Origin of the sequence: Bradyrhizobium tropiciagri, from assembly GCF_018130545.1 — a bacterium.
GTDB lineage: Bacteria > Pseudomonadota > Alphaproteobacteria > Rhizobiales > Xanthobacteraceae > Bradyrhizobium > Bradyrhizobium tropiciagri_A.
Genome location: NZ_JAFCKF010000002.1, coordinates 1 through 53,989, shown reverse-complemented (window position 1 = coordinate 53,989; position 53,989 = coordinate 1). Strand labels below are relative to the sequence as shown.

General features: G+C 64.5%; 61 protein-coding genes and 1 tRNA gene (1 of these 62 cut by a window edge). 18 read left to right on the top strand and 44 right to left on the bottom strand.

What is annotated here, in order from left to right; translation table 11 throughout:
• A protein-coding gene (locus JQ616_RS06785) for a D-alanyl-D-alanine carboxypeptidase (RefSeq protein WP_212013255.1) crosses the window boundary here: on the top strand, positions 1-535 show its end. 1,250 nt of this gene lie to the left of the window's left edge; only the last 535 of its 1,785 coding nucleotides appear in the window; its start codon lies beyond the left edge, outside the window; its stop codon occupies positions 533-535.
• A 252-nt stretch (positions 536-787) separates the two neighbouring features.
• Here the strand turns inward: JQ616_RS06785 and JQ616_RS06780 are convergent, their stop codons facing one another.
• Positions 788-1,507 (bottom strand): DnaJ domain-containing protein, encoded by a 720-nt coding sequence (locus JQ616_RS06780; protein ID WP_212013254.1) that lies wholly within the window; start codon positions 1,505-1,507, stop codon positions 788-790.
• Positions 1,508-1,636: 129 nt separating this feature from the next.
• Here JQ616_RS06780 and JQ616_RS06775 point away from each other — a divergent pair, with 129 nt between their 5' ends.
• Positions 1,637-2,044 (top strand): DUF302 domain-containing protein, encoded by a 408-nt coding sequence (locus tag JQ616_RS06775; RefSeq protein ID WP_212013252.1) that lies wholly within the window; start codon positions 1,637-1,639, stop codon positions 2,042-2,044.
• A gap of 13 nt (positions 2,045-2,057) precedes the next feature.
• Here the strand turns inward: JQ616_RS06775 and JQ616_RS06770 are convergent, their stop codons facing one another.
• The 3 genes from JQ616_RS06770 to JQ616_RS06760 all read right to left on the bottom strand — a co-directional run bounded on the left by JQ616_RS06770 (position 2,058) and on the right by JQ616_RS06760 (position 5,332).
• Positions 2,058-2,798 carry a VWA domain-containing protein gene (locus JQ616_RS06770; RefSeq protein ID WP_212013250.1) on the bottom strand — a complete coding sequence of 247 codons (741 nt, stop codon included), beginning with the start codon at positions 2,796-2,798 and terminating at the stop codon, positions 2,058-2,060.
• Between the two features lie 88 nt (positions 2,799-2,886).
• Entirely contained in the window at positions 2,887-3,834 is a 948-nt protein-coding gene (locus JQ616_RS06765) for an alpha/beta fold hydrolase (RefSeq protein ID WP_212013248.1), read from the bottom strand.
• Between the two features lie 574 nt (positions 3,835-4,408).
• Positions 4,409-5,332, bottom strand: coding sequence for a division plane positioning ATPase MipZ (locus tag JQ616_RS06760; RefSeq protein WP_212013247.1), 924 nt, complete (start codon positions 5,330-5,332; stop codon positions 4,409-4,411).
• Between the two features lie 274 nt (positions 5,333-5,606).
• On the opposite strand from JQ616_RS06760, the gene panC reads away from it, so the two are divergent.
• Together panC and JQ616_RS06750 are read left to right on the top strand one after the other, a co-directional pair.
• Positions 5,607-6,458, top strand: coding sequence for a pantoate--beta-alanine ligase (gene panC, locus JQ616_RS06755; protein ID WP_212013246.1), 852 nt, complete (start codon positions 5,607-5,609; stop codon positions 6,456-6,458).
• A 145-nt stretch (positions 6,459-6,603) separates the two neighbouring features.
• Complete coding sequence (locus JQ616_RS06750) at positions 6,604-7,350, top strand: hypothetical protein (protein WP_212013245.1); 747 nt, start codon at positions 6,604-6,606, stop codon at positions 7,348-7,350.
• A gap of 39 nt (positions 7,351-7,389) precedes the next feature.
• Here JQ616_RS06750 and JQ616_RS06745 read toward each other — a convergent pair whose 3' ends face one another.
• The 5 genes from JQ616_RS06745 to JQ616_RS06725 all read right to left on the bottom strand — a co-directional run bounded on the left by JQ616_RS06745 (position 7,390) and on the right by JQ616_RS06725 (position 10,644).
• Entirely contained in the window at positions 7,390-7,830 is a 441-nt protein-coding gene (locus JQ616_RS06745) for a DUF1489 family protein (protein WP_212013244.1), read from the bottom strand.
• Positions 7,831-7,981: 151 nt separating this feature from the next.
• Positions 7,982-8,929 carry a hypothetical protein gene (locus tag JQ616_RS06740; protein WP_212013243.1) on the bottom strand — a complete coding sequence of 316 codons (948 nt, stop codon included), beginning with the start codon at positions 8,927-8,929 and terminating at the stop codon, positions 7,982-7,984.
• 155 nt (positions 8,930-9,084) lie between these two features.
• On the bottom strand, positions 9,085-9,288 hold the full coding sequence (locus JQ616_RS06735; protein WP_092114848.1) for a hypothetical protein: 204 nt from the start codon (positions 9,286-9,288) through the stop codon (positions 9,085-9,087).
• Between the two features lie 217 nt (positions 9,289-9,505).
• The gene (locus JQ616_RS06730) at positions 9,506-9,874 is read right to left on the bottom strand and encodes a YidB family protein (RefSeq protein WP_212013242.1); all 369 of its coding nucleotides are present in this window, start codon (positions 9,872-9,874) and stop codon (positions 9,506-9,508) included.
• Positions 9,875-9,990: 116 nt separating this feature from the next.
• Positions 9,991-10,644 carry a glutathione S-transferase family protein gene (locus JQ616_RS06725; RefSeq protein WP_212013241.1) on the bottom strand — a complete coding sequence of 218 codons (654 nt, stop codon included), beginning with the start codon at positions 10,642-10,644 and terminating at the stop codon, positions 9,991-9,993.
• A 117-nt stretch (positions 10,645-10,761) separates the two neighbouring features.
• Here JQ616_RS06725 and JQ616_RS06720 point away from each other — a divergent pair, with 117 nt between their 5' ends.
• Positions 10,762-11,439, top strand: coding sequence for a DUF599 domain-containing protein (locus JQ616_RS06720; protein ID WP_212013240.1), 678 nt, complete (start codon positions 10,762-10,764; stop codon positions 11,437-11,439).
• 22 nt (positions 11,440-11,461) lie between these two features.
• The gene (locus tag JQ616_RS06715; protein WP_212013239.1) at positions 11,462-12,100 is read left to right on the top strand and encodes a hypothetical protein; all 639 of its coding nucleotides are present in this window, start codon (positions 11,462-11,464) and stop codon (positions 12,098-12,100) included.
• A 69-nt stretch (positions 12,101-12,169) separates the two neighbouring features.
• Here JQ616_RS06715 and JQ616_RS06710 read toward each other — a convergent pair whose 3' ends face one another.
• The 5 genes from JQ616_RS06710 to JQ616_RS06690 form a co-directional block, all read right to left on the bottom strand.
• Positions 12,170-13,072, bottom strand: coding sequence for a hypothetical protein (locus JQ616_RS06710; RefSeq protein WP_212013238.1), 903 nt, complete (start codon positions 13,070-13,072; stop codon positions 12,170-12,172).
• A gap of 176 nt (positions 13,073-13,248) precedes the next feature.
• Positions 13,249-14,034 (bottom strand): aldo/keto reductase, encoded by a 786-nt coding sequence (locus JQ616_RS06705; RefSeq protein ID WP_212013237.1) that lies wholly within the window; start codon positions 14,032-14,034, stop codon positions 13,249-13,251.
• A gap of 63 nt (positions 14,035-14,097) precedes the next feature.
• Positions 14,098-15,417, bottom strand: coding sequence for a cytochrome-c peroxidase (locus JQ616_RS06700; protein ID WP_249136556.1), 1,320 nt, complete (start codon positions 15,415-15,417; stop codon positions 14,098-14,100).
• A gap of 36 nt (positions 15,418-15,453) precedes the next feature.
• Positions 15,454-17,091 carry a phospholipase C gene (locus tag JQ616_RS06695; protein ID WP_249136631.1) on the bottom strand — a complete coding sequence of 546 codons (1,638 nt, stop codon included), beginning with the start codon at positions 17,089-17,091 and terminating at the stop codon, positions 15,454-15,456.
• 256 nt (positions 17,092-17,347) lie between these two features.
• Positions 17,348-18,253, bottom strand: a complete 906-nt coding sequence (locus JQ616_RS06690) for an AraC family transcriptional regulator (RefSeq protein WP_212013234.1) — start codon at positions 18,251-18,253, stop codon at positions 17,348-17,350.
• Positions 18,254-18,360: 107 nt separating this feature from the next.
• On the opposite strand from JQ616_RS06690, the gene JQ616_RS06685 reads away from it, so the two are divergent.
• Both JQ616_RS06685 and JQ616_RS06680 read left to right on the top strand, forming a co-directional pair.
• Positions 18,361-19,110: an SDR family oxidoreductase gene (locus tag JQ616_RS06685; RefSeq protein WP_212013233.1), complete on the top strand. Its 750-nt coding sequence runs from the start codon at positions 18,361-18,363 to the stop codon at positions 19,108-19,110.
• A gap of 45 nt (positions 19,111-19,155) precedes the next feature.
• The gene (locus JQ616_RS06680) at positions 19,156-19,563 is read left to right on the top strand and encodes a YybH family protein (protein WP_212013232.1); all 408 of its coding nucleotides are present in this window, start codon (positions 19,156-19,158) and stop codon (positions 19,561-19,563) included.
• Here JQ616_RS06680 and JQ616_RS06675 read toward each other — a convergent pair.
• The 10 genes from JQ616_RS06675 to psrA form a co-directional block, all read right to left on the bottom strand.
• On the bottom strand, positions 19,544-20,428 hold the full coding sequence (locus JQ616_RS06675) for an alpha/beta fold hydrolase (protein WP_212013231.1): 885 nt from the start codon (positions 20,426-20,428) through the stop codon (positions 19,544-19,546). The genes JQ616_RS06680 and JQ616_RS06675 overlap by 20 nt on opposite strands.
• Positions 20,429-20,456: 28 nt before the next feature.
• The gene (hydA, locus tag JQ616_RS06670) at positions 20,457-21,869 is read right to left on the bottom strand and encodes a dihydropyrimidinase (RefSeq protein ID WP_212013230.1); all 1,413 of its coding nucleotides are present in this window, start codon (positions 21,867-21,869) and stop codon (positions 20,457-20,459) included.
• Positions 21,869-22,633 carry an aspartate/glutamate racemase family protein gene (locus JQ616_RS06665; protein WP_212013229.1) on the bottom strand — a complete coding sequence of 255 codons (765 nt, stop codon included), beginning with the start codon at positions 22,631-22,633 and terminating at the stop codon, positions 21,869-21,871. The genes hydA and JQ616_RS06665 overlap by 1 nt, the downstream gene beginning before the upstream one ends.
• Positions 22,630-23,403 carry a GntR family transcriptional regulator gene (locus tag JQ616_RS06660; protein WP_249136555.1) on the bottom strand — a complete coding sequence of 258 codons (774 nt, stop codon included), beginning with the start codon at positions 23,401-23,403 and terminating at the stop codon, positions 22,630-22,632. Before JQ616_RS06660 ends, JQ616_RS06665 begins: the two co-directional genes overlap by 4 nt.
• A 62-nt stretch (positions 23,404-23,465) precedes the next feature.
• Positions 23,466-24,242: a maleate cis-trans isomerase family protein gene (locus tag JQ616_RS06655; RefSeq protein ID WP_212013227.1), complete on the bottom strand. Its 777-nt coding sequence runs from the start codon at positions 24,240-24,242 to the stop codon at positions 23,466-23,468.
• 55 nt (positions 24,243-24,297) lie between these two features.
• Entirely contained in the window at positions 24,298-25,602 is a 1,305-nt protein-coding gene (locus tag JQ616_RS06650; RefSeq protein ID WP_212013226.1) for an MFS transporter, read from the bottom strand.
• 480 nt (positions 25,603-26,082) lie between these two features.
• The gene (locus tag JQ616_RS06645) at positions 26,083-27,399 is read right to left on the bottom strand and encodes an MFS transporter (RefSeq protein ID WP_212013224.1); all 1,317 of its coding nucleotides are present in this window, start codon (positions 27,397-27,399) and stop codon (positions 26,083-26,085) included.
• A 90-nt stretch (positions 27,400-27,489) separates the two neighbouring features.
• Positions 27,490-28,938 (bottom strand): phosphonoacetaldehyde dehydrogenase, encoded by a 1,449-nt coding sequence (gene phnY / locus JQ616_RS06640; protein ID WP_212013223.1) that lies wholly within the window; start codon positions 28,936-28,938, stop codon positions 27,490-27,492.
• A 36-nt stretch (positions 28,939-28,974) separates the two neighbouring features.
• Positions 28,975-30,219: a phosphonoacetate hydrolase gene (phnA, locus tag JQ616_RS06635; RefSeq protein WP_212013221.1), complete on the bottom strand. Its 1,245-nt coding sequence runs from the start codon at positions 30,217-30,219 to the stop codon at positions 28,975-28,977.
• A 25-nt stretch (positions 30,220-30,244) separates the two neighbouring features.
• Positions 30,245-31,375, bottom strand: coding sequence for an iron-containing alcohol dehydrogenase PsrA (gene psrA, locus JQ616_RS06630; RefSeq protein ID WP_212013219.1), 1,131 nt, complete (start codon positions 31,373-31,375; stop codon positions 30,245-30,247).
• Between the two features lie 80 nt (positions 31,376-31,455).
• Here psrA and JQ616_RS06625 point away from each other — a divergent pair, with 80 nt between their 5' ends.
• Complete coding sequence (locus JQ616_RS06625) at positions 31,456-32,361, top strand: LysR substrate-binding domain-containing protein (protein WP_212013217.1); 906 nt, start codon at positions 31,456-31,458, stop codon at positions 32,359-32,361.
• Here the strand turns inward: JQ616_RS06625 and JQ616_RS06620 are convergent.
• The 4 genes from JQ616_RS06620 to JQ616_RS06605 are packed head-to-tail and all read right to left on the bottom strand — an operon-like array spanning position 32,333 to position 34,960.
• A complete protein-coding gene (locus JQ616_RS06620; protein WP_212013215.1) occupies positions 32,333-33,496 on the bottom strand; it encodes an MFS transporter in 1,164 nt (387 codons plus the stop codon). The genes JQ616_RS06625 and JQ616_RS06620 overlap by 29 nt on opposite strands.
• Positions 33,493-33,918: an arsenate reductase (glutaredoxin) gene (gene arsC, locus JQ616_RS06615; protein ID WP_212013214.1), complete on the bottom strand. Its 426-nt coding sequence runs from the start codon at positions 33,916-33,918 to the stop codon at positions 33,493-33,495. The genes JQ616_RS06620 and arsC overlap by 4 nt, the downstream gene beginning before the upstream one ends.
• Positions 33,918-34,601: an aquaporin gene (locus JQ616_RS06610; protein ID WP_212013213.1), complete on the bottom strand. Its 684-nt coding sequence runs from the start codon at positions 34,599-34,601 to the stop codon at positions 33,918-33,920. Before JQ616_RS06610 ends, arsC begins: the two co-directional genes overlap by 1 nt.
• Positions 34,601-34,960, bottom strand: coding sequence for an ArsR/SmtB family transcription factor (locus JQ616_RS06605; RefSeq protein WP_212013212.1), 360 nt, complete (start codon positions 34,958-34,960; stop codon positions 34,601-34,603). The genes JQ616_RS06610 and JQ616_RS06605 overlap by 1 nt, the downstream gene beginning before the upstream one ends.
• Before the next feature lie 49 nt (positions 34,961-35,009).
• Here JQ616_RS06605 and JQ616_RS06600 point away from each other — a divergent pair, with 49 nt between their 5' ends.
• Positions 35,010-35,537 (top strand): DUF6428 family protein, encoded by a 528-nt coding sequence (locus tag JQ616_RS06600; protein WP_212013211.1) that lies wholly within the window; start codon positions 35,010-35,012, stop codon positions 35,535-35,537.
• An 87-nt stretch (positions 35,538-35,624) separates the two neighbouring features.
• On the opposite strand, the gene JQ616_RS06595 is transcribed toward JQ616_RS06600, so the two are convergent.
• The 4 genes from JQ616_RS06595 to mgtE form a co-directional block, all read right to left on the bottom strand.
• Positions 35,625-36,053: a DoxX family protein gene (locus tag JQ616_RS06595; RefSeq protein ID WP_212013210.1), complete on the bottom strand. Its 429-nt coding sequence runs from the start codon at positions 36,051-36,053 to the stop codon at positions 35,625-35,627.
• 77 nt (positions 36,054-36,130) lie between these two features.
• Positions 36,131-36,340 (bottom strand): hypothetical protein, encoded by a 210-nt coding sequence (locus JQ616_RS06590; protein ID WP_212013208.1) that lies wholly within the window; start codon positions 36,338-36,340, stop codon positions 36,131-36,133.
• Between the two features lie 478 nt (positions 36,341-36,818).
• Entirely contained in the window at positions 36,819-37,139 is a 321-nt protein-coding gene (locus JQ616_RS06585; protein WP_212013206.1) for a helix-turn-helix domain-containing protein, read from the bottom strand.
• Between the two features lie 93 nt (positions 37,140-37,232).
• Positions 37,233-38,666, bottom strand: coding sequence for a magnesium transporter (mgtE, locus tag JQ616_RS06580; RefSeq protein WP_212013204.1), 1,434 nt, complete (start codon positions 38,664-38,666; stop codon positions 37,233-37,235).
• An 84-nt stretch (positions 38,667-38,750) separates the two neighbouring features.
• On the opposite strand from mgtE, the gene JQ616_RS06575 reads away from it, so the two are divergent.
• Both JQ616_RS06575 and JQ616_RS06570 read left to right on the top strand, forming a co-directional pair.
• Positions 38,751-39,566, top strand: a complete 816-nt coding sequence (locus tag JQ616_RS06575; RefSeq protein WP_212013201.1) for a polysaccharide deacetylase family protein — start codon at positions 38,751-38,753, stop codon at positions 39,564-39,566.
• Between the two features lie 95 nt (positions 39,567-39,661).
• Positions 39,662-41,032: a polysaccharide deacetylase family protein gene (locus tag JQ616_RS06570; RefSeq protein WP_212013200.1), complete on the top strand. Its 1,371-nt coding sequence runs from the start codon at positions 39,662-39,664 to the stop codon at positions 41,030-41,032.
• 6 nt (positions 41,033-41,038) lie between these two features.
• Here JQ616_RS06570 and JQ616_RS06565 read toward each other — a convergent pair whose 3' ends face one another.
• Both JQ616_RS06565 and serA read right to left on the bottom strand, forming a co-directional pair.
• Complete coding sequence (locus JQ616_RS06565) at positions 41,039-41,413, bottom strand: hypothetical protein (protein ID WP_212013199.1); 375 nt, start codon at positions 41,411-41,413, stop codon at positions 41,039-41,041.
• Positions 41,414-41,535: 122 nt separating this feature from the next.
• On the bottom strand, positions 41,536-42,786 hold the full coding sequence (gene serA / locus JQ616_RS06560) for a phosphoglycerate dehydrogenase (RefSeq protein WP_212013198.1): 1,251 nt from the start codon (positions 42,784-42,786) through the stop codon (positions 41,536-41,538).
• 1,056 nt (positions 42,787-43,842) lie between these two features.
• On the opposite strand from serA, the gene JQ616_RS06550 reads away from it, so the two are divergent.
• From JQ616_RS06550 to JQ616_RS06540, 3 genes are all read left to right on the top strand, one after another.
• Entirely contained in the window at positions 43,843-44,814 is a 972-nt protein-coding gene (locus JQ616_RS06550) for a hypothetical protein (protein ID WP_212013196.1), read from the top strand.
• 15 nt (positions 44,815-44,829) lie between these two features.
• A complete protein-coding gene (locus JQ616_RS06545) occupies positions 44,830-45,489 on the top strand; it encodes a hypothetical protein (RefSeq protein ID WP_212013195.1) in 660 nt (219 codons plus the stop codon).
• 99 nt (positions 45,490-45,588) lie between these two features.
• Positions 45,589-45,771: a hypothetical protein gene (locus JQ616_RS06540; RefSeq protein WP_212013194.1), complete on the top strand. Its 183-nt coding sequence runs from the start codon at positions 45,589-45,591 to the stop codon at positions 45,769-45,771.
• Positions 45,772-45,816: 45 nt separating this feature from the next.
• Here JQ616_RS06540 and JQ616_RS06535 read toward each other — a convergent pair.
• Positions 45,817-45,901, bottom strand: a tRNA-Leu gene (locus JQ616_RS06535).
• 91 nt (positions 45,902-45,992) lie between these two features.
• Positions 45,993-46,238: a FliM/FliN family flagellar motor switch protein gene (locus JQ616_RS06530; protein WP_021080574.1), complete on the bottom strand. Its 246-nt coding sequence runs from the start codon at positions 46,236-46,238 to the stop codon at positions 45,993-45,995.
• A 60-nt stretch (positions 46,239-46,298) separates the two neighbouring features.
• On the opposite strand from JQ616_RS06530, the gene lipB reads away from it, so the two are divergent.
• Positions 46,299-47,027, top strand: coding sequence for a lipoyl(octanoyl) transferase LipB (gene lipB, locus JQ616_RS06525; protein WP_212013192.1), 729 nt, complete (start codon positions 46,299-46,301; stop codon positions 47,025-47,027).
• 4 nt (positions 47,028-47,031) lie between these two features.
• On the opposite strand, the gene JQ616_RS06520 is transcribed toward lipB, so the two are convergent.
• Positions 47,032-47,457, bottom strand: a complete 426-nt coding sequence (locus tag JQ616_RS06520; protein ID WP_212013191.1) for a tautomerase family protein — start codon at positions 47,455-47,457, stop codon at positions 47,032-47,034.
• Positions 47,458-47,571: 114 nt separating this feature from the next.
• Between JQ616_RS06520 and JQ616_RS06515 the strand changes: the two genes are divergently transcribed.
• Positions 47,572-48,429 (top strand): LysR family transcriptional regulator, encoded by an 858-nt coding sequence (locus tag JQ616_RS06515; protein ID WP_212013190.1) that lies wholly within the window; start codon positions 47,572-47,574, stop codon positions 48,427-48,429.
• 18 nt (positions 48,430-48,447) lie between these two features.
• Here JQ616_RS06515 and JQ616_RS06510 read toward each other — a convergent pair whose 3' ends face one another.
• Genes JQ616_RS06510 through JQ616_RS06495 form a run of 4 tightly spaced genes read right to left on the bottom strand, consistent with a single transcriptional unit; the run spans position 48,448 to position 51,567 of the window.
• A complete protein-coding gene (locus tag JQ616_RS06510) occupies positions 48,448-48,873 on the bottom strand; it encodes a hypothetical protein (protein WP_212013189.1) in 426 nt (141 codons plus the stop codon).
• Positions 48,874-48,884: 11 nt separating this feature from the next.
• The gene (locus tag JQ616_RS06505) at positions 48,885-50,321 is read right to left on the bottom strand and encodes a TIGR01777 family oxidoreductase (RefSeq protein ID WP_212013188.1); all 1,437 of its coding nucleotides are present in this window, start codon (positions 50,319-50,321) and stop codon (positions 48,885-48,887) included.
• The gene (locus JQ616_RS06500; protein ID WP_212013187.1) at positions 50,318-50,983 is read right to left on the bottom strand and encodes a DUF4166 domain-containing protein; all 666 of its coding nucleotides are present in this window, start codon (positions 50,981-50,983) and stop codon (positions 50,318-50,320) included. Before JQ616_RS06500 ends, JQ616_RS06505 begins: the two co-directional genes overlap by 4 nt.
• 26 nt (positions 50,984-51,009) lie before the next feature.
• The gene (locus tag JQ616_RS06495) at positions 51,010-51,567 is read right to left on the bottom strand and encodes a GbsR/MarR family transcriptional regulator (protein ID WP_212013186.1); all 558 of its coding nucleotides are present in this window, start codon (positions 51,565-51,567) and stop codon (positions 51,010-51,012) included.
• 172 nt (positions 51,568-51,739) lie between these two features.
• On the opposite strand from JQ616_RS06495, the gene JQ616_RS06490 reads away from it, so the two are divergent.
• On the top strand, positions 51,740-52,552 hold the full coding sequence (locus tag JQ616_RS06490; protein ID WP_212013184.1) for a class I SAM-dependent methyltransferase: 813 nt from the start codon (positions 51,740-51,742) through the stop codon (positions 52,550-52,552).
• On the opposite strand, the gene JQ616_RS06485 is transcribed toward JQ616_RS06490, so the two are convergent.
• From JQ616_RS06485 to JQ616_RS06475, 3 genes are all read right to left on the bottom strand, one after another.
• On the bottom strand, positions 52,549-52,848 hold the full coding sequence (locus tag JQ616_RS06485) for an acylphosphatase (protein WP_212013183.1): 300 nt from the start codon (positions 52,846-52,848) through the stop codon (positions 52,549-52,551). The two genes, JQ616_RS06490 and JQ616_RS06485, sit on opposite strands and share 4 nt — an antisense overlap.
• Positions 52,845-53,711 carry an isocitrate lyase/PEP mutase family protein gene (locus tag JQ616_RS06480; protein WP_212013181.1) on the bottom strand — a complete coding sequence of 289 codons (867 nt, stop codon included), beginning with the start codon at positions 53,709-53,711 and terminating at the stop codon, positions 52,845-52,847. The genes JQ616_RS06485 and JQ616_RS06480 overlap by 4 nt, the downstream gene beginning before the upstream one ends.
• Positions 53,712-53,845: 134 nt before the next feature.
• Positions 53,846-53,989: acetyl-CoA carboxylase biotin carboxyl carrier protein subunit (locus JQ616_RS06475; RefSeq protein ID WP_212014704.1), on the bottom strand; the 144-nt coding region annotated here is incomplete at its 5' end.

Sequence of the window (53,989 nt, the reverse complement as noted above, 5' to 3'; positions counted from 1 at the left end):
CGCGGCCGCAGGCCCGGCGCAGTCGGCGCCGCCGATCACCAGCGCGATCCCGTCGCGTGGCGAGGTCCCCGAGACCTCCAATGCGATGATGGCCCGCGCCGCCGAGACCTCACGGCCCGAGATGCCGCCTCAGCCGGCCAATTTCGGCACCGGCAACGGCATCCTCGGCGTGCTGCCGGCCTCCTCCGTCCAGGCGCCCCCGGCCCCGCAAGCGGTGGCGTCGATCGAACCCGCCACCCGCAGCCTGCAGGCGGCCCCGCAGAGCAGCGCCGTCAAGCCGGGCGCCGCGCATACCGGCTGGATCATCCAGGTCGGCGCGCTGGAGTCCGAAGGCGAAGCCAACAAGCGCATCGACCTCGCGCGCAGCTCGGCCCGCGGCCTGCTCAGCAGGGCCGATCCCTTCACCGAAGTCGTCGCCAAGGACAATCGCAAGCTCTACCGGGCGCGCTTTGCCGGTCTGGAGCGCGATCAGGCCGAAGCGGCCTGCAAGACGCTAAAGCGCGCCGAGATCTCCTGCATCACCGTACGCAACTGATCGGCGCTGTCTGCTGATTTCAAAGGGCCGGCGCCGCAAGCGCCGGCCCTTTTGCTTTGCCGGCGGCGTTGCATGGCCGACACGAACGTCCGCCCGATGTGCTCGCGGCGCCGTTATGAAAACTTCTCGTCAAGATTTTACGGTTAAGTTTTCCCGAAAGAACGATCGGCCACGCCGGACAGCGGCGGGCCAGACGGGGCATCAATCAGAAACGGAAGGCAGCTCTCGGCTGTGGCGTTGGTAGCGTCGGAGTTAGAGATGCGTGCGAAGCAGAGTATCCTTGGCCTCGTTCACACGGGCCGCGAGGTACGTCGAGCCCCCTTGGTCGGGATGGAGTTTCTTCATCAGGGTGCGGTGAGCCCGGCCGATGTCGTCACGCGACGCTCCCGGCTGCAGGCCAAGGATCTGGTAGGCCTCCTCATCAGTCATTTTTCCACTCGGCGCCGCGCGGCTCTGCCGCCCTGCCCGGTCGCCCTGTGCGTCCTGACGCCAGGCGGGAAAACGGCGGTCCAGATAGCTTTCAAGTAACGCGACGCTTTCGGCATCGAAGCTCGGGACCATCGCCAGCAGCTGCGCGAGGTCGAACTCGTCGAGCATGCGGCCGGCCTGCGGCCCGGCCACGATCTGGCCCTTGAGCACGCCGCTGCCGTGATCGAGGCTCATATCGAGATATTGCGAGCGCACCCGCGAGCTTTGTCCGGGGCTGCGCGAGCCGCCGAACATGCCGCCGAGATTGGGAAAGCCGGTGCTGCCGAACGGCGACCAGCCGAGCAGTCCGGCGCCGAAGATGCCGAGCGGGATTGCCACCGCCAGCTCGCCCCGCACGCCGGTGAAGGCCGCGACGGCCAGCGCGAGCACCCCGCCGCCGATCTTGATCGCGCGCGCAAGCACGGCAGGATTGGCCGCACGAAACATCTGCAGCGCGGAATAAAGGACGACAACGGCGACGACGCCGGCAATCAGGGTTGGCATGCGCGGAATATAATCGGCCCTGCGACAAAAAGCATGCGAAGCTTCGTCTCACCGGAGCGTGAAGCGCTGCCGCGTGGCGGCGGTCCCTGCGATTGAGTAGTTTGCGGCAACCGCGCTGGAGGAAGCTTGATGACGATAGACGGACTGATCAGTCTCCGCAGCAATGCCGGGCCGAAGCAAACCGCCGACCGGCTCAAGGCCGAACTTCAGGCCAGCGGGCTGACCCTGTTTGCGCAGATCGATCACGCCGCGGGCGCCGCCGGCGCCGGCCTTGCGCTCCGCCCGACCGAGGTCTTCCTGTTTGGCAATGCCAAGGGCGGCACGCCGCTGATGCAGGCTGCGCAAACGATCGGGATCGATCTGCCGCTCAAGGCGCTGGTGTGGCAGGACGAAGCCGGCGACTGCTGGTTCTCCTACAATGACCCGGCCTGGCTCGCCGCGCGCCACGGCGTGGCGGAAGCAACCAAACAGGTGACCGCCAACATGTCCACGCTGCTCGGCGCAATTGCGAAAGCCGCAACGTCAGGCAAAGCCTGACGCGACGCAGGCGCTATTTCATCTGACCGATCAACCGCGCTGCGCTGCTCGTCGTCTTTGCCAATTGCAGCAGCGCCTCACGGCCGCCGGCGGCATAGGCTGCGGCGGCACGCAGCAATTCGCGAAGCTGCGCGGCCGCACCGGGATCGAACCTGCACCATGCGCCGCCGGTCAGCCGCGCGATCTCGCGAAACGTCCGCTCGGCCGTCGCGTCCGCGCCTTCCTGGAACATGAAGACCGGCACCTTGAGCAGGCCGAGCTCGCCGGCCTTGGCGCAGAGTTCGTCGGCGTTCTCCTCCATTGCGTCGCCCACGAACACCAGGGCGCGCACGCCCGAGGCGACCGCCTCGCGGCGCGTCTCCGACAGCACCTTGCCGATCTGGGTATTGCCGCCCTGGCAATCGATCTTGCTCATCAGCCGCGCGAGCTGCGCGCTGTCGGAGATCCAGCCCGTGGCGCGGCACTCATGAAAGCCGCGGTAGTAGACGAGACGAATATCGAGGCTGCCGAGCGCGCCGGCCTCGCGGAACATGTCGGCCTGCAGCGTGCAGGCCATGTCCCATGTCGGCTGGCGGCTCATCGTGGCGTCGAGCGCGAACACCAGCCGGCCGCGCGCGCCAGCGCGATGCGGCGACATTGCCCGCGCTTTCGCCACGAAGGCGGCGATGTCGTTCGCGCTCGATGTCGGCACGCCAGGCGCATCGGCCGGGCGCACATCGTTTCCGGATGTCGGTTTGATCGTCTTGCCGGCCATCAGCGTTTGCCTCGTACAGCAAACACTATGTGGGCCGCCGCATCGGATTGGTCAACGTGAACGGCCAGCCCGCCTCACGTGCCGGCGGTCAGTTCGTGACCGACGGACCCTTCTTGGTCTCGGTCTTGGTCAGCGAGAGCGACTTCTTGAGCTTGTCGGTGAAGCTTTGCGGGGGCTTCTCGACCGGCACGTAGAGCGAGACCGGGCCGGGCTCCAGGATCTTCGGCGGCGCATTCCTGGTGTCGACCGGCGCGACAGCGGTGCTGTCGGTGTCGGCCAGGAATTTATCGAGCATCGCCTGGATCGAGTCCTTGGCCTTCTCGGGCCCGGTGTCACGCATGTCGTTATGCTGGAAGTTGGTGTTCACGACGGTGATGCCGGCCTTCTCGCACTCCTCCTCGTCCGGCACCACGCCGGGATCGGGCTTGAACTGCGAGTCATGCGAACGGAACGACAGGATCTTGAACTTGCCGTCGGTCATGAACGGCACGCGCAGATTGTCGAGCGTCACGACCTTCTTGATCTCGTCCGGGTACTGCTTGGCGAAATACATCGCGATGTCGCCGCCATTGGAATGGCCGACCATCGTCAGCTTGCTGTAGTCCGCATTCGGCTGACGCTTCTTCATCTCCTCGATCGCGAATTTGATGTTGGTGATGCCGCGCTGATACTGCGGCAGACGCCCAACATAGATCTCGCCGACCTTGGTCACCATCGGTCCGTCCGACGGCAGGTCGTTCTGAATGCTGATCGCCAGATAGCCGCGCGCCGCGAACACGTTCGCGAGGAAGGAATATTCGGTGAATTTGACGGTATTGCCATGATTGAGGATCGCAACCGGCAGCGTGATCATGCCAGCGTCGGCCTGCATCTCCTTGTCGAAGCGCACGGCAACGTCGACCGCGACCGGCCGCTCATCGCGAGTCGGATCCTTGAACATGAGAGTTTCGTGACGGATCGCCCACTTGCTCGCGGTGAAGTACGCCGCCGTGATCACCACGGAGAGAGAAAGCAGAACGAGAATTCCACGCTTCATGACGTCCTCGAGGTGCCCGCCTTTTCAGGGCTATTCTTGGCCGGAGACTCTTCGGCCTCCTTGTCAGGATATATGTCACAGCACCGTGACAGGAAGTCCAAAAGTTGGGACTTCGCAGCACGTTCATTGTGCGGTGCACACAACCTTTGTGCAATCGCTTCTATGAACATGGCACTGTGGCACGATATTACCTCTGAGCCAACCAGCACATTCGCGCGCGGCGGCATGGAGGAAACCGGATTTGGACAGCATTGTTCCGGCAAATTGGCAACGAAATGGCAGGAACCCCCGCAAGAATACCGTGCTTCCGCAGCGCGCGGAAGTGACGATCGTCATCTGCTGGACGCCTGTCGCGGCCCGGAGATTTGCCTGGCGGCGGCCGCGCCCGGTTCAGCCCGGCGGCGAGATCGCGCCCAGCACGTCCTCGAAGACGGTGTGCTGCGTTCGAAACGCCTCCGTGCTGTAGTCCGCGATCGATCGCGATTCCCGACGGCAAGTGAGGCGACGCCCTTCGAGACCGACTTCGTGTTGTGCAGGTACCTCTCCGTCCCGCAGCTCGACTTCGGCTGGCGGGCTAGCTGCCGATGATGTCGTCGACTTCCAGCGGCTTGTCGACCTGGCTGAACCATTCGGCCCGGTTGGCGGCGCGGCGGCGACCGCGCTCGTCGAGCGGCAGCTTGAGCTGACGCAGCAGGCTCATCACCTCCTCGCGCGCCGTGACGTGCCCGAGGCTCGGGCGGGTCCCGAGCGTCGCCAGGTCGATATCGTCGAGCGCGGTCAGCCCGCGCGGGAAGAATTCACGATAGACCACACGCTCGGCAAAGCCGTCCACCGAACGGAACCCGAGCCTCAGCGACAGCTGCTTCAGACCGTCGGCGACCAGCTGCTTGTTGCGCGAGCCGAGCATCGACAGCCGGTTGCGTACCACGATCCAGTCGGTCGAGGCGCCGTCAAGCTGGCGGCGCTTGCGCCTGGTATCGCGCACCATCTCGGCGTAGTGGCTCTCGCCGGTCACCGCGTAGGTCGCGGGATCGACGGTGCCGAGCACGTCGAAATCGAGGAAGCTGTCGTTGATCGGCGTCACCAGCGTGTCGGCCATCGAATGCGCGAGCCGCATCAGGTAGCTGTCGGAACCCGGGGTATCGATGACGATGAAATCGTAGGCACGTTCCACCGCGCTCACCGCGGCCATGAACTGCTGGAATTCGGTGTTCTCGTTCTCCTCGATCTGCATCGTCTCGCCGTATTTGATGCAGTGATGTGCCGGAAGCTCGAGGTCGAGGCCGCTGCGCCGCGCCCAGGCCTCGCGATTGCTGATGTAGCGGGTGAAGCTTTGCTGGCGGCAGTCGAGATCGATGCTGGCGACGCGCTGTCCGGCCTTCAAAAGCGCGACGGCGATATGCAGGGCGGTGGTCGACTTGCCCGAACCACCCTTCTCGTTTCCCAGCACGACGACATGTGCGGAGCCGGACTGACCCTGACTAGCCTGCACCAACATGATTCAATCCCCGGCAATGATCTTCAAATCGAGCACGCCTTCGGTCAAGTGAAATGCATCACTGCGCGCGGAAATCAATTGCAGCCGTCCTTAATGATGAATCGAACGAGCAAGCCGGCTGCGTCGATCGGCGGCACGCGGCCTGCGATCCATGCGTATGCGAGATCGGGTAATGCTTGCTCGGCGGTTTGCCGATAGCGGCTCGGACTTGGTAAGGTCCGCCACCTGCCGAACACCGAACGTCCCACCCCGATTGCCCACGAGTCGAGACCAGATGCCGAGAAATCCCACCGTCGTCCGTAACGTCCCTGCCCTTCGTCGCGCCGTCGACGCCCTGCGCGCCAAGAAGGCGACCGTTGCGCTGGTCCCAACCATGGGTGCGCTCCATGACGGCCATGTGTCGCTGGTGCGGCTCGCCAAGCGCCGCGCCAAGCGGGTCGTGGTCTCGATCTTCGTCAACCCGACGCAATTCGCGCCGACGGAAGATTTCGGTTCGTATCCGCGCACCTGGAAGGAAGACCTCGCCAAGCTCGCGGCCGAGGGCGTCGATCTGATCTGGCACCCCGAGGTGAAGGCGATGTACCCCGACGGCTTCGCCACCAGGATCGTGCCGGAAGGACCGGCCACCGCGGGACTGGAGGATCGCTTCCGGCCGCATTTCTTCGGCGGCGTCGCCACGGTGGTCGGCAAGCTGTTCACGCAAGTCCGGCCCGACGTCGCGATCTTCGGCGAGAAGGACTTCCAGCAGCTCCGGGTGGTCACCCAGATGGCCGCCGACCTCGACCTCGGCGTCAAGGTGGTTGGATCCAAGACGGTGCGCGAACGCGACGGCCTCGCGATGTCGTCGCGCAACGTCTACCTCTCGGCCGAGGAACGGCGCGCCGCCCCCGCGCTCAACCGGGTGATGAAGGAAGCGGCAGGCCGCCTCCGCGCCGGCGATAACACCGCAACCGTCATGGCCGACGGCGCCGCTGAGATCGCCAAGGCCGGCTTCGTGCTCGATTATCTCGAGGTCCGCCACGCCGCCTCGCTGGCGCCGATCGGCTCGCTGAAGGACGGCCCGATGCGAATGCTGGTGGCGGCCAAGCTCGGCACCACGCGCCTGATCGACAACATCGCGGTCTGAAGCCGGATTCGTAAAGTGTGAGGCGGTTCACGCGCAAACAAGCTGCGAGCCTGTAATGAGGGGCCCGGCCTCATCTGCGCGGCCGGGTCCTGCTTGCGCCACGCTCGCGACGCAGCGATGATCGCGCCTTTCACAGGCGGTCGGAATGAGCAGATATTTCAGGCAAGGCATTGTTCTCGGCATCGCGCTGCTGGCCGCGGGCCTTTCGCAGGCGCAGACCCGGCCGCCGGTCGGCGGCGTCAATTCGGTGCCCGGCGCGATGATCTTCTATGTCGCGCATGGCGCGCCCGATGCCTGCGGGCCGGGCTGCTCGGACTGGATCGCCGCCGAAGGCTCCGTGCAGTGGGACACCTACAAGCGCCTGCTGGCGATCCTCGACCGCCAGAACGGCCGCAAGCTGCCGGTGGTGATCAACATCAAGGGGAATTCCAACCTCAATGTCGCCGCCAGCCTCGGCCGCATCCTGCGCGATCGCAACATCGATGCCGTGGTCGCGGCGACCGAGGTCGAGGCCTGCACCGGAAAATCCGAGGAGGAGTGCTTCGCGCTGAAGCGACCCGGCGGCCCGCTGGATGCGAAGGAGATGCTGTCCGGCATCGCCTGCGATTTCGCCTGCGTGCTGATGCTGTCGGGCGGCGTGCATCGCAGCCTGCCGGCGGGCAGCCACGTCGTGCTGAGTGGCATGGAGATCCACAACCGGCTCGCACCCAATGTCTCGGCCGAGCATCGCGAGAGCCTGACCTCGATCTTCACCGACCAGTTTCGGCGCTATCTCGGCGAGATGGGGATCGACCACGAGCTGCTCGACGTCGCCGTCAGCAAGGCCGGGGGCGGCCGCTATGTCGAGATCCCGGCCTCCGAATGGGGCCGGCTGCATCTCGTCACTCAGTAATTGCTCAGAGCAAGCCGATTGCTCACAGCAATCCGATGCTCAGAGCAATCCGAGGTCGCGCAGCTCGCGGCGCATCGGCTCGGGCATCGACGCCACGCTGGCGGCGCTCGACTTGGTGAGATCGGCCGGAGCGGAATCCGCAGTTAGATAGCGCCAGCCCTGGAATGGCCGCATCGGCCGCGGCGACACCGCGATCACCTTGGGCTGCATCACGATGCGACAGCGTCCGATGCCGTCCTTGTCGCGGAACGGCTCGATCGCGACGATCTTCTCGCGTGCGGCGATCTCGCCGCGGATCACCCAATACAGCGAACCGCCGGCAAGGAGCTCCTCCTCGCGCTTCGGCGTCATCCGCGTGATGTGGACATGGCGGAGCGGCAGGCCCTTTTTCTTCGCAGTCGCCATCCGTTCGGCGACCCAGCCCTTGAGTTCCTTGACGGAGTCGCAACCGACGGCGAGCTTGATGAGATGAAGCGGCATGCGCCGGATGTAGCGGCCGGCGCGGGCTTTGAAAAGGGAGCGCTGTCCACGGCAGTGGATAGCGGGATTTACGCGCACGAAACGAGGCCGTGATGACGGCTCAGGCCGCCGTCATCACCTTCGCCGTCACGGCTGGTCTCAGTGCGTGGCCTCAGTCCTGGCTCGCGGCCGCCGGCGCACTGGCCGCAGCAGGCGGCGGTGCCGCCGCGGGCGCAGCAGCCGGCGCGATCTGGACCGGACGCTTCGCCGCGGTCGGCCGCTTCGGGGCAGCAGGCGGCGTGGCCGCTGCGCGGGCGGCCGGTGGCGGCGCCGCAGCGGCCGGCTTCGCCGGTACGGGCGTCATGATGCTGACCGGCGGGGTGTCCGCCGAGCTCGGAAACTCCGCATTGGTCGGCCTGCCCGTTGGCATCGACGGCGGCAGCGCCGCGACCAGACCGGCGGCCGACGCCTGGGCAGCGGTCGGCGCATTCCAGGATCCCGCATAGCGGGTGACCAGGTTCTCGTAGGTCCGGTCGTTCATGTTGGCGATGATCTGATGATTGTCGCCGAGCGAGCGGAACGCGGGGCATGCGGTCGGCGTGCAGTGGTCGCGCGCCATCAGCGCATAGGCGACCAGGCCGTAGCGGTCGTGCTCGATGGCGCGGCGCAGCGCCTGCAGCTCGGTGGTCGAATTGCGTTCGGCGGTCGCGAGGTCTCCGAGCGCGGTCAGGCGCGAGACCTGCGCCGCGGCATAGCTGACCGCCGCAGCGGCGGTGTCGGATGAGCCGAACAGCACCTTCTCACACGCATTGAGAACGGCGTCTCCGGCGAGGTCGTCGACGCAGGCCAGCGCTGGCACCGTCTGTCCGGTCAATTGCGCCGTCCGCGTCTCGGCCGGCGCCGCCTGCCCGCCAGGGCCGAAGCCACGGATCGTCGCCGCGACCGCAACCGCGATCGACAGCAGCGTAATGACGGTCAGGGCGCCATTGGCGACGGATTTTTCCGCGCGCAGCAGCGTGACCAGAACAACGATCCCAAAGAACCCCGCCGCGGCCAATGTGAGCCACATCGGGAAGGTCGGTGAGCGCCAGATCTGGTCCAGCGAGGAAGCCCAATTCATGCGCGATGTCCCTCAACGCAGCGTAAGCACAATCGGCGGCGGCGAACGCCGCCACCCCGACGTCCAACCTTCAGCACAATGGGTCTGCGAACAGGGCCTTTTGACGGCGGCGGCGGCGCGGAACCCGCTCCAGCCGCCAGCTTGCGCACAGCTGATCAGGACAGCGCGAGCTGACTCTCCTTGGCTACCCGTTCGAATGCTTCAGTCGAGCTCTTGATGCGGTACTGGCAGTCGTCACCATCGGTCGGCAGCAGGCGGATCACCTCATAGGTGCCGCTCGCCGCCGGGCGCGCCACGTTGCTGGCGGTGAAATAGACGATCTCGCCAATCGAGTACTTATGCTTCAACGCCCTCTCCATTTTCTTAGAGATTGCAGGCCGAGCTGACAGTCCCGATAGCTCTGGCCGGCATTTTGAGAACCCTGCGGCAAGCTAGCACATCGCACCGCCCCAAATCCAGCAAGATTGAGGCATGGCAAAGCTACGATTTTTGCAGGTTTTTCAGGGCGATAGACAGCAATTTATGTGCCAGCCGGAAATTGCCCGCCAACCCCGGCTGGAACCCGGTTCCACCGCTTCAGGCGGTATGCGGGAGCTTGCCATTGGGGCTCGCGCCGTCGACCGCACCGGGAAGCTGCTGGGCCAGCACCTGGGACAGCTGGTCGACCGGAATGTTGAACTTGGCGGCGAGCTGCTTGACCGTGTCACTGCCCAGCACCTCCTGGAGCTGCTGCGCCGTGATCGGCAGGTTCTGACCGGTGCCGATCCAGGATTTGACCTGCTCGCCGAGCCCGGCCTGCTCGAGCTTGGCGACGATCGCCGACAGGCCGCCCTGCCCGCCATTGCCCATCACTTGGCCAAGCACAACGGGGATGACTGCTGCGCCGAGCTGGCCAAGCATGCCTTTCAGCTCCGGCGAGTTCTCCAGGGAATCGAGAATGCCCATGGTCTAAGTCCTTTCACGACTTGCAAAACCGCTGTTCCGAATTCGACGCCTTCGGCTCCGCGGCGTCAAGCCGCGATCTTTGCGAACGCTGTCACAATTCGGAAGCGCAGCAACGGTCAGACGTCCTCGAATCGGGCGATCCGCAGCGTCTCGGCCTCACCGTCGCGGGTCCATTCCTGGAAGGCCGGAAGCTGCATCATAGCGTCGACATAGTGCTGCGCCTGCGCCCTCACCGGAATCGCGTACGTGCGGAAACGATGCACCACAGGGGCATACATCGCGTCCGCCCCGGAGAAAGTCCCGAACAGGAACGGGCCCTGCTTGCCGTAGCGCGCGTGGCAATCGGCCCAGATGTCCTGGATCCGCGCCACATTGGCCTTTGCATCGTCCGACAGGGCGATAGCGCGGATCGGCCGGTGCAGGTTCATGCCGCATTCGCTGCGCAGCGGCACGAAGCCGGAGTGCATCTCCGCCGAGACCGCGCGGGCATGGGCGCGCGCGGCGCGGTCCGAGGGCCACAGCTTCGCCTCGGGAAACTTCTCCGCGAGATATTCGATGATCGCCAGCGAATCCCACACCGTGACATCGCCATCGATCAGCGTCGGCACCTTGCCGGCCTTGCTGAAGGAGAGGATGCGGTCCTTGTCGGCCTGGTCCGTGTAGAGCGGGACGAAGATTTCCTCGAACGGGATGTCGTTGGCGCGCAGCGCCAGCCAAGGCCGCATCGACCATGACGAATAGTTCTTGTTGCCGATGACGAGCTTGAGCATGTCTGGGGAATCCTGTTGCCACCCCAGTTTGCCATAGTGCATTGCACGCGTTCAACCTGTACATGACGCGGGATGCGGCGCGGAGCGGCAGCCCGCGCGTTCACGAAGGAAGGCACCATGACCGGCTATTGGGTCGACATCCTGGCCGTCGGCTTCTTTGCGCTGGAATGGCTGGTCTACGCCATCACGCTGGAGCACACCGCCTATGGGCGCGACAGCCTGTCGGCGCGGATGCATATCTACCGCGAGATCTGGGTGCGGAATCTGCTCCACCGCGAAGCGCGGATGGTCGATATGCAGATCATGGCGAGCCTCCAGAACGGCACCGCATTCTTTGCCTCTACCAGCCTGATCGCGATCGGCGGCGCGCTGGCGCTGCTGCGCGCCACCAATGACGCGCTCGCCGTGCTCGGTGCGCTGCCGGTCAACCTCTCGCCCTCGCCCGCGCTGTGGGAGATCAAGTGCATCGGGCTGATCCTGATCTTCATCTACACGTTCTTCAAATTCGCCTGGGCCTATCGCCTGTTCAACTACGTCGCGATCCTGTTCGGCGCGATGCCGCCGGCCGGGCAGCACGACACGCCGGAGGCGGAGGCCCATGTGATCCGCACCACGCGGCTGTTCGAGACCGCCGGCCGGCACTTCAACCGCGGCCAGCGCGCGTTCTTCTTCGCGCTCGGCTATCTCGGCTGGTTCCTCAGCCCCTGGGTGCTGTTCATCACGACAGCCGCGGTCGTGATCGTGATCTGGCGCCGGCAGTTTGCCTCGAACGCCTGGCAGGCGATGGGCAGCTGAGCCCTGGGGGCGCGATCCGGATATGTATGATCCAGTCAGCTACGCGATTACTCATACGATGCTATTCGCAATCTCCGCCGGACTTGCTGTGGGAGTTTATCGCAGGTGGCGGACCACAGCGACCAATTTGCTTGGCAAAGTTGCCATCTGCATAGGCGCAATGGGCGCGCTCGGTCTTTTTGCCTCGTTCTGGCTTGCCGGTTCTCCTCCCGACTTTCTGGAGCACTTTGAGCTTCCCAACGATCCGCTTCAAGGCGTTCACCTCACGGCTCCAGACGGCCGCGTGTTCATCGCGAGCCCTGCGATCATGCGGATGCAGCGCTACGGTCCCGAGGGCTTCGAGAAGGGCTTCATGTATGCGCTCAACGCCCGCAGCTTCAGGATGTCGGCATCCGGCAACATCTTGATTTGTGGACGCACCAATGTGCTGCTTACATTGAGCGCAGACGGCAACGAGGTGCCACCCCGCAGGACGTGCCATGATGGCGTCGAGCCGTCGCCCCTCTCCTACGCGAGCCGGGCACAGGTGCCGGGAATTGCCTTCAACTGGATTTCGACCATGGCCGTGCCATTGTGGAACCCGATTGCAGGCTGGCTCATTGCCATTCTTGGCTCTCTTCTCCTCCGGTTTTCCTCGTCCAAGAAATCGACAGCGTCTTGAGAGCCATTTGGCGCAAGACTGCTTCCTGGCACATGTCGCCGGAGACAGCGGCTCCGATCTTGCCTCGACCTACGACGCAAAATCGCGCGGCGTGAAGTCGAGGTCGAGCACCTTCCATTCGCCGTAGCGGTCCCGTGGCAGCATCGCATAGGGCTGGCAGGCCTGCAGCGCCTCGGTTGCGCCTTTCAGCAGCAGCGGCCCCTTCTCCGATGCGGTGGCTTCGATCAGCAGCGGCGACGAGGCAAGCTTGCCGTCAGGCTTCATGAACACCCGCAGCTTGATCCTGACGTCATCGCTTGTGCTCACGTTCGGCGGGAGCTTCAGGCAGGTCTTCAGGTGGCGGCGGAATTCGGCAGCCACGCTGGAGCCGACATCGGCCTGTTCGGTGGCCGCCGCGTCGAAATTATCCTTGCCGGGACCAGGACCGGACGGCGCGTCGGCGGGCGGCTTCACGGAGATGTCGGGCGGCAACCCAAGCATCACGTTGTATTTCACCGACAGGTCAGGCTCGGGCTGCGTATAGGCAGGCAGTGACGCCGCCGCCTGTTGCTGCGGCATCGGCTGGGGCATCGGTGGCGTCTGTGGCGCCGGCTGTGGTGGCTGCGCCGGCGGCGGCTCGGCCGCGGCATGCTGCGGCGACGGGCTGGGCTTGGGCGCCGGCTGTGCCGCCGGCTGCGGCGCGGCCTGCTGTTTCTGCGGCGCTTGCGCCTGGGCCGATGGTTCGGGCTTGGGGGAGTCGACCGGCTTGTCGAGCGACGGCAATTGCAATTCGGGGGTCGGCGACGGGCTCGGCACCGGATCGGGCTCGACCTCGCTCTTGGCGACCTCCTGCGGCGTCACGATCTCGACCGGCACCGTGTCAGCGGCGACGGGATCGAACTGGTGAACCTCCGAATACAGGAAAATCAGCGCGAGCAGCATCAGGTGCACGAACACCGATGCCAACATGTCCGCGTTTGGCCGAAACTTCATCCCGCTCGATCACATCAGTGATGTCTCCGCGCCGGCAACATTACCGGCCGGAACCCGCCTGCCTCAATCCCCCTTCGGTTCAAATCCGCAAGCGGCCAGCGCGGAATAGCATGATCCGGGCCGTTGCCCAGCGATTTTCCGCGCAATGATACCCAGGCAGATGGCGCATCGGCCGATCAACGCGCGCCCGCGCCAGCCATCGCCGAAATCTCGGCCATGTCCGCATCCGACAGCTCGAAATCGAAGATGTCGATGTTCTCCTGGAGCCGCTCGAGCTTCGAGGTGCGCGGGATCGCAGACACATTCTGTTGCACCAGCCAGCGCAGGCAGATTTGGGCCGCCGTCTTGCGGTAGCGGTCGCCGATCCGCGCCAGTGCGCGGTCGCCCTTGACCCGCCCCTTGGCGATCGGGCTGTAGGCGACGAATGCCATGCCATGGCGCCCGCAGGCCTCGATCACATCGGCCTGGGCGACATAGGGATGGTACTGGACCTGATCGCAGGCCAGCGACTCGGGACACGCTGCCACCGCCTCCTCGATCAACGCGACATTGAAGTTCGAGACGCCGATATGCCGCGCCAGTCCCGCCTGCTTGACCCGCGCCAATGCGCCGAGCGTCTCGGCGAGCGGCACCTGCGGATTGGGCCAGTGCAGCAGCAACAGATCGACCTCGGTGAGCCGCAGCCGCGCCAGGCTCTCCCTGGCGGAGCGCTCGAGATCCTTCGCCATGAAATGCGTGGTCCAGATCTTGGTGGTGACGAACACATCGTCACGCTTGATGCCGGAGGCGCGCAGCCCCTCGCCGACTTCGCGCTCATTGTCATAGATCTGGGCAGTGTCGACGTGCCGGTAACCGAGCCGCAGCGCCTGTTCGACGATGCGCGCGCAAATCCGCCCGCGCAACTCCCATGTGCCGAGCCCGATCGCGGGAATCTTAGCGCCGTTGCCTTCGACGACGTTCATGCGCCCATTATGCGCGCATGGCGGAGACCTGCCAACTCACGTATCGGTTCCGCTGGTGACAGTTCACCGCTCCGGCTGGTAGCCGTCGGTCAATGTCTTCAGGAAGGCGATGATGTCGGCCTCGTCCTGCGAGGTCATCGCCGGCGACTCGCCGAGGTGGCGCTCGAACGGCGGATCGCTGACGTCGACATTGCCGTGATATTTCTCCGGCAGGTCGTCGTATTTCCTTAACCGTCCGTCGGCTGTGCGCGGAAACACCTTCTCCGGATTGGTATCGCGGAAATTATAGAAGTCGAGCACCTGCTCGAGGCTGGTGAAAACGCCGTTGTGGAAGAATGCCCGGCGCGTTGCGGTGTTGCGCAGGGTCGGCGTCAGAAACATCCCGCAATATTGCGTCTGCTCGGCAATGTCGGTGCGATACGGGCCGCAGACCCCGAGATCGAAATGATCGGGATCGCGGTTGCCGGCGAGCGCAGCGTTGCGCGGGGCGCCGAGCGCTTCATACTGATGATCGGTGAACAGCGGCGGCAGGCCGTCGCGGGTCGGCTGCGAGGTGTGGCAGCCGCCGCAATTGGCTTTCTCCGGATCGTTGAAGAGTTGCAGACCGCGCAGCTCGTTCTCGCTGAGCCGCGCCTTGCCCTCCAGCCAGTAGTCGAACTTGCTGGAGTAGGGATGAAAGCTCGGCTCCTCGACTTGATAGCGCGCGACCGCGAACATCGCCTCCGCGACCAAGAGCCGCGTATTGTCGAAAACGCCGGCGCCGAACAGTTCAGCAAAGCGCGGGGCGTAGCTCGCCTGGCGCAGCTTCTGCGCCACCACCTCGATGCTGCCGCCGTCCATTTCGTTGGGATCGAGCAGCGGGAGGATCGCCTGATCCTGCAACGTGTCGGCGCGGCCGTCCCAGAACAGACCGCCCTGCGGCACGATGTTGACCGCTGACGCGGCCGTCCCGGTCGCGATTTTCTTGGCGCGCGCGGCCTGCTGGCCCGCCGCGGCCAGTTGCGCGAAGTCGACGACGTTGTCGTCCTCGTCCTTCTCCGGCCCGATGCTGAAATTCGGCTGGCGCTCGAGGTAGGTCAGGCTTGGCACGGCGCGCGTGCCCTGCCGGGATTGCGCGGGCCCGCCGAGCATGACCGGGCCATCATTGGGCGGACCATAGGCATGGTCCGGACTGTGACAGGATGCGCATGACAATGCGCCCGACGACGACAGCGAGGCGTCGAAGAAGATCTTCTGACCGAGCTGCGCCATGCCGGACAGCGGAGCGACCGGCGGACGCCTGAGCTGCACCGGGTTCGGATTTGTCCCCGGAAGCCCTTGCGTCTCGACAGCCGCAACGACGCCGGCCATGCAGAGCAGGCCGGCGCCGAGAAGCCACAACATGCGGCCGTTCATATGACGTCCAGTGATCCGAGCGCGTTAGTGATGGTGATGCTCGTCGGGCGGGCTGACGATGACGGTGCCGGCCGTCGGATCGAGGAACAGCTTGTTCTGCCGATCGTCACCGTCGTGATCGTGACCATGATCGAAGTCGAACATGTCCGCGATCGATCCGACGCTGGCGTCGAACGAGCCGCCGCCGAGACGCTGGCCGTGCAGCCAGTTGTCCTCGATGAAGCGCACCACGGAGGCCTGCGAGATCAGCGTGTGGCTGACGTAGTTCCGCTTGGCAAACGGCGAGATCACGATGAACGGGGTACGCGTGCCCGGACCGCAGCGGCCATTCACCGGCTGGCCGTTGAGGCCCTTCGGCTGCGTCTGCTTGCCGATGCCGCGGCCGCACTGGCCGGGACCGTTGACTTGATCAGCGGTCGGATCATACGAGGCGCTGATCGGTGCAAGGTACTGGTGGTCGTACCAGCCGTCTGAGTCGTCATAGGTGATGATGACAGCGGTCTCACCCCACTCCTTCTGCTTCTGCAGGAAGTTGATCAGCTCGACATTGCCGGCCTGCTCATCGAGCGGATCGGAGTTGCCGGCATGACCGTCCTGATAGGCCGGCATCTTGATGTAGGAGACGGCCGGGAAATTGCCGGCCTTCACCGACGCATAGAAGTCCTCGAGATCGTAGCCGTGATTGGCCGGATCGAGCGTCTTGCTGCCGGGCACATAGGTGTGGCCGATCGCATTGACCGAGCTCGGCCGCGCATGGGTCGGGTTGGCGGTCGACTTGTAGTACTGGAACCAGGCGTGGTGCGGGATGTAGTCGACGATGGTGCCGTTGACGTTGCTCGAGAACGTGCTGCGGCCGCAATTGGTGGTGCCGTTGGTGTTCTTGAGCGTCAGGTCGAAGCCGCCCATGAAGCTGCCCCAGCTGATCTGCTCGGCATTGAGCAGGTCGCCGATATTCTTGCCGGTCATCAGCATCGTGCTGGTCGTGCTCGAGCACTGGTCGTAACCAGGATCGGTGTCGCCGATCAGCGTCAGGCCGCCCTGCCCGTCGGCAATCGACGACGATGTACCGATGATGTTCTGCACGCCGTTGGTCTGGCCGGAGATCACCTCGATCGCACCGGGCGTCGACGGACCAAAGGTGTCGGTCCAGTTGTTGTCGCTCATCGCGAAATTCTGCGCGTAATTCCAGAACGCGGTGACGGTGTTACCGTCGAAATAGCCCATCACCTGCCCATTGGTGCCGAACGCGCCGACGCCGCCGGCGGTGCCGCGACCGGTGAATTCCGGAAACAAGTCTTCCTTGCCGTTGTCGACCGCCTGCTGCTCGGGGGTGTAGGAGTGATTCTGCGAGCGCGTGTTGGCCTGGGTACGGTCGAGACGGAACGGATTGGTCGCGCCGGTGCCGTTGGCCGGATTGAGGTTCGGGTTGTTGGTCAGCAGATTGGCATTGGCGAGGTTGTTCACCCGCGGCGTATGCGGCTTCGCGGTGAACGGAATCGATCCGGTCGGATTGGCCGCGTTCGGGTACGTCGCAAAATAATGATCGAACGAGCGGTTCTCGTTGAAGATCACGACGAGATGCTTGATCGGCGTCGCTGTATGGATGTGGTGCGGATGATGATCATCGCCGTGATTGTCGTCCTGCGCCGCAGCGCCGTACATAACCGCAGTAGCGGCGATCAGACAGACTCCGACCGTCGAAAGAAATTTGGCTTTCACCGTAGCGCCCCTTGATTTTACAGATTTGTGACGTCGACCTGCGGCAAGTTAGCCATCGCCGATGACAGCCCTGTGTAAGTTTTGTGCGAGCAACACTTCGTCACAGCGATTCATCATCGCGCGTTTCGATTCGCGCGTCGGTTGCAGCGACTGCGAGTAATGATTGAATCGATCTTGGTCTCGATGACGCGAGACGCCGTCATGAGCCGATTTGCTCGCGCGCATATTGTGTCGGCGACAGTCCGACGTGGCGCGTGAACGCAACGCTAAACGCGCTCGCCGAACCGTAGCCGACGCGCTCCGCGATTTCGGCGATGCCGCTTTCGCTTTGACGCAGCATGTTCTTGGCCATCGCCATGCGCCAGGCCAGCAAATACTCCATCGGTGCAACACCGACGGCACGGCTGAACCGCTCGAAGAAGGCCGAGCGCGACAGCGCGGCCTCCTTCGCCAGTTGCGCGACGGTCCACGCCCGCGTCGGGCTCTCATGCATCCGCCGGATCGCAACGGCGAGGCGCTCGTCGGCGAGCCCGCGCACCAGGCCCGGCGACGCGGCGGTGCCGGCCGTCGAGCGCAGCGCTTCGATCAGGAGAATCTCGAGCAGACGTGTCAGAACGACTTCGCGCGCGGGACGCCGTTCGCGGAATTCGTCCCGCACGAACTGCATTAGCGTAGCGAGCCGCGGTTCGCCGCGCACATGCACCAGTTCGGGAAGCAGCGACACCAAGAGACCTGCGTCCGGCGAGCCGAAGCTGCAATGGCCGACCAGCATCCGCAGATCGGTCGGGCCGTGCTGGTCCCCAATTCTGAACTCTCCGGTGGCGAGCGCGACGGGAGGCGTGACAGCACTCGCCCCGGGAGGCGGCGCGAGGCTGGACATCGCAACGTCGTGAGCCGCGGGCATCAGGATGAAGTCGCCGGCGCCCAGCTCGATCGTTTGGTCGTCGTCGACCTCAAGCCGGCACCCGCCCTCGAGCACCACACAATAAAAAGGGCGCCCGACATCGGAGCGGCGGACCTGCCACGCCCCGGCGCCGACTACCGCCTTCGAGAACCCCGCGCTCGGCTGCAGCAGCGTGACGACCTCTGCAAGCGGGTCGATCATATCCGGACTCCTGCAAATGACTCTTGGACTGTCAAATATAGAGGGTCCGGCCACTGACACCTATCATCTGTATCGTCAAATCACTTCCAAGAGCCCCAAAGAACACCATGAACACCATCCTGATCACCGGATGCTCGTCCGGCTTCGGACTCGAAACCGCGAAATACTTTCTCGACCGCGACTGGAACGTCGTAGCCACCATGCGCACGCCGCGCGAAGATGTGCTGCCGCGATCGGCGCATCTGCGCGTGCTTGCGCTCGACGTCAGCGACCCCGAGAGCATCCGCCGGGCCGTCGAGGCCGCGGGACCGATCGACGCCCTCGTCAACAATGCAGGCTTCGGCGCGGCCTCGCCTTTCGAGGCCACGCCGATGGCGACGATCCGCGAGCTGTTCGAGACCAACACGTTCGGCACGATGGCCTTGACGCAGGCGGTGCTGCCGCAGTTCAGGCAGCGCCGGTCCGGCGTTGTCGTCAACGTCACCTCGACCGTGACGCTGAAATCGATCCCGCTGATCGCGTCCTACACCGCGACAAAGGCGGCGGTGAACGCGTTCACCGAGTCGATGGCGCTGGAGCTCGCGCAGTTCGGCGTGCGCGCATGCCTGGTGCTACCGGGTCGTTCGCCGGAGACCCGGTTCGGCGATACCGCACGCACCCGTGTGCAAGGTCTCGACCACGAAGCCTATACCGACCTCGTCAAGAGCGTCTTCGCAAGCTTTGGCGACGCGGGGCCGGTCACCTTTGCAAAGGACGTCGCCGAAGCGGTGTGGCGCGCGGTGACCGATCCGTCGAGCCCGATGCGGATACCCGCCGGTGCCGACGCCGTGATCTGGGCCGCGGAGGGCCGGGCCTAGCGATGGAGTCCCGTCGCAATTCGCCGCTGAGAACAGAGAGCAGACATGCCCGCAGACACGCCACAGGCTTGTATGGCCGACTTTACCGCATCGTTGATCGCGAGGGACATCGATTCCGCGCTGAAATTTCTCACCGATGACGTCGTGCTGTTCTACAGCAATGGGACGGCGATATCAGGCAAGGAGGTCTTTTCCGCCACGATGCAAGCCAACTGGAGGTTGGTTGAAGACTACGATTACTCCACCCTGGACTCGATCTGGATCGCGCAATCCGACACCTCGGCCGCCGCCATCTACAGCTTCGCATGGACAGGCAAGGTCCGCGGCGAAGACGTTGTCGGACGTGGGCGTGGAACCAGAGTGTTTCGCAAGGAGCACTCTGGTTGGCTGATCGCGCACGAGCATTTGAGCACGGGGCAATGGCGCGCCGAGCCTAGTCCTTCATCCCGGTGATCGAGGCACTCACCGCGCGCGGATCGCGCTGCGGCCAGCGGCCGCTTTCGACCTGCGACAGGAATTCGCCGACGATGCGGTTGTACTCGTCGGGCTCCTCGATGTTGATGGCGTGGCCGCAGTTCGGCATCACGGCGAGCGCGGCCGACGGGATGCTCTGCTTCATCAGGATGCCCGGCAACAGGCACGGCCAATCCTCGTCACCGGTCATGATCAGCGTCGGCACGGTGATGCACTTCATCTCGTCGACCAGCGTGTAGAGCGAGGGCCGTTCCTTCTGCACGCCCTGCTGGGTGTTGGCCGATCCCACCGCCGAGTGCTCGGCCAGCATATGCTTGAACTCGGCATGGCCGCGCGGATCCTTGTTCTCATACTGCACCCGCGTCGGCCCATAGGCATAGCGCTCGGCGAAGGCCGGCATGCCCTCCTTGCGGATCATGCCCGCGATCACGTCGGCCTCGGCACGGAACGTCTCGCGCTTGTCGAGCTCGGCGCCATAGCCGCAGCCGCCGATGCACAGCGAGAGCGCCCGCGCCGGGTGACGCAATCCGAAATGCAGGGTCGCGAAACCGCCCATCGAGAGGCCGACGATATGTGCCTTCGGCGCGCCGATGTGATCGAGCACGGCCAGGATGTCGTCGGCGGCGCGCGCCTGCGAATAGGACGCGACCTGCTCCGGCACGTCAGACGGCGGAAAGCCGCGGGCATTGTAGGCGATAGTGCGGAAGCGCTTGCCGAAATGCCGCATCTGCGGTTCGTAGCTGCGCAGGTCGCCGGCGAACTCGTGGACCAGAATCACCGGATGGCCGGATCCGGTCTCCTCGAAATAGAGCCGTACGCCGTCATCAGTTGTCGCATAGGGCATGGTGGTCTCCTGCCTTCTGGTTCGCGTGTTACGGAATGGTCGCTCCTGCCGGCGGCTTGGTGCGCGCAAGGTACGTGCCGTGCTGCTTGCTGCCGACCAGGGCGCCGTCGTCGACGACCACCTTGCCGCGCACCATGGTCAGCACCGGCCAGCCGGTGACCTCGAGGCCTTCATAAGGCGTATAGTCCGAGCCGTCATGGATCAGCTCGTGGCGGATCGTCACCTTGCGCGTCGGGTCCCACACCGCGATGTCGGCATCCGAGCCGACTGCGATGGTGCCCTTGCGCGGATACAGGCCGTAGATCTTGGCGTGATTGGTGGCGCTGAAGGCGACGAAGCTGTTGAGGTCGATACGGCCCTTCGCGACGCCCTCCGAGAACAGGATCGGCAGCCGCGTCGCCACGCCGGGGATCCCGTTCGGCACCCAGCGGAAACTGGTGCGTCCCTTGGGTGCGAGCTTGCCCTGCGGGTCGTCGTAGCGGAACGGGCAATGATCCGACGAGAACACCGAGAACACCTTCTGCTGCAGGCCTTCCCAGCACGCCTGCTGGCTGGCGACATCGCGCGGCGGCGGCGAGCAGACATATTTGGCGCCTTCCATGTTGAGCTGATCGAGGTCCTTCTCGGTCAGCATCAGATACTGCGGGCAGGTCTCGCCCATCACCCGCAAGCCCCGCTGCTGCGCGCGGCGGATCTCCTCCATCGCCTCGCGGTTCGAGACATGCACGATCATGATCGGCACGTCGACCAGCTCCGACAGCGAGATCGCGCGATGGGTGGCCTCGCGCTCGACCGGGATCGGCCGCGAGGTGGCGTGGAAGCGCGTCGCGGTGTTGCCCGCCCGCTCGAGCCGGTCGGTGAGGAAGCGGATCGCGTCGAAGTTCTCCGCATGCACCATCAGCATCGCGCCGGTCTCACGCGCGACCGACATGGTCTCGAGCAGCTCGCGATCCGACAGCGCCAGACCCTCATAGGTCATGAAGACTTTCAGCGAGGTGTAGCCGTCCTCGACCAGCGCCGGCAGCTCCTGGCCCAGCACATGCTCGGTCGGATCGGTGACGATCAGATGGAAGGCGACGTCGACATGGCATTCGCCTTCTGCCAGCGCATGGTAATGCTTCAGCGCCTCGCGCAGCGTCTGGCCCTTCTCCTGCAGGCAGAACGGCAGCACGGTGGTGTTGCCACCGAACGCCGCCGAACGGGTGCCGCTGGCAAAGCCGTCGGCCATCACGATGCCGTCGCCCGACGGCTGGGCGAAATGGACGTGGCTGTCGATGCCGCCGGGCAGCACCAACCGGCCGGTCGCGTCGATGATCGTGGCCGCACTGCCGAGATCATGGCCGAGCGCCGTGATCCTGCCGTCGCGGATTCCGACGTCGCAGGCAAAGGTGTCGGCAGCGGTGACCACGGTGCCGCCGCGGATGATGGTGTCGAAGGACATCAGCGGGTCCCCTCTTTCGGTGAGCGATGTTCGATGACTGCCGCAAGCGGCTCGGCCAAACCGATCGTCGGTTTCGGATCGGGCCGCCGGAAGGTGCCAGCGACCGCCTTGCGCGGCCTGAGCACGGCAAGCGTCTCCGCCTGACGCACGGCAGCCGCGACCGGATCGACCACCGGCACCGGAATGCGGTCGCGGACCTTTGCGGCAAGCCCGGCGAGCGGCGCGCCGGACAGAATGACGACGTCGGCATTGTCCTGCACGACCGCCTGGTTGGCGAGCGCAACCAGAAGCTCCTCCTTCTCGGCCTGCACCTCCGAAATCGACTGGAAGCTACCGTCGAGCGTGCGGATACCGGCGCAGCGCGCGCTCAGCCCATGCATGGCAACGCATTCTTCGTACCAGGGCGCCAGCGCGCCGGCGAAGGTCACGATCGAGAACCGCCGTCCGAGCATGCAGGCCGTGAGCATCGCGGCTTCGGCGAGGCCGACGACGGGATAGGCAAACAACTCGCGTGCGCCAAACAGGCCGGGATCGCCGAACGCGGCGATGATGGCGGCATCGATGCCGGGGCCGGCCTCGGCCAGCATCTCCAGCGCGATCGCACCGCCGATCTGCGCCTCGGCGCGGGTCGCGATATAGGGCACGCCCCGCACTGCGGTGACCGGCACGAGCTCGGTGCCGAACGATGCCGCCATGCTGCCCGCGGCATAGAGCAGGTCCGTCACATCAGCCGTCGTGTTGGGATTGAGCAACAGGATCTTCATGACGCACCGTTCCTCGTCTTGCGGCCACGCGGCTTGGCAGGTGCCTCCGGCGCCGCCGCGTCATCCGCCTTGTCGTTCAGTGTCTTGTCATCCGGTGTCGTGCCATCCAGCGTCTCCGCGACGATCTCGCCCGTGCGGCGCACGTGGTGGGCCAGCACCTGCCCCGCCCGTGCCGCATCGCGCGCCCGGAGCGCGGCCAGGATCTCCTGATGCTCGCGCACCGATTCATCCCAGCGCCCGAGCACCGAGAGTGCGAAGAAGCGCGCCCGCTCGGCCCGCGCCAGCAGCGCCTCGTGCGTCGCTTTCAGCACCGCGTTGCGGGCGAAGCTGACAATCGCCGAATGGATTTGCTGGTTCACCTGGAAATAGTCGCGCAGCTCGCCGCGGCCATGATGCCATTCGATCTTGTCCTGCAGCGCCTCGAGCCGCTCGAAATCGGCATCCTCCATGCGCTGCGCGGCGAGTTCGGCGGCGCAGCGCTCGATGCCGCTGACCGCCTCGAACAGCTCGGTCAGCTCGGCGCGGCGGAACGGCGCTACCACGGCGCTGTGGTTGAGCCTGAGCTCGACCAGGCCTTCGTTCGCCAACTGCTTCAGCGCCTCGCGCAGCGGGGTCCGCGAGATGCCGAGCGCGTCGGACAGGTCCGCCTCGCCCAGCGATTGTCCCGGCGCCAGCTCGCCGCGCACGATCATGGTGCGCAGCCGCGCCGCCGCCTGCTCGTGCAGTCCGACCCGCGGCACGCGCAGGCGGCGCCGTTGCTGCGCCGTCATCGCGCGCTTCGGTTCCTTGTTGCGCCTGGTCGGCTTGGCTTTTGTCCTGGTCTTGGCTTCAGTCACCGCACGCCTTTATCGTCATCGTTGTGTTCGGAGCTTGCCGCGCGCAGATCGGGATTCGTGAACAGGCTGCCCCAGCCGTGCACGCGCGACGGATCACAGCCGGCAGCTTTGAGGCACGCCCACAGCGTCACCGCGATCGAATCCAGTACCGGCACGCCGAACCCGCGTTCCAGCCTTTCGGCGGCACCCGCGCCGCGCATGTTGGTGCAGAGCACGACGGCGGCATCGCAGCCCTCGCGCACCACCTCCTCGATCAGCGCGGCCACCTTGGCTTCGCTGACCTCGGCGAAGGAAAAATTATCCTGCAGCGACAAATGGCGCTCGGCAAAGCAATTGAGCCCCTCCGAATTCCAGTTGGCGATGATCTTGTCCTGCACGTCCTCGCGATACGGCGTCACCAGCCCGATGCGCCTGGCGCCGATCCGCCGCAGCAGATCACGATAGGCCAGCACCGTAGTGCAGGCCTTGATACCCGTTGCAGCGGTGATTTGCTCGCACAGGCTCTCGTCGCGATCGAAGCCGAGCCAGCTTGCCGAGGTGCCGTTCCAGGCGATGACGTCGACCTTGGCATGTGCAAGCAACTCAGCTGCGCGAAGGATCTCGCCGGCGTCGAACTGGCGCAGTGCCGCCTCCGACAGCGCGATCTCCGTCACCTTGAAGCGCGAGAAATGCGCCGAGACGCCGTCGACGCCTGCCAGCATCGCGCAGGTGATCGGCTCGAGTGCGGTGTTCGACGACGGCGTCAGCATGCCGAGCCGGACGGGACGTGTCATTCATGAGGCCTCATCAACTGGCCGAGCCCTTGGCGGGCCCGGCCGGGTTTCGATTCTAGACCGGAAGCTTGCGGCTGTAATCGATCAGGGTCGAGCAGATCAACAGTGCAACGCCCGCGGCGGCGAAATACATCAAGGCGAGGAAGTAGGAGCCGGTGGCCTGCACGATGAAGCCGACGATCAATGGCGTGGTGACGCCGGCGATGTTGCCGCCGAGATTCATGCATCCGCCGAGGAAGCCGGACTTGCCGCGGCCCGCCAGTGCCGACGGGATCGCCCAGTACATGCCGCACCAGCGCAAGAAGAACAGCGTCGTCGACAGCAGCACCACCACCGCGACCGCGTTGGTGACATAGGCGACCAGGAAGATCGACACGGTCGCCATGATCGCCGCGATGCCGAACAGGGTACGGAACACGGTGTTGGGCGCCCCGCCCCGTTCGCGCCAGGTATCGCCGATCCAGCCGCCGACCAGCTCGCCGACAAAGCCGGCGAAGAAGATGATGAAGGAAGCACCGCCGAGCGCCTTGATATCGAAGCCGTGCACCTTGAACAAATAGGTCGGCATCCAGGTCAGCAGCCCGTAGAAGGTGGTGTTGAAGAACATCCAGCCCAGGCACATGCACCACACTGAGCGAAAGCGGAAATAGGCCATCCAGCTGGCGCCGGAGGACGGCGGCGTCGCCGCGTCCTCGATCGCATGTGCATCTTCGAGATACCGAGCCTCGGCTTCATTGACCGACGGATGCTCGCGCGGAACGTTGCGGATGTAGTACCAGGCCCACAGCCCGCACAGCATAGTGCCGATGCCCGCGAGGACGAAGGCGACCCGCCAGGAGCTGAACGCGGCCATCAGCCACGCGATCACGATCGAGCCGAGTGCTGCACCGAGCGGCGCACCGCCGTCCAGCAGCGTCGCGCCGCGGCCGCGTTCGGTCTGCGTCATCCAGATCGCGTTGAGTTTGCCGCCGGCCGGATAGATCGGTGCTTCCGACGCGCCGAGCCCGAGCCGGGTCAACAACAGCAGCATCCAGCTCGTGGACAGCGCCGCCAGCGCCTGGAAGAAGCCCCAGAACAATGTCGCGAGGGCGATCACGATGCGCGGCTTGAAGCGGTCGGCGAGCATGCCGCCCGGCACCTGCATCAGCGCGTAGGTCCAGAAGAACGAGCTCAGGATCAGGCCTTGCATGGCCGGGTCGATGTCGAACTCCTTGGCAATGACAGGCATTGCGACCGACAGCGAGGCCCGATCGATATAGTTGATCGAGATCAGGAACAGCATCAGCAGGAAGATCTTCCAGCGCACGCCGGATGGCTTCGCCGCATCTGCCATTGCGATGGTGGACACCTGATCGCTCATTGCTCGCTCCTCTGCCGGCAGATTGTTTTTTGCCCCAGGCGCGACCTTCGTGATCGAAGGTCACCGGCCCCCTCCTGCCCGACGAGAAGTCTGCTTCAACCTGGCAGGCGCCACAAGCACATTTTGCATTCTGCATGCAATATATTGTATCTTATTGATATCACGAATTATTCACAGATTAATGCATTGACTTTGGTCATCCCATGATGAGGAACTGGGCGTCGAGCAGCACGCTTTGCCTCCGCGAGCACCGACGTCATCCTGAGGTGCGCGCCCGTTCGGCGCGCCTCGAAGGACGACCGAGGGCGCTCGTGGCCCATCCTTCGAGGCTTCGCCCCGCGGTGCAAGCGCACCGCAGCGCTCGCACCTCAGGATGACGCTGGCTCGTGTTGCGGCATGTGGCCCATTCCAAAAAAGATTTGGTCCGCGCTTCCTGTGGAAGCGCGGACCTGTCGTGAGACCGCAGTTGCGGATCGCCTGTCAGCGGCGAATGAAGGCCGCCACCACCGCGCTCGACGTTGCGCAGACTGCGACCACCAGGAACACCAGCGAGGTCTGGTTATGCTTGTCCATGAAATGGCCGATGATCGGCTCGCCGAGACCTGCAAACAGATAGGCGAAGGAGTTCATGACGCCGGTCGCGGTCCCTGCCCGCTTGTGCCCGACCAGGTCCGGGCACAGCGCCCAGAACGAGGATTGCGGGCCATAGGTGAAGAAACCGCACAGGAACAGCACCGTCATCCCAAGATAGATCTCAGAGGTCGGGATCGCGTACATGCACAGCGCGGTGACCGCGGCGAGCGCCATGTAGAGCACGATGGCGAGGTAGCGGCGCGAGCCGAACACCTTGTCGGAGACCCAGCCATTGCTGAATGCGCCGACCGCCATGCCGACCGGCAGCGCGATGCTGATCCAGCGCGGATCGATCACCGAGGTCGCGCCCGCCTTGGCCCAGTTGCTGCCGAGGAAGTGCACCGGCACCCACACCAGCAGGCCATAGCGCGCGGCGTTCTGGAAGCCGATCGAGACGCCGGCGACTAGCAGGCGCCAGTTCGACAGCACCGCCTTGTAGCGCGCCAGCGAGCCCTCATTGGCATCGACCGCAGCCTCGGTTGCGGCGACGTCGTCGGCCTCATCATGCGGGGAGGCAAAGCCCATGTCCTCGGGCTTCTCGCGCGCGATCAGATAGAACGCGACGCCGCCGAGCAGCAGCAGCACGACGGGGATGCGGAAGATCCAGCGCCAGTCGAGCTGAAAATAGCCGACCACAACCAGCGAGGTGACGAATGACAGCACCGAAGCGAGACCGGCCGCGAATGTATAGAGCCCGTAGACCGTGCCGCGCTCGTGGCGGCCCCACCAGTTCGACAGCAGCCGGCTGCCCGGCGCCCATCCCATCGACTGGAAATAGCCGTTGATGCCCCAGAACGCCGTGAGGCTGACGATCCCGGTCGAGAGGCTGGTCGCCCAGTTCATGATGAAGGAGAGGATCGCGCCCGCGCTCATCACGCGGCGGCCGCCGAACTTGTCGCCGAGATTACCGTTGATGGCTTGGCCAACCGCGTAGCACCACAAGAGCGCCGCACTGGCCCAGCCCAGCGCCTCCTTGGTGACGCCGAACTCGGCCTGGATGCCGGGAATGGCGAAGCCGAAGGTCTGCCGTCCGGTGTAAAAGAACAAATAGCAGAACATCGCCGCGAACAGCATTCGCCACTGCGCGCGCCGGAACGAGGTCGCAAGCTCCGGATTCTGGACTCCGACCGAGCCGACGCTCGACGGACTGAACGTGATCGACATTGATGACCCTCCCCCGGTTGTCTGGTTGATCGCAGTCGGCCGCCGCGTTGTTCTTGTTATCCGCGCGCGGCCCTCGTCTGACGCGCTGCTCTAGACCGGCCAGGGCAGCGAATAGGTCTTGACGTTGGTGAAGCTCTTGATCGCCTCCTGCACGCCTTCCTTGTAGCCAAGGCCGGAGTCCTTGATCCCGCCGAACGGCGACATCTCGATCCGGTACCCCGGCACTTCCCAGACGTTGACGGTGCCGACATCGAGCTCGTTGACGAGCCGCGTGATGTAATCGAGCCGGTTGGTGCAGACGCCGGACGACAGGCCGAACGCGGTCGAATTCGAGATCCGGATCACGCTCTCGATGTCGTTGGGCACGCGGATGATCGGAATCACCGGACCGAAGGTCTCCTGCATCACCAGCTCGCTGGTGTAGGGAATCCGGTCGACCACCGTCGGCGGATACAGCGCGCCGTTGCGGTCATTGCCGTGCAGCAGCTCGGCCCCGTCGGTGACGGCGGCATTGACGCGGCGCTCGAATTCCTTCGCAGCAGCTTCATGGATGACCGTCCCGACATCCACCGTCGGGTCCATCGGATCGCCGCATTTCAGCATGCGAGCCTTCTTCAGCACGAGCGCCGCGAAATCATCGGCGACCGCCTCGACGCAGAGGATGCGCTTCACGGCCGTGCAGCGCTGGCCGGAATTCTTGGTCGCGCCGGTGACCGCAAGCTCCGCCGCCTTCTCCAGATCAGCATCCTCCATCACGATCAGGGGATCGTTGCCGCCGAGCTCGAGCACCAGACGCTTGTAGCCGGCCTTGGTGGCGATGTGCTTGCCGACCCTGACCGAACCGGTGAAGGTCACGAGATCGGCGTCCGGATCGGTGATCATGGCGTCACCCATCGAATGCGGATTGCCTGTGACCACCGACAGCATCTCGGGCGGCAGCCCGGCTTCGTAGAGCACGTCGGCGAGCGCGAGCGCGGTCAGCGGCGTCAGCTCGGTCGGCTTCAGCACCACGCGGTTGTTGGTGGCGATCGCCGGTGCGATCTTGTGGCTCACCATGTTGAGCGGATGGTTGAACGGCGTGATCGCCGAGATCGCGCCGAGCAGCGGCGTGCGGGTCGTGAAGATCTTGCGCGCCTTGCCCTGCGGGCTGATATCGCAGGAGAACGTCTCGCCGTCGTCCTGGATCGCGAGCTGGCCGGCGAACGAATAGACGTCATAGGCGCGGCCGGCCTCGTAGAGCGAATCCTTCCAGCACAGCCCGGACTCGGCGGTGATCAGCCGCGCGAATTCCTCCTTACGGCCGGCCAGGAGCTCGGCGGTGCGCAGCAGGATGCGCTGCCGCTCATAGCGCGTCAGCTTCGGCTTGAACGCCGCCGCCTTGGCGAACGCGCTGCGTACATGCTCCGGACGCGCGGCCGGCACGGTGCCCACCACCTTGTTGGTGTAGGGATTGAAGACCTCGACATGTTCGTCGGTGTCGACAAGTGTACCTGCGATCCGCATCTGCTCGTGGCGAACGGCCGGGCTCTGGATGTTCATGATGGTGTCCTTAGGTCCCAAGAAAGTTCGAAGCCGTCACTGGATGCGGTTGAGCGCGACGTCGAAGGCGTCGAAATTGCGCAGCGCGTGCCCTTCCGGCAGCGCGATCTTGCGGTTGGCGATCAGCGGCACCCGCTCCTCGGTCAGCCCGCCATGCGAGCGCAGCGGCTCGGTCAGGCCGGACAGATCGTGGCGGGCTTCGCTGGTGCCGAGCACCTTGTGCTTCGTGGAGATCACGACGATGTCGCCGATCCGATCCGGCGGCAGCTCGAACCTGGCGCAGGCGTCCTTGCGCGTCAGCGCAACCTCGATGCCCTTGGTATCGCGCAGCCGCATCAGCAGCGTGCCGACATCGGCGCCCTCGGGCGTGTAGATCGTCGCGAACGAGCCGAGCGAGCCGTGATGGGCGACATAGGGATCGGTGATCGGCAGGATCACCCGCGCGGCGCCCTTCCCGGTCCAGTCGTCCATCACGTCCTGGAGGTAGATCACGTCGGGTTTGCCGTCGGGCAAGAACTTGTCGTTCATGCCATGGTCGGCGGTCGCCACGATGTTGCAGCCCAGCGCATCCAGCTGCGCAAGATAGCCGTCGATCATCGCATAGAAGTCGTTGGCGATCCTGGTGCCGAGCCCAACCTTGTGCTGGATGTAGTCGGTGGTCGACAGGTACATCAAATCGGGACGGTAACGCTCGACCAGCTTGACGCCGGCCGCAAACACGAAGCGCGACAGGTCGGCCGAGTAGACCTCGGGCAGCGGCAGGCCGACGAAGTCGAGCACATTGTCGATGCCGTTACTGGCCTTGGTGGCGTGGTCGGCCTTCTCCGACGAGAACGCGATGGCGCGGCCGCTCGCATAGTCGAGCCCATACGCGAGCAAGGTGCGCAGCTTGTCCTTGGCGGTGACGGCGGCGACCTTGTAGCCGGCGTCATGGACACCGGCCAGAATCGTCGGCGCGCGCAGGAATTTCGGATCGTTCATCATGACTTCGGCGTTGCTCGCCGTGTCGTAAAAATAATTGCCGGCAATGCCGTGCACCGCGGGCGGCCGCCCGGTGATGATCGAGAGATTGTTCGGATTGGTGAAGCTCGGGATCACGCTGGCGGCGTGGACATGCGCGCCCTCCTTCATGAAGCGCGCGAAGGTCGGCGCGACGCCGGCCTCGATCGCTCGCTCGATATAACCGGGCTCCGAACCGTCGAGGCAGATCACGACCGTCGGTCGCGTCGGCGCATCGTAACGGCGCCCGTTGACGGTGATGGTTTTGCGATTGTCTTGCATGACGTGTCTCCTTTTCACCGCACCGTCACGCACTCACCGCGCTCGGCATCCGCTGTGTCTGCGCTGCCTCGATCAGCCGCTCTTTCGATCCGAGGAAATTGCGGCCGCGCTCGCCCTCGAGCGAGTCCGCGATCAGCGCGTGCCATTCGGCGCGCTCGATCCTGTAGGCGGCCGGATTGCAGGAGATGCCGAGCCGCGCCATGAAGTCCTCGAGATCGTCGGCCGCCCGCGTAAGGTCGGCGCCGAAGATCTGCTTCAGGCTGTCCTCGCAGAGACCGCCCGCCCCTTTGACGCTGCGCAGCACCATCGGCAGCGAGAACGAGCAGGCAATGCCGTGCTGCACGCCGTGCCGCAGCGTGATCGGATAGGACAGCGAATGCGCGATCGCGGTCTTGGTGTTGGAGAACGCCAGCCCCGCAAACAGTGCCGCCTGTGCCATGCGGCTGCGCAGCTCGAGATTGCCCAAATCATTCGCGAGCTTCGGCAGCACATCGAGCACACCGCGCGCCGCCGCCACCGCGTGGTTGGCCGATACCGGATTGTTGTTGACGTTCCAGATGCTCTCCAGCGCATGCGACAGCGCGTCGAGCCCGGTGCTGATGGTCAGCAGCTGCGGCTTGCCAAGCATCAGGCGCGGATCGATCACTGCGTGGGTCGGGTAAAGCGATGGGCGCGCCAGCGAGTATTTCTTGCCGTTGGCCTCGTCCCACACCGTACCCCAGCACGTCACCTCGCTGCCGGTGCCGGCGGTGGTCGGCACCGCGATGATCGGGATCGCCGCAAGCCGCTCGGCGCCCTGTTGCGTCTCCAGATAGGTCTTCACCGTCGCGAAGTCGCCGTCGGCCGCGGCGAACACTTTTGCAGAGTCGATCACCGAGCCGCCGCCGAGCGCAATGATCACCTCGGGCTGTTTCGCGAGCCCGGCAAAACGCGCGGTCTGTGCGGTGAGCAGGCGGTAGTCCGGATTGGGCGCGACGTCGCGGATGGTCAGGACCGACGGACCCGCTGCGGCATGCAGCCGACGCTCGAGCTCGTCGAAGAACGGCTCGCCATAGGTCACGAGCGCATAGGCGCGCTTGCCGATCAACGCCGATAGCTTGTCGAAGCTGTCGGCTCCGAATTCGATCCGTACCGGGTTGGAATAAGTCCAGGCCATCCGCGCGTCCTCCGTTTGACGCGAAGGTACGGCGCGGGCTGCTATTGACAAATTCATTCTACGGATGCGTTCTATTGATTATGTCAATAGTATTCAGTCAGCTCCGCGCCTTCCATGCGGTCGCCGCCCATGGCGGCTTCACGGCGGCCTCGCGCGTGCTCCATGTCGGGCAGCCGACGCTGACCATCCAGGTCAAGGAGCTGGAGGAGACCTACGGCGTCGAGCTTTTGATCCGCAAGCCCAGGCACACCGAGCTCACCGAGGCCGGCGCCGCGCTGTTCGAGATCACCCGCGGCATCATGACGTTCTGCGACGAGGCGCACGAATTGCTGGCGGCGCATGGCAAGGCCACCAAGGGCCATCTGCGGGTGGCAACCGTCGGGCCATTTCACGCCACCGAGATCATTGCCGCCTTCAAGCGCGATCACCCGGAAGTTCAGATCTCGACACTGCTCGGCAATTCCGAGCGTACCTTCCGCCACATCGTCGACTTCGAGGCCGACGTCGCGATCCTGGCGGAGGTGCCGGAAGATCCGCGCGTCACCATGATCCCCTACCGCACCCATCGCGTGATCGTGTTCGTCAACCGCGATCATCCCTGGTTCAAGCGCAAGTCGGTCAGGCTGCGCGAACTGGCGGACCAGCCGATCGTGCTGCGCGAGCGCGGCTCGACCACGCGGCGCGCCTTCGAGGCGACGATGCAGGCCGAGGGCATCCGGATCGAGCCGGTGTTCGAGATCGAGAGCCGCGAGGGCGTCTGGAAGGCCGTCGAGCGCGGGCTTGGCATCAGCGTCGTCGCCGATTTCGAATTCGTGCCGCACCCCAATTTGCGCGCGCTCGAGATCAGCGACCGCACCATCAAGACCCAGTACAGCATCGCCCATCACAGCGGCCGCGGTCACTCGCCGATCATCAAGGCATTCATCGAGACGGTTCGGCGGATGAAGGGTGGCGATACTATCGCGAAGAGGCCTTCTCGGCCTTGAGTGCGAACAACGCCACCAGTGCAGCCAAGCTCAGGGCCGACGTGACCGCGAGCGTATAGCCGCCGAGCGGTGAAATCAGGAAGCCGAATGCCAGCGGCGCCATCGCTTGTGATAGTCGCGATGGCGCGCCGAGAAGCCCCAACCGGTAGCCGTAATCCTTTGGACCGAATATCGCCAGCGGCAGCGTGCCGCGCGCGATGGTGAGGATGCCGTTTCCGGCGCCGTGCAGCAGCGCGAAGACACCGGCAAAGCCGCCGCCGAACAAGCCGATGACGCAAGCGCCCAACGGGTGCGTGATGCAGGCCAGGCGTGCCGACCACAGCGGGTGGAAACGCTTCAGCAGGCTCGCTTCGACAATGCGCGCCGCCACCTGCGCCGGGCCGATTAGTGCGCCTGCCGCGATCGCCTGCGCCTGCGTCGCGCCCAACGACTCCAGAATGCGCGGCAAATGAACCGCCATCGCCGACGTGACGCTCCAGGCGGCAGCGAAAGCAAAGGCCAGCAACACCATCGCGCGGTCGATCGGAATATGCGGCTTTGGCGTGTCGGCTGCGATCTGGTGCTCTCGCGTCAGCTTGGGGATCAAGAGGCCATTGAGCGGCAGGCAGATCAGGATGTGCGCGGCCGCCCAGCCGAAGCAGGTCCAGCGCCATCCGATGGTTGAGAGGCCCCACGCAGTGAGAGGCCAGCCGATCGTGCTCGCAAACCCCGCGATCAAGGTGATGCCTGTGATGGAGCGGCGAGCCGCGTCGCCGTAGATGCGCCCGAGCGTCGCGAAGGCCGCGTCATAAAGGCCAAGGCCCATGCCGACGCCGAGCAACAGCCAGCTCACGGCCATCAGGACGCCACCGTGCGAAAGCCCGAGCAGGATCAGACCGGACGCCAGAATGAGGTTGGAGGCGCAGAGCACTTCGCGCCCGCCCATCCGGTCGATCTGGCGGCCGACGCGCGGACCGAGCAATCCGGAAATGACGAGCGCCATCGAGAACGCAGCGAACAGCCAGTTCGTCGAGATACCGAGGTCGCGCGCAATCGGGTCTGCGAGAATGGCAGGCAAATAATAGCTCGATGCCCAGGCCAGGGTTTGCGTGGTGCCGAGCGCGACGATCAGGACATTATCTGCACGGCGGCTCATCCGGTGTGCGTACCCTGCGTCCTGAGCGAAACCACCTCTCCGTCTTCCTTGACGAACTGGCCGACGTCGGCGACCAGGAGGAGATCAAGAACCGCCTCGGACGGCCGGCACAACCTCACGCCCTTCGGTGAGACCACGATCGGTCGATTGATCAGGATCGGATGCGCCATCATGAAATCGATCAGCTCGTCGTCACTCCATTTCGGATTGGCAAGGTCGAGCGCGGCATAAGGCGTGCCCTTTTCACGAAGCAGCGCCCGCGGCGCGATGCCCATGGCCGCGATTAGCGCGATCAATCTGTCGCGCGAGGGAGGGTTCTTGAGATATTCGACGATCTCGGGCTCCTCCCCGCTTTGCCGGATCATGGCCAGGGTGTTGCGCGACGTCCCGCAATCGGGATTGTGATAGATCGTGATCGTCATCAGGCTGCTTCCTTTGTGGTCTCAGCGCCCCGCAGCAGCCACGCCATGAATGCCGCCGCGACCACGGCGCCCAGGACTTCGGCGACGATGAATCCCGGCAGATCCTGCGCCCGGATGCCGGAAAACGTATCGGTGAATGATCGCGCGATGGCGACGGCTGGGTTGGCGAAAGACGTGGATGCGGTGAACCAGTAGGCGGCCGTGATGTAGAGCCCAACCAGCCATGGAATTGCGGCCTCACGAAACCGGATGCCACCGACAATCGTTGCGATCAATCCGAACGCAGCGACGAATTCCGCAAACCACTGCGGAAATCCCGTCCTCGCCTTGGCCGAGAACTCCAGCAGCGGCAGGCCGAACATGGCATGCGCAACCATCGCGCCGAGGATGCCCCCGAGCACCTGTGCCGCGATGTACTGCGCGGCGTGCGGCGGACGGAGTTCGCCCTTGAGCATGAACACCAGTGTCACCGCCGGATTGAAGTGCGCGCCGGATATCGGTCCGTGGATCGTGATCAGCACCACGAGGATGGCGCCGGTCGGAAGCGTGTTGCCGAGCAGCGCCAATGCGACGTCCTTGGTCAAGGTCTCGGCCATGATGCCGGAGCCGACGACGGTCGCGACCAGAAGCAGGGTCCCGAGGCCCTCGGCCGCAAGACGTCGCGGCAGGTCGAAGTCGCGCATCAGGCGCGCGCCTTCTTCTTGGCCTTGGGCGGCCCGCACCGGGCGTCGGCGAGCGCCGGCGCGCAAATCTCCGGGTGGCCGGCACAGCAATCCTTCATCAGGAAAGCGATGAGGTCGCGCAGACCAGTGAAATCCGCCGAATAGATGATCGAGCGCGCCTCGCGGCGCGGCACGATCATCCCCGCATGCTCGAGATCCTTCAGGTGGAAGGACACGTTGGATGGCGACACCTCGACCGCCTCGGCGATCGCCCCCGCAGCCATTCCATCGGGGCCGGCCTGCACCAGCAACCGCACGATCCGCAGCCGCGTTTCCTGCGACAGCGCGGCGAAGGCGGTTCGGGCTTGACGCTCCTCCATCTTTCGATAATCCTACAATTCAACAATCATTGAAATGAGGATAGCAGCCATGGACACGCTTGCCAATACCCGATCGACCGTCGGCGCCCTGCTCCCGGTGGATGAGCTTTCAGCTGCAGCGCTCCTTTCCAGCCTCGAGGCGCACAAGGAGAAGCCGCTGATCTTCAGCTATGACGGCCGGGACGTCCGCCCCAGCTACCATGTCACCGAGGTCAAAACCGGTTCATTCAGAGGGCTCGATTGCGGCGCGAACCCCGAGAGCTGGAGCGAGACCTTCATTCAGCTCTGGGACATCGAAGAGGAAAACCGCGGCCACATGCCGGCCGGGAAGTTTCTCGCCATCATCCGCAAGGTCGACGAAGCCGTCGGCTTCGATCCGCAAGCCAAGCTGACCTTTGAGGTGAGCGACGGCGTGCGGCCGATGCAGATCTATCGCGCCGAACGCATGGAGAGCGGCGACACCGCGATCCGCGTCCACCTCTCGGCGCGTCCGTCGAGCTGCAAGCCGCGCGACCGATGGCTGCAGGAACAGCAATCCTGCTGCGCTCCAAAAGCCAAGCAGCCCTGCTGCGGCTGAATGATCTACCGGGATTGCGCTTGTCGAAGATGTGACCGATCGCGAGCTCGCGCGTCGGTCACACGCGTCAGCCCCTTTGCGCAGCCATCAGGCTGCCGTCGGTTGCAGCCGCCGCTCCCAAGGCAACCTCGGGACCTTGACCGCAAACGCGCCGTCGCCCAGCAGCGCCTGGACCGCCAGCATGATCGCCCACACCAGCGGCAGCTCCCAGCCCGCTTCGGTGAACCAATAGCCCTTTCGCTGCATCCAGAAGTGGGTTGCGCCGAGCATCATGGGGATCGTGTAGATGCTCACCCAGCGCGTATAGATGCCGAGCAGCAGCAGAACCGCCGATCCGAATTCGGCGCTCAAGGCATAGGCAAGAACCCATTCGGGATAGCCGAGCTTGGCAAGTCCGTTCCACCACAGGCTGATCGGCTTCAACACGCATTTGCCGTAGAGATGCGCAATGAACAGTCCGGCAAGCGTCACGCGCAGCAGAAAGGCAGCATAAGGCGCAGTTCTCTGATCGATCATGCGTACCTCCCAAAAAAGAAAGTCTGTCGCAGTCGCAGAAAAACGATGACCAGCCGGCCTGACGCCGCGGTCGCAGGCTAGGCGTTCTCGTCGAAGCGAGCCAATGCTCCCTCGATGAGCTCGATCTCTTCGACAAGCGTGTCGTTGACAACCGATGGTTTGAAGCCGGGGACGCTGTACGTCCGAACGCCGTCCAGCAGCCGCTGGCGATGCTCCCTCAGCTCTTCCAGCGCCTGACGATTCCTCAGCGATACGTAGCCGGCAATGATCTGCTCGATGGCCTTCATTGGAAATCCACGCTTCAAAATAACGACGTAACTGCAATCCCCGGATTAAAGCGGCTAAACCGCCGTCCTGGCAAGCCCCACGACAGCAAAGCTCGGACCCATCATGTTGCGAGATGCGAAGCTGTGTCCCACCCACAGTGTCATCGCCCGCGAAGGCGGGCGATCCAGTACGCCGCGGCCTATCGATTCAACAACGACTGCCTCTGGCATACCGGGTCGCCCGGTCAAGCCGGGCGACGACACCGTTCGGGCAGCGAGTGACTGCCCGCGAGCACCATCCTCATCGTCGTCCTGGCGAAAGCCACGACCCATTGCCCCAAATCTCAGTCGTTGCGCGACGCCGGGGCCGCTGTCGGCGCTCGTCACCAAATGCGGTGGTTATGGGTCCCTGCTCCCGTGCGCAATTGCGCCGGTGAATCTGGCGCCTTGGCGCGATCTATCGGCTGACGACAATGATGGCAGCGAGTGCCCTACCCGCTCAGGCCGCGGTCGGCTCGCTCGACAACGCGGCGAATACCGTCTCGGGCGAATGCGCGATCACCGCGAGCAGCGCGCGGGCGGGACCGCGCGGCGCGCGCTTGCCCTGCTCCCAATTGCGGATGGTTTCCACGGGCACGCCGAGCTTGGCGGCGAATTCGAGCTGGGTGAGCTGGGCACGGCGGCGCAAATCGCGCACGGCCGGCTGGGCCGCCGCAGGCTGCATCGCCGATCCGGCCGGGTGTGCGGGCACGAGCGGGATTTCCTGCCCGTCGCGCAATTCGACGATCCGTCCGTCCGCCTTGAGCCGCAACCGCTGCATGATGGCCCCCGTGATGGCCCCTTTGGAGATAGGGCCATCATCTGCCAACCCCGTTAAGGCGCGATTAACGATAAACGGGCCGCAAAGCGTGCTCTATTTCAGCCCGAACCACAGCGTGGCGATGCCGAGAAACGAGAAGAAGCCGACCACGTCGGTGACGGTCGTGACGAAGGTGCCGGAGGCGACGGCCGGATCGGCCCGCACCCGTTCGAGCACGATCGGGATCAGGATGCCGCCGAGCGCGCCGGCGATCAGGTTGCAGATGATCGCAAGCCCGATCACGATGCCGAGGCCGGGGATCTTGAACCAGGCCACCGCGGCGATACCGGTGATGATGGCGAAGGCGATGCCGTTGACGAGCCCGACCATGGTCTCGCGCAGCACCACGCGCATCGCGTTGAACGCACCGAGCTCGCGGGTGGCGAGCGCGCGCACTGCGACCGTCATGGTCTGGGTCGCGGCATTGCCGCCCTGGCTGGCCACGATCGGCGCCAGCACCGCGAGCGCCACCATCTTCTCGAGCTGGCCCTCGAACAGGCCAAGCACCGACGAAGCCAGGAACGCGGTGGCGAGATTGACCAAGAGCCAGTTGAAGCGGCCGCGGGCGATGGTCCAGACCGTGTCGGACAGCTCTTCAGGATGGGTGACGCCGCCGAGCGCTTTCAAGTCCTCGTCGGCCTCCTCCTCGATCACGTCGACGACGTCGTCGATGGTGATCACGCCGACCAGCCGCTCGGTCGTGTCGACCACGGGGGCTGCGACCAGATTGTACTTGCCGAACATCCGCGCGACCTCTTCCTGGTCCTCAAGCGCGGAGACCCGGCGGCGGTCCTCGTCGATCAGATCCTTGACCGGAACCGGGCGGCGCGTGCGCAGCAGCACGTCGAGCGGCACCGCGCCGAGCAAATGCCTGTCGGCGTCGACCACATAGATCTCATAGAATCGATCCGGCAGATCGGGCGTTTCGCGCATGTAGTCGATCGCGTGCCCGACGGTCTCGTCCGGCGACACCGCGATGAACTCGGTCTGCATCCGCCGGCCGGCGGAATTCTCCGGGTACAGCAGGCTGCGCTCGATGTCCTCGCGCTCGGCAGCGGGCAGCTTCTCCAGGATCTCTTCCTGGTCCTCCTCATCGAGGCTTTCCAGCAGCTCGACGGCGTCGTCGGATTCGAGCTCGCGGACGCCCTCGGCGACGGTCTCCGGCTCGAGTTCCTCGAGGATCTCCTCGCGGACCGCCTCGTCGACCTCGTTGAGCGCCGAGAAGTCGAAATCGGTGCCGGTGATTTCGACCAGGGTGACGCGGTCGTCGGGCTCCAGCGCCGCGATAAGGTCACCGAGATCGGCCTCATGCAGTTCCGCGACGACCTCGCACAGCAGCGGCCGGTCGGCGGCATGGATCGCCCGGGTGATCTCTTCGACGAATTCGGGGCGGAGCTGGCCCTCCTCGTCCCGCATCGGCATCTGGGCGAGCGGGTCTGGCTTCGGGTCGTCCTTGGCGGGTTCGGCAACGTCGATATTCTCGGCCATGCCGTGTTTCGCCGGTTTGACAGGAGGGGAAAATCTGGTCTGATTGATGCGGACCGGATTACCTAATCGGTGGGGCACAGTGCAATGAGAAAGATGTCGAGCGCACCGCGACCGATCCTGAGCCTTGTCGCGACGCTAATCGCGCTCGCGCCCGTCGCGCTGTTCGGCGCGGCGCAAGCCAACGAATGCCCACGCAAGGATGCACTCGGCACCTCACGTGTGCTCGAGGTCGATCCTGCGACCTATCCGCGCGTGGGGCTGAAGAGCTTTCCGCAGACCTTGCCGCTCAGGGATGGCGAGGTGGTGCTGACGTTCGACGACGGGCCGACGCCTGGCGTCACCGACAAGGTGCTGGCGGCGCTGGGCACCGAGTGCGTGCAGGCGACCTTCTTCATGGTCGGCCGCAACGCCTCCGAACATCCCGACATGGTCCGCAAGATCGCACGCCTCGGCCACAGCATCGGCTATCACAGCTGGGACCATCCACATCTCAACAAGCTGCCGACCGACCAGGCCGAGGCGAACATCAACCGGGGCATCGCGGCAGTACAAGCAGCCTTGCGCGGGACGGCGACCACGGTTCCGAGCACGCCGTTTTTCCGGTTCCCCTATTTCGAATCGACCCCCACTTTGCTGGACCACCTGGAAAAGCGCGGTATCGCGGTGTTCGGGGCGGATTTCTGGGCCAGCGACTGGGTCAAGATGACGCCCGAGCAGGAACTCAAGCTGCTCACCGGCCGGCTCGAAGCCAACCGGAAGGGAATTATCCTGCTCCATGACCCGCAAATGCGGACGGCCGAGATGCTGCCGGCCTTCCTGAGGTATCTCCAGGAGCATAATTTTCACGTCGTCCACATCGTCCCGCCGACGATGAAGACCGTGTCCGACCGGACACATTGAACCCGGGGCCAAAGCTGGATTACAGACTGTTAAGGCGGTGTTCATGGCGCCGCACCTAAGGATTCGTCAGTGCGTTTGGAATGCGGCCTGATTCAATGATTGCGAACGTCCTGGTGATGATCCGGAAGCGGTCGCGGACCGTGATCGGCGCGGCGCTGCTGAGCTGCGGCTTGATGACGCCGTACGCCGCCCTCGCCGCGGACTGCCCGGGTAACCCCAACGCACTCGGCACCTCGCGGACCCTCGTCGTCGATCCCATGGAGCATCCGCGGATCGGCACCATGCAGTATCCGGAGACCCTGCCGCTCGCCGACCACGAGGTGGTGCTGACCTTCGACGACGGGCCGCTGCCGAAATACAGCAACCAGGTGCTTGCCATCCTCGCCAGCCAGTGCGTCAAGGCGACCTTCTTCACCATCGGCTCCCAGGCCCGGTTCAATCCGGAGGGCGTGCGCAAGCTGATCGCGGCCGGCCATACCGTCGGCACGCACAGCCAGAACCATCCGCTGACGATGAACAAGATGCCGCTCGAGCGGGTGAAGCAAGAGGTCGACGACGGCATCGCCTCGACGCTCGCAGCGCTCAACGGCGACAAGAGCAAGCTGGCGCCATTCTTCCGGATTCCCGGCCTGATGCGCGCCGAGATCCCCGAGGCCTATCTGGCGTCGCAGGGCATCCAGGTCTGGAGCGCTGATTTCCCGGCCGACGACTGGCGCCACATCTCGCCGCAGCGGGTCTACGATCTCGCGATCCAGCGCATCGAGGCCAAGCACAAGGGCATCCTGCTGCTGCACGACATCCAGCCGCGCACCGTCGCGGCGCTGCCGCGCATCCTCAATACGCTGAAGGAGCGCGGCTATCGCATCGTGCACGTCGTGCCGGCGACGGCCGACCGCCCGGCGACGCCGACCGAGCCGCAGCAATGGTTCATGCATCCGCCGACCGAGACCGTGGCGACCACGCGCTGGCCGAGGATTCCGAACTTCGTCTTCACCGCGACGCGGGCGCTGCCCGCGCCTGTGTTTGCCGACATGGACTGGCGCGATGCCGACATCCTCGACCACGCGCAGCGCGCGCGCCTCGGTGTGCCCGTCCGCACCGCCTGGCCGCAGCCGCAGCCCGCGCAGCTCGCCGCCGTCTCGACCTTGCCGATCCCGGCGGCCGACGTGTTTCGCGTTCCCGAAGCGCTGGACCTGACGCTGCTCGCGGCCCGCTCGGCCGCCAGCCGCCGCCTTACCCAGCGCGCGGCAGCTATCCCTGGCGCACCGCGTGCGCAGGCGATCTCCGCGCGGCAGGTCAGGCATCCGAAGCAGGCCGCACATCAGCTCCCCGCCGCGGTTCACGGCCGAGCCCACGGCGCGCCGTTGCATGTCGCACCGCCGGCTGCGAGCAATGCTTCGCTCCGCGTCGCCAAGCGTACCCCGCGCGCCGAAGCCTCGGCGGTCAACAAGCGCGTGCCCGATTGAGCTGACTTAACTGGCCACGATCTTGGCGACGCAGAGCAGGATCACCAGCGCCAGGAAGAAGATATCGATATAGGATTTGATCTCGCCGGCGTGGCGGAGCTCGGTGACATCTGCAACGATCTGCTTGCGCGAGGCTGCCGCGTTCGGCCCCTCGCCGGTTGCTGCGGCCAACCGCCGCGTCTCACCTTCCAGGCGCTCGATCCGCTGGAAGAAATAGAATGAGCGCAGCCCCGAGACGGCATGCATCGCCGCATAGACCAGGATCAGGATCGCCACCGTCGCGCGCTGCTCGTATTTCTCCAGCAGGTTCAGCGTGAAATAGACCAGCCCCAGGAACACGAAGTTGGAGAGAACGCGGTAGGCGTAGCTGGCAAAGATCATCAGGCGCTCCGGGTGGGGCAGGCTTGCGGCCGCGCGATCGGGAGAGATAGCAACGCCGAACCGGCAAGGCGATGCCTCCGCGACATGCCACCAGGACAGCGCGTTTCGCGTCTTCGCTTTCGCTAGGTCTGTGGCCGGTTCTGCTCGTACAGCACCCGCACGCGGATCGTACCGTGAATGGCCTTCAGCTCGGACAGCAATTCCTCGCCCTCGCCGCCGACAACGTCGGTCTCGAGCACGACGTAGCCGACTTCCGCATCGGTTTGCAGGTATTGCGCCAGGATGTTGATGTTGTGCCGGGACACCGCGTCGTTGACCTGACGCATCACGCCGGGAACGTTGCGGTGGACATGGATGAAGCGCGTGCCGGTCGGCCGCGCCGGCAACTGCACCTGCGGAAAATTCACTGCGCCGAAGGTCGAGCCGACATCGGAATGGTCGATCAGCTTGCGGGCGACCTCGCTGCCGATGCGATCCTGCGCCTCTTCGGTCGAGCCGCCGACATGCGGGGTCAGGATCACGTTCGGCAGGCCTTGCAGCGGCGAGACGAAGCGATCCTGGTTCGACGTCGGTTCGACCGGAAACACGTCGGCCGCAGCACCCGCCAGCCTGCCCTCGCGCAGCGCGCTCGCCAGCGCATCGAGATCGACCACGGTGCCGCGCGAATTGTTGATCAGGTAGGCCTCCGGCTTCATCAGCCTGATCTGGGCCGCGCCGATCATGTTGGCGGTGGTCGGCGTCTCCGGCACATGCAGCGAAACGACGTCGCTCGCCGCGAGCAATTCATCCAGCGTCTCGACCGGCTCGGTGTTGCCGTGGCGCAATTTGTCGGTCTGATCGAAATAGATCACGCGCATGCCCATGGCTTCCGCGAGATTGGACAGCTGCGAACCGATGTTGCCGTAGCCGACGATGCCGAGCGTCTTGCCGCGCACCTCGCGGCTACCCTCGGCGGACTTGTCCCAGCCGCCGGCATGCGCGGAGGTCGAGCGCGGGAAGATCCGCCGAAACAGCATCACGATCTCGGCGATGGTCAGCTCGGCCACGCTGCGCGTGTTGGAGTACGGAGCGTTGAAGACCGGAATGCCAAGGCGCCGCGCGGCATCGAGGTCGACCTGGTTGGTGCCGACCGAGAAGCAGCCCACCACCAGCAGCCGGTCCGCCGCCTCCAGAACCTCCGCGGTCAATTGTGTCCGCGAGCGGATTCCCAGCATATGGATGCCCGACAGCGCCTGCTTGAGCTCTTCAGGCCCCAGCGCCTTGGGCAGCCGTTGCAGCTCGGTATAGCCGTTGGCCTCGAACATCCGGACGGCGGAATCGTTGACGCCCTCAAGCAGCAGGACGCGAATCTTGGTCTTGGGGAGAGACAGCATCGTCGGACTTGGCCTTCGTCGTTCCGGGGGACTCGGTTCGCGCAAGGGCTATCACGCGCGATGCCGATCAGCGAGCAAATCGCGGCCTTCCCGGACCCGACTCGTTTCAAAAGACGGCGTGAACGATTCCAAATCGAGGCGGCGGACGTTGGCAAAGCGCTAATCTGCCTGGGCGCAAATCGGCGCCCCTTGAATCCACCTTAATATCAATGACTTAATATTTTCAAGCTCCGATGGCGTTCACATCTATCGCGATTTCAATGGTTTGCTGGGATGGGCGAGAGGCTAGGTACATTTCGCACCTAAAAGGTCACTTTGAAGACCACGCCGCCACACCCGAAGACACAATTCGACGAATAGGCCAGATTGTTGCACAGGCGGAGGCATTCAGTCCGTACTGGGCGTGTGCTAAGCGGCGCGGACAGTCTTTCGAGAGGCGTTCTGAAGGGCCTCAAGAAAGCCGACAGGCATTTTGAGACCACCTTCGACTGCCCTACCGATGAACCCGTTCAATGCCCGATCGGAAAGCCTGGTCCAGTGCTTGTCTCGGAACGCCGAAATCGACGGCCTTGGTCTCAACACGGGATGGTCACTTGCGTGCACCGTTGTTCGCCCATCTCCGATATTCCACGCAGCGTCAGGCCAGCTGGCGCCGTCACCGAGTGTCTTCGTGGCAAAGTCACCAACAGTACCCGGGTGCTTTACACGATCCGCTACCCACCTGGCGACAGGGACCGAGACCGCATTGCCAATCAGACGCCACTCGGGTCGCTTCTTTACGGTCTGCTCCTCAACAGCAGTCCACCCGGATGGGAATCCCTGCAAGAGCTCACAGCTCTCAAGGCTCGGCATCAATACCTCGCCGTCAGGGAAAAGCACAGCAGGGGCCGATGGAATTCCCCACCCTGATCCGACCTTAAGCGGAGGAATTCCGTTCGTAGTAAAGCCCACGCCGCTCCGACCTTCTGTCCAATAGAAGCCAATCGGGAGCTCTAGACTCGGCTTGATCTGGGGAGTTGTCTCGGCTTCATCAGCAAACAGAACGCAACGGGGATCGTGTTCCCTACTCGCGACCAAATAGACCCTTCGTCGGCGTTGCGGCAAACCGAAGGCCATTGTGTCCAATATCTCATTGGAGATTATGAAACGAGAGCTGACGTCGCGCTCAACACTGGTCACTTAGCGAATGCAGGCTTATGGACCGGTGAGGCGGACGACGTCGGGTTCCTGCCGTGGTATTGGCCCGCCCTACTCGAAATGCCAGATAAGAGAAGAGCTCAGATCGATTTCATCAAAGGGGAATTGAATAGCCCTGTTCTTCGGGTATTTGGTTTCAAGGATGAAGCGATCGAATTCCTATCTCGACATGCCAAGGGCGCACTTTCGCCGAATGCTCGAACGGAAGAAGGCGCCAACGCAGGGGAGCCTAGTATCCAAGAAATCACGTTTCGAGACGTCTTTCGAGACGGGAATCGGTCAATTCCGGACAAAGCAGAACGAGAGCTTCTCCTGAAACGTCAAGCCGCCGGAAACGACAGAGCGCTGGATTCGATTGCCCGAGTAGTTGCCGCTGATATCGACCGGTGGTTTCGATTAGACGTGCTCGGTCCGCAGGAAGCTCTCGTTGATGCGCCTCATCTGGTTGCGCGAATGCCATTTCTTCTTGGGCAAAATGCCGACGATATTGCGCACTGGGATTCTCTAGCGACATCGCAAGTCGGACCAATCGCGATGCAGAAAGACCTTTACGATCGCTTGGTAAAGCGGGCTCGTTTCTCGCACGACCTATTCGTCCGTCGTCCGTGCTTTTGGTGGCCCGAACTCCGCGCAAGTGAAGATCTGAACAAGTTGTTCGTCTCTTCTGACGCGACTTGGGCAGATCTTGCATTCTGCGAGGATATCTCGCGCTTCAAGAAGCGGGAGGAGGCGCGCGAGTTCGTCGCTCAAATTGAGGGGCCGTGGGATCGCCGCCATGTAGCGTACAACTCCAAGTTCAAATACGCACCGCGCAGTCGGTTTGCGCTCTAGTAGGGCAATGGAGCTATGGCATACGAGCCCGACTTAGAGACTTTCTGCGACATTCTGCGTGATTATTCGAGGCACGGCCTTACTTATTTCAAGACTCATTCCACGGCCCTCCAAGGAATGTTACGCGCGAGCCTTGGTGGCCACATCGAGGACAACGATGACAGGATCGAACGCAAGCTCGCGACGTTGAAAAAAGGGGGACAAGCGGACCTGTCTTTCCTGCCGATGCCGAAGCCCAGCGGAAAGGAAATCAAGGCCGGCTTCTTTCTTCCGCGGATCGTCCCCGGAGATGAAGGCAAATACCAATGCTCTTTTGAAATAATCTTCTGGATCGAACGTGATCGTGGAAAAACCTTTGGCATGCGTTTTGAGCCAGCTGGCGAAAACCCGTCGGACTCACATTGCTATCCGCACGTACAGCTCACGCGCCAGTTCGATCCACCAACAGTGACTACTCACCTTGAGAGTTGGATGCCGACCTCGTATCCAGCGATACCACTTGGCTATAAACATCCGTTGCAACTTTTTTTGGGTATGGCGGTAGCACTGCACGGGTATAGCGCAAACGGAAAAGAAGAGTACGCTCGCGCAGTTATCATCGATGCCATGAGACGAGGCCAAGCGGCGCTGCGCGCTAAGCAAATTCTTGAAGAGGTCAAGCGAATGTTGGGGTGATCCCGACACCCTGCCCCAACATTTGACGTATTTGGTCGCTCTAGGCCCGCGCCGAGCTTGGCCGCCAGCGCCGACTGCATCTAGAGCCAGATGATAACCATGTTCGGCTGGACCGACCCGAAAATGCCCGCCCACTACATCGCGCAGGCGAATCGCGAGCGGCTCGGAATCAGCGGGATGGAGAAGATCGCCACGTTTGATCGAAGCCAGTCACTCGACGACTGCCTGGCGGTGCCCCAGGCGAACGCCGCGCCGAAACGGAGTGGTAACATTCTCGGGTAACACCCGGAAAAAATCCCAATAATTTCAATGCGAAATGTGGGTTTATGGTGCGCTCGGAGGGACTCGAACCCCCACGGTGTTACCCACTGCCACCTCAAGGCAGCGCGTCTACCAATTCCGCCACGAGCGCTGGGATGCCGGATGGAACCCTAGGGCGCCGCCGCATCGACGGGGCCATGTAACAAATCATGCATGCAGGGACAAGGCGATTAATGCGCGAATTAACTGCGAACGCCGGGAGATTTCGGCAGCATTTGCTTGACCTCGACCGCAATCCGGTTGCGGTCGACCAGAACCACGCCGCTGGCCACCGGCAGGTTGTTGGCGAGGATCTTGACCTCGTCGGCCTCGGTGGCATCCAGTTCGATGATGGCGCCGCGGGACAGCCGCATGACCTGGTGAATCGGCATGGTGGTGGTACCGAGGACCACCATGAGATCGACGCTGACTTTATCGAGCGTGGGCACTTCTGAACCGCCGAACGGGAACTAAATTGTGGGTTCACCTGACCACGTTAGGGTTAGCCAATGGTTAACGACCGCCAAAGCCTCGATTTGACGACCTTTGCCCACCCTTCGGGCGGTGAAGCGGTCGAATGGCGGATTGCGGACCGTCCGGTGCCCTACCCCGATTCTCTCGCCGCGATGGACGCGCGGGTGGCGGCGATCGCCGACGGATCGGCGCCTGAGCTGGTCTGGCTGCTGGAGCACCCACCGCTCTACACCTCCGGCACCAGCGGCAAGGCCGGCGACCTGCTCGATCCGCGCTTTCCGATCTTCCAGAGCGGCCGCGGCGGCCAGGTCACCTATCACGGACCGGGCCAGCGCGTCGGCTATGTGATGCTCGACCTCAAGCGGCGCCGGCCGGATGTGCGGGCCTACGTCGCCTCGCTGGAGGAATGGATCATCCGCACGCTGGCCGCCTTCAACGTCCGCGGTGAGCGCCGCGAGGACCGCGTCGGGGTCTGGGTGAAGCGCCCGGACAAGGGGCAAGACTACGAGGACAAGATCGCCGCGATCGGTGTGCGGCTGCGTCGCTGGGTCTCGTTCCACGGCATCGCGATCAATGTCGAGCCGGATTTGTCGCACTTCCAGGCGATCGTGCCGTGCGGCGTGGTCGATCCGCGCTACGGCGTCACCTCGCTGGTCGATCTCGGGCTGCCGGTCACGATGGCCGACGTCGACGTCGCGCTCCGGCAGGCGTTCGCCGAAGTGTTCGGCGACACCGCAGCCCACCTGCCGGAAGCGACGTCCTAAGACTTCACGCGGCCTTCTGCGGCGCGACCTCGAGCTTGCCGGCGATGTAGCGGCGCTCCTGGGTCAGGCCACCGAAGCCGTAGGCATCGCCCTTCACCTCGTCGACATGGGCGTAGCTCTCGGTGTGAAGCGGCCCAAGCAGTTCGCGCATCCGCTTGAACAGCGCGGCGAGATAGGCCGCCTTCTCGTCCTTGGTGTTGGTGCCTTCGGTGACGTGGATGTCGAGCCAGTAGCTCGCGAGCCCCTGCTCGGCGAGCGACTTGCCGCCGGCGAACCAGTCGGCGGCGTCGGCGGACTTCACGATGATCGCGGTGACCTTGGGGTCCTTGTGCAGGATCTTTGCGGTGAGCTCCGACACGGCGGCGGCGATATCGGACTTCAGCGACGGCGACTGGCGGGAGGTCGCGTAGGTGACGGTGATGAGGGGCATGATCGGTCTCCTTGAATTCGGTTGGCGCGGTCAATCGCGCCTCCTCTAGCTAGACCTTCCCGCATCATCTTGGTATCTTATCTCTATGTATAGCAATGATAACGATTATTGATCATGACAACCACGCTCGACATCGACACCGTGCAGGCCTTCCTCCTGGTCGCCGAGTTGCAGGGCTTTACCCGCGCTGCCGAAGCGCTCGGCACCACGCAGGCCGCGATCAGCATGAAATTGCAGCGGCTGGAAACCGTGCTCGGCAAGCGGCTGGTCGAGCGCTCGCCGCGCGCGGTGCGGCTGACCGCCGATGGTGCGGCCTTCCTGCACCACGCCCGCGCGCTGATCGAGGTGCATGATCGCGCGCTATCCGGCGAGGAGCCGGCGCGGCAGCAACTCACCCTCGGGATCAGCGATCACGCCGCAGGTCCTGAGCTGGTACCATTACTGGAACGGCTGCACGCGATGGCCTCGCAGCTTGCACTGTCCGTGACCATCGGCTTCTCCCGCGAGATGCTCGATGCCTACGATGCCGGCGAACTCGACGCCGTGATCGTGCGCCAGGAGGGCAGCCGGCGCGGCGGCGAGAAACTGGCTGAAGACGAATTCGGCTGGTTCGCCGCCAAGCGCTTCGTCTGGCCGCGCGGCGATGCCTTGCCGCTGGCGAGCCTCGCACCGCCCTGCGGCGTGCGCGCCCTGGCCGTGCGTGCGCTCGACAAGGCCGGCATCGCCTGGAGCGAAAGCTTCGTCGGCGGCGGCGTCACCGCTGTGGTCGCGGCTGCGCTCGCAGGGCTTGCGGTCGCGCCCCTCGTCCGCCGCATCGCGCCGCCTGGCCTGATCGACATCGGCCCAACCCACAAGCTGCCGCGGCTCGGTGCGTCAAAGGTGATGCTACATTCGAAGGTCAGCGATCCTGCAAAGCTGGCGGCGTTGCGAACGCTGGCTGCGACGTTCCGGAGCGTGGCGTCCGCGGCGTAGTGTGAGCATCCGCATGGGTCATATCGAGTCCTCGCGGGCCGCCAGTTCGCCCATGACGAACCAGTAGGTCAGGCCCGCGATACATCCAGCCGCGACGAACAGACAAACAAGCCCTGATGTCCAGACAGCCGGTGAGCGGACCAGCACGCTGATGCTCAACGCGCCGATCGCAGCGCCGGCGCAAGCGAAGAAGCCGGCAGCCCGGATCTGGAACTCCTCAGTGAGCCAGACGACCATTGCCGCAGGAATTGCGGTAAGCAGACAGGTGATGACGAAGACCACGGCTGACGGAAGCAGCAGCACGACGATACCGTAGAGCAGCCGAGGGACATCGCCGTGGGACGCCACCATCAGAAAGGTCTGGCCGACGGCGGAGATCACCGCGGTCGCGGCGCCGCAGCCCGCCAACCAACCTCCGAATGCGCGCGAACAGGTACTGGACATCGTGCCCTCCTCTACAGGATCGCCTCGAATGCGCTGCGCAGGGTTTCGTGCCGGAACACAAAGCCGTTGCTCAGCGCCTTGTTCGGCAGCACGCGCTGGCCACCGAGCAAGAGCTCGTTGGCGAAGTCGCCACCCACCGTGCGCAGCAGCGCGGCAGGAACACGGAAGATCGCGGGCCGGTGCAGCCGGCGCCCCAGCTCTTCGGTGAATTTCGTGTTGGTCACCGGGATCGGCGCCGTGGCGTTGATCGGCCCCGAGAGTTCGGGCTTCGCGATCACATGTGCAATCAGGCGCACCAGATCGTCGCGCTCGATCCACGACATCCATTGCCTGCCCGAGCCGAGCGGCCCGCCGAGGCCGAATTCGAACGGCGTCAGCATCCGCGTGATGAAGCCGCCCTCGGTGCCGACCACGAGACCGATCCGCAAAGTCGCCACGCGCACGCCGTGATCGGCGGCGGGCTTCGCGGCATTCTCCCAGGCCTCGCATAGTTCATGACTGAAGCAGGCGTGGGATTTCGCCGACTCCGTCAGCACCTGGTCCTGCCAGAGCCCGTACCAGCCGATCGCGGAGCCGCTCACCAGCACCGACGGCTTGCGTTCGAGCCGCGCGATCAGCTTGACGACGTCGGCCGTCATGCCGATCCGCGAGGCGATGATCTTGCGGCGCTTGGCCTCAGTCCACAGGCCGTTGCCGATCGGCTCGCCGGCGAGATTGACGATGGCGTCAATCCCTGTATCGGCAGGCAGCTGGTCGAGGCCCGTGATCAGCGTCACCGGTGGCGGCAGCATCTCCGTCTTCGCGGGATTGCGGATCAGCGCAATCACCTGATGACCTGACGCGGTGAGGCTCGCGGCCAGGCGGCTGCCGATGAAGCCGGTCGCGCCGGTCACCAGCACGGTCTGCCGCGCCGGCAATTTCTCGACCAGCTCTGCGGCCGGCACGCTGACCATCCGCCCCAAGCGCCTTGCTGCGGCAAAGTCCCGCGCGCCGAACAACGCGGCACCGAAGGCCGCGGCGGTCGCGAACACACTCAGGAAGCCCGCATAGGCCGGCACAACGGCCGTCAGCAACATCGCCCAGCCGATCAGCACCGGCACCAGCAGCACGAGGATGGCGCCGTAGTTGATTGCGAGCAGCGTGTGATTGATCCGCTCGCTCGGCGGCAGCTTTCGGCTCAAATCCTCCTCGACGAAATCCATCAGCGTGATGACGACCTCGATGACCAGCACGGCCATGATGGCGATCGCCAGAATGCCGTGCACCTCCAGCCAGCCGAGCACCAGGAACAGCAGCGCATAGAGCATGTTGCGCACGCTGTGCAGCCTAAGCTCATGGCGCTGCGACGGACGCCACGCCAGCCGCTCGGTGAACTCGTGATGATAAAAGGTATCGAACGCACCCATCGCGATCTGGATCGTGACCAAGGTCCAAAGCAGTGGCGTCATGATGTGGCCTCCCTGAACATGGCAGACTGACGGAGCAGCCGGCCGAAACGCGGGTGGATGATCTCCAGCGTGAAGCGGAAGTCGCCGCAGCCAAGATCGGAATGGGTCACGGTGAGATCGCCGGGCGTCAGCCATGCGGGCAGCGGCAGGCGAAACGGACCGAGCTGCAGCGAATAGCCGACACTGCGGAACACCAGCGCTTCATGCTCGACCGCGATCCGCAGCGCCATGCTGACGCCGAAGCCGACATATTCCTCGAGCCCGGTCGGCCCGGCAAAGCGCTTGGCGGAATGGATCACCTGCGGAAAGCCGTCGCGGCGCGCGCAGATCCGGGTCCAGACCTGGCCGCCGCTTGCGGCGTCCTCGGTGACCGTGACGATCATCGGCACGCCGGTCTCATTGCCGGTCGGAAGCGGGCCGCCGATCAGCCGCGCGGCCTGTGCCAGCCACCAGCCGGCGCGGCTGCTGAAGGCTTCCTCGACCTCGCCGACATAGACGACAGTGTTGCCGTCCTCGAACCGTTTCGAGAAACGCCGCCAGATCGCGACCGGCAGGCGGCCCCAATCCTCGTCCGACAGCAATGCGCGAAAGCGGTGATCGTCGAGCAGTTTGGTATCGGAAGCCGGCGCGGTCTTTAAGGTGGATATCCTTGCTGACGCCATCGCACACTCCCGTTACGCCGCCGTCCCTATTTGGCCCTGCCTGTCGGCAGGAAACTCACGATCTTCTCGCCGAGCTTGATCAGCGCGACCAGGCGCGGCCGCGGCACGTTCAGCATCTGCGTGTACCAGCGGTCGACCAGCTCAGTGAAAGTCAACATCTCCTTGAGCCGCTTGCTGGCGAGCGGAGAGATCGCCGGATCGTCGGCCGCGTCGGAGACGCAGGCACGCAGCGCCGTAAGCGCCGGATCGATCTCGCGCTCCTTGCGCCCCGCCGCGATCCTGGCCGCCACCTCCCAGATGTCGGTCTCGGCCTCGAAGTGGTCGCGACGGTCACCGAGGATCGGCACCCGCCGGATCAATCCCCAGGACAGCAGCTCCTTGATCGAGTTGGAGACGTTGGAGCGCGCCATGCCGAGCGTGTCGGCGATGTCCTCCGCAGTCATCGGCGCTTCGGCGAGGTAGAGCAGCCCGTGGATCTGGCTGACCGAGCGGTTGACGCCCCATTGGTCGCCCATGTCGCCCCAATGCAGGATGAAGCGCTCGACGGCTGCGGGAAGTTTTTTCTTGGCGGTTATTTCTGTCATGACAGAAATATCAGACTATTCGGAGCGAAAGTCAAGGACCGCGGCCGACCTGCGGGATGGGCTACGACACGATTCGAGGCGTTGGCGCAGGCGGATCGCTGGGCCATACTTCGGAGGCGGCTTCTGCCCGTGACGGCCACGACGGCCGTCCGCTTTTTGCGAGGGAATGCATATGACGGCTCCCCTTTCCGACAAGGTCTTCGCGGGATCGGTCCCGCAGCTCTACGACCGGCTCATGGTGCCGATGATCTTTGCGCCCTATGCCCGCGATCTCGCGCAGCGCATCAAGGGCCACCGGCCGCGCGACCTGCTGGAGATCGCGGCCGGCACCGGTGCCGTCACGACCGTCCTGGCTGCGGAATTGCCGGATACGAATATCACTGCGACCGATCTCAACGAACCGATGCTGGCGCAGGCGAAGACGCACCTCGCGGACAAGACGAACATCCGATGGCAGCAGGCCGACGCACTGTCGCTGCCGTTTGGCGATGCGAACTTCGACGTCGTCGCCTGCCAGTTCGGCGCGATGTTCTTTCCCGACCGTGTCAAGGGTTATGCCGAGGCGCGGCGTGTGATCAGGCCCGGCGGACGGTACGTCTTCAACGTCTGGGACAGGATCGAGGAGAACGATTTCGCCGACGTGATGCAGCAGACGATGTTCCAGGTGTTTCCAGACAACACACCGCAATTCATGGCGCGGACGCCGCATGGCTATCACGATCCCGCGCGCATCCGCGCCGACCTGACCGCAGCAGGCTTTCGCGACATCGCGATCGAGCTGGTCACCCAACGCAGTCCCGCCGCCTCGCCTCTGGATGTCGCCATCGCCTACTGCCAGGGAACGCCCATGCGCGGCGAGATCGAAGCCCAGGGTCAACCGGGTCTCGAGGCTGCGACAGAGCGCGTGGCGGAAGCGCTGGCGCGCCGATTCGGCAACGGCCCACTCGACGGAAAGATTCAGGCGCTGGTGATCTCAGCCGCCTAGACCGTCGGAAGGAAGGCGAACCGCTCGCCTGCCCCGCGCAGGTTCAGCAGGTCGGACGTGCCGGCATCGGCCTGCACGCGGTCGACCCGCGCCGAGAACGGACCGCGGCCGCATGCCTTGATCATGTCGGCGACGACGTCGTCGGGGCCGGAAAATACCGCCTCGACGCTACCGTCGCGGCGGTTGCGGACCCAGCCTTCGAGGCCGCGTGCGGTTGCGCTTTCGTGAACCCAGGCGCGATAACCGACGCCCTGGACGCGGCCGGTGATCGTGACGTGGCGGATCACGCCGCTCACTTCTTCAGGCCGAGGAACTCGCCGCTGCGCGCCTTGGTTTCCGCCTCGCGCATCACGCGGCTGGTCAGTTCGGACGAGGCAATGCCCTTGAGGTTCTTCGGCGAGGCGCCTTCGCGCAGCGCCTTCAGCGTCTCATAGACCGCCTGGGTTGCGGCCGCGAACGGCGCGTGGCCCTGCAGCGCGATCCTGACGCGCTGGCTCGCGAGATAGTCCAGCGCGGTCATCTCCTCCGGCGCCCCGCCGAGCACGATCGGCAGCGTCGTCGCGGCCGAAATCGCCTCGAGTTCGCCGCGCGATTTGATGCCGGTGAAGAACAACCCGTCGACACCCACCGCCTCATAGGCCCGCGCGCGTGCGATCGCATCGTCAAGATTGGTGATCGAGACCGCGCCGGTGCGGCCGAGGATGACGAGCGACGGATCGCTGCGGCCGTCGAGCGCCGCCTTCATCTTGCCGACGCCCTCCTCCAGCGAGATCAGTTGCGTCTTGGCCTGGCCGAACGCCTGCGGCAGCAGCGTGTCCTCGATGGTGAGGCCTGCGGCGCCAGCGGCTTCCACTTCCTGGACGGTGCGGCGGACATTGAGCGCGTTGCCGTAGCCGTGGTCGGCATCGACCAGCACCGGCAAGGTCGACGCCCGCGACATGCGGCGGATCTGCTCGGCGAACTCGGTCAGCGTGATCAGCGCAATGTCGGGATCGCCGAGCACCGCGAGCGAGGCCACCGAGCCGCCGAACATGCCGAGCTCAAAGCCGAGATCTTCCGCAATCCGGACCGAGGTCGCGTCATAGACCGATCCGGGACGGATGCAGGTCGAGCCATTGAGAATCGATCGCAGTGCTTCGCGGCGTTTGCGGAAGGCCATGTGTCCCTCTCCATCCACGTCGTTGCGAGGAGCGAAGTAACGAAGCAATCCATGGCTTGAGGAGAGATGGATTGCTTCGCGGAGTTTATCATCGGGCGCGCATACGCGCGACCCGTTGGCTCGCAATGACGAGTTTAAGCGAACTCCAGGATCAGCGCATCGACCGCGAGCGTGGCGCCGGCGGCGGCGTGGATCTTCTTCACCGTGCCGTCGCGCTCGGCGCGCAGCACGTTCTGCATCTTCATGGCTTCCACGACCGCCAAGGTCTCGCCGGCCTT

Bases quoted from the DNA above. Each gene is read 5' to 3' on its own strand.
- JQ616_RS06780 (WP_212013254.1), bottom strand. From the start codon at position 1,507: ATGCCAACCCTGATTGCCGGCGTCGTCGCCGTTGTCGTCCTTTATTCC.
- JQ616_RS06775 (WP_212013252.1), top strand. From the start codon at position 1,637: ATGACGATAGACGGACTGATCAGTCTCCGCAGCAATGCCGGGCCGAAG.
- JQ616_RS06770 (WP_212013250.1), bottom strand. From the start codon at position 2,798: ATGGCCGGCAAGACGATCAAACCGACATCCGGAAACGATGTGCGCCCG.
- JQ616_RS06765 (WP_212013248.1), bottom strand. From the start codon at position 3,834: ATGAAGCGTGGAATTCTCGTTCTGCTTTCTCTCTCCGTGGTGATCACG.
- JQ616_RS06760 (WP_212013247.1), bottom strand. From the start codon at position 5,332: ATGTTGGTGCAGGCTAGTCAGGGTCAGTCCGGCTCCGCACATGTCGTC.
- panC (WP_212013246.1), top strand. From the start codon at position 5,607: ATGCCGAGAAATCCCACCGTCGTCCGTAACGTCCCTGCCCTTCGTCGC.
- JQ616_RS06750 (WP_212013245.1), top strand. From the start codon at position 6,604: ATGAGCAGATATTTCAGGCAAGGCATTGTTCTCGGCATCGCGCTGCTG.
- JQ616_RS06745 (WP_212013244.1), bottom strand. From the start codon at position 7,830: ATGCCGCTTCATCTCATCAAGCTCGCCGTCGGTTGCGACTCCGTCAAG.
- JQ616_RS06740 (WP_212013243.1), bottom strand. From the start codon at position 8,929: ATGAATTGGGCTTCCTCGCTGGACCAGATCTGGCGCTCACCGACCTTC.
- JQ616_RS06735 (WP_092114848.1), bottom strand. From the start codon at position 9,288: ATGGAGAGGGCGTTGAAGCATAAGTACTCGATTGGCGAGATCGTCTAT.
- JQ616_RS06730 (WP_212013242.1), bottom strand. From the start codon at position 9,874: ATGGGCATTCTCGATTCCCTGGAGAACTCGCCGGAGCTGAAAGGCATG.
- JQ616_RS06725 (WP_212013241.1), bottom strand. From the start codon at position 10,644: ATGCTCAAGCTCGTCATCGGCAACAAGAACTATTCGTCATGGTCGATG.
- JQ616_RS06720 (WP_212013240.1), top strand. From the start codon at position 10,762: ATGACCGGCTATTGGGTCGACATCCTGGCCGTCGGCTTCTTTGCGCTG.
- JQ616_RS06715 (WP_212013239.1), top strand. From the start codon at position 11,462: ATGTATGATCCAGTCAGCTACGCGATTACTCATACGATGCTATTCGCA.
- JQ616_RS06710 (WP_212013238.1), bottom strand. From the start codon at position 13,072: ATGAAGTTTCGGCCAAACGCGGACATGTTGGCATCGGTGTTCGTGCAC.
- JQ616_RS06705 (WP_212013237.1), bottom strand. From the start codon at position 14,034: ATGAACGTCGTCGAAGGCAACGGCGCTAAGATTCCCGCGATCGGGCTC.
- JQ616_RS06700 (WP_249136556.1), bottom strand. From the start codon at position 15,417: ATGTTGTGGCTTCTCGGCGCCGGCCTGCTCTGCATGGCCGGCGTCGTT.
- JQ616_RS06695 (WP_249136631.1), bottom strand. From the start codon at position 17,091: ATGTACGGCGCTGCGGCGCAGGACGACAATCACGGCGATGATCATCAT.
- JQ616_RS06690 (WP_212013234.1), bottom strand. From the start codon at position 18,253: ATGATCGACCCGCTTGCAGAGGTCGTCACGCTGCTGCAGCCGAGCGCG.
- JQ616_RS06685 (WP_212013233.1), top strand. From the start codon at position 18,361: ATGAACACCATCCTGATCACCGGATGCTCGTCCGGCTTCGGACTCGAA.
- JQ616_RS06680 (WP_212013232.1), top strand. From the start codon at position 19,156: ATGCCCGCAGACACGCCACAGGCTTGTATGGCCGACTTTACCGCATCG.
- JQ616_RS06675 (WP_212013231.1), bottom strand. From the start codon at position 20,428: ATGCCCTATGCGACAACTGATGACGGCGTACGGCTCTATTTCGAGGAG.
- hydA (WP_212013230.1), bottom strand. From the start codon at position 21,869: ATGTCCTTCGACACCATCATCCGCGGCGGCACCGTGGTCACCGCTGCC.
- JQ616_RS06665 (WP_212013229.1), bottom strand. From the start codon at position 22,633: ATGAAGATCCTGTTGCTCAATCCCAACACGACGGCTGATGTGACGGAC.
- JQ616_RS06660 (WP_249136555.1), bottom strand. From the start codon at position 23,403: ATGACGGCGCAGCAACGGCGCCGCCTGCGCGTGCCGCGGGTCGGACTG.
- JQ616_RS06655 (WP_212013227.1), bottom strand. From the start codon at position 24,242: ATGACACGTCCCGTCCGGCTCGGCATGCTGACGCCGTCGTCGAACACC.
- JQ616_RS06650 (WP_212013226.1), bottom strand. From the start codon at position 25,602: ATGAGCGATCAGGTGTCCACCATCGCAATGGCAGATGCGGCGAAGCCA.
- JQ616_RS06645 (WP_212013224.1), bottom strand. From the start codon at position 27,399: ATGTCGATCACGTTCAGTCCGTCGAGCGTCGGCTCGGTCGGAGTCCAG.
- phnY (WP_212013223.1), bottom strand. From the start codon at position 28,938: ATGAACATCCAGAGCCCGGCCGTTCGCCACGAGCAGATGCGGATCGCA.
- phnA (WP_212013221.1), bottom strand. From the start codon at position 30,219: ATGCAAGACAATCGCAAAACCATCACCGTCAACGGGCGCCGTTACGAT.
- psrA (WP_212013219.1), bottom strand. From the start codon at position 31,375: ATGGCCTGGACTTATTCCAACCCGGTACGGATCGAATTCGGAGCCGAC.
- JQ616_RS06625 (WP_212013217.1), top strand. From the start codon at position 31,456: ATGTCAATAGTATTCAGTCAGCTCCGCGCCTTCCATGCGGTCGCCGCC.
- JQ616_RS06620 (WP_212013215.1), bottom strand. From the start codon at position 33,496: ATGAGCCGCCGTGCAGATAATGTCCTGATCGTCGCGCTCGGCACCACG.
- arsC (WP_212013214.1), bottom strand. From the start codon at position 33,918: ATGACGATCACGATCTATCACAATCCCGATTGCGGGACGTCGCGCAAC.
- JQ616_RS06610 (WP_212013213.1), bottom strand. From the start codon at position 34,601: ATGCGCGACTTCGACCTGCCGCGACGTCTTGCGGCCGAGGGCCTCGGG.
- JQ616_RS06605 (WP_212013212.1), bottom strand. From the start codon at position 34,960: ATGGAGGAGCGTCAAGCCCGAACCGCCTTCGCCGCGCTGTCGCAGGAA.
- JQ616_RS06600 (WP_212013211.1), top strand. From the start codon at position 35,010: ATGGACACGCTTGCCAATACCCGATCGACCGTCGGCGCCCTGCTCCCG.
- JQ616_RS06595 (WP_212013210.1), bottom strand. From the start codon at position 36,053: ATGATCGATCAGAGAACTGCGCCTTATGCTGCCTTTCTGCTGCGCGTG.
- JQ616_RS06590 (WP_212013208.1), bottom strand. From the start codon at position 36,340: ATGAAGGCCATCGAGCAGATCATTGCCGGCTACGTATCGCTGAGGAAT.
- JQ616_RS06585 (WP_212013206.1), bottom strand. From the start codon at position 37,139: ATGCAGCGGTTGCGGCTCAAGGCGGACGGACGGATCGTCGAATTGCGC.
- mgtE (WP_212013204.1), bottom strand. From the start codon at position 38,666: ATGGCCGAGAATATCGACGTTGCCGAACCCGCCAAGGACGACCCGAAG.
- JQ616_RS06575 (WP_212013201.1), top strand. From the start codon at position 38,751: ATGAGAAAGATGTCGAGCGCACCGCGACCGATCCTGAGCCTTGTCGCG.
- JQ616_RS06570 (WP_212013200.1), top strand. From the start codon at position 39,662: ATGATTGCGAACGTCCTGGTGATGATCCGGAAGCGGTCGCGGACCGTG.
- JQ616_RS06565 (WP_212013199.1), bottom strand. From the start codon at position 41,413: ATGATCTTTGCCAGCTACGCCTACCGCGTTCTCTCCAACTTCGTGTTC.
- serA (WP_212013198.1), bottom strand. From the start codon at position 42,786: ATGCTGTCTCTCCCCAAGACCAAGATTCGCGTCCTGCTGCTTGAGGGC.
- JQ616_RS06545 (WP_212013195.1), top strand. From the start codon at position 44,830: ATGGCATACGAGCCCGACTTAGAGACTTTCTGCGACATTCTGCGTGAT.
- JQ616_RS06540 (WP_212013194.1), top strand. From the start codon at position 45,589: ATGTTCGGCTGGACCGACCCGAAAATGCCCGCCCACTACATCGCGCAG.
- lipB (WP_212013192.1), top strand. From the start codon at position 46,299: ATGGTTAACGACCGCCAAAGCCTCGATTTGACGACCTTTGCCCACCCT.
- JQ616_RS06520 (WP_212013191.1), bottom strand. From the start codon at position 47,457: ATGCCCCTCATCACCGTCACCTACGCGACCTCCCGCCAGTCGCCGTCG.
- JQ616_RS06515 (WP_212013190.1), top strand. From the start codon at position 47,572: ATGACAACCACGCTCGACATCGACACCGTGCAGGCCTTCCTCCTGGTC.
- JQ616_RS06510 (WP_212013189.1), bottom strand. From the start codon at position 48,873: ATGTCCAGTACCTGTTCGCGCGCATTCGGAGGTTGGTTGGCGGGCTGC.
- JQ616_RS06505 (WP_212013188.1), bottom strand. From the start codon at position 50,321: ATGACGCCACTGCTTTGGACCTTGGTCACGATCCAGATCGCGATGGGT.
- JQ616_RS06500 (WP_212013187.1), bottom strand. From the start codon at position 50,983: ATGGCGTCAGCAAGGATATCCACCTTAAAGACCGCGCCGGCTTCCGAT.
- JQ616_RS06495 (WP_212013186.1), bottom strand. From the start codon at position 51,567: ATGACAGAAATAACCGCCAAGAAAAAACTTCCCGCAGCCGTCGAGCGC.
- JQ616_RS06490 (WP_212013184.1), top strand. From the start codon at position 51,740: ATGACGGCTCCCCTTTCCGACAAGGTCTTCGCGGGATCGGTCCCGCAG.
- JQ616_RS06480 (WP_212013181.1), bottom strand. From the start codon at position 53,711: ATGGCCTTCCGCAAACGCCGCGAAGCACTGCGATCGATTCTCAATGGC.